Source organism: Burkholderia sp. 4M9327F10, from assembly GCF_005503145.1.
Lineage (GTDB): Bacteria > Pseudomonadota > Gammaproteobacteria > Burkholderiales > Burkholderiaceae > Paraburkholderia.
Genome location: NZ_SCNV01000014.1, coordinates 1 through 57,671 on the forward strand (window position 1 = coordinate 1; position 57,671 = coordinate 57,671).

The following is a 57,671-nucleotide window of genomic DNA, read 5'->3' on the forward strand; positions in this document are numbered from 1 at the left end:
CGCCCGCGAGGCCCGCCCACTCGGCGAGATTGCCGGGCAACGGCACGCCGAGCTGCGGCGACCAGAGCATGGTCATGGCGCCCGCCAGCGACAGCGCCGCCAGCCCGGCGGCGGCCCACGTCAACCGTTCACGCAGGATGAAATGCGCAAACAGGGCGGTCCAGGCCGGGGTCAGGTAAAACAGCAGCAGCACGCGCATCACCTGGCCGTGGATCGAACCCCACACAAAACCCAGGTTGGTGACGCCGGCGGCCAGCGCGAGCGCGGGCAGCACCCAGTGCCAGCGCACCGTGGCGATGGAGCGGCGGCGCACCAGCAGCACGAACAGGCACCCGGCGCCGCTCGTCAGCGCGCTCGCCGCCGTGCCGGTCACGCCGAGCGCAGCCAGCATGCGCAGCGGATACCAGATCACGCCCCATACCGACGCACCCAGCATGATGGCGAGCGTCGGCCAGCTTGTGCGAAGCCAGTTGTTCATTGGGCCGCGCTCCTGCTGTTTGCCTGAAGGGCGGTCCGAGGTTCGGTCTGAGGTTCGGTTCGAAGTTCGCCCTGAGACTCCTGCTTGAGTCCACCCTGACGCTCACGCTGAATTCTGGTTCGAAGCGCGCCGCCCCCGCACCGTGCCTCGCGGCCGGCCCTGCCCTCGACTGCCAACTGCATCATCTCTCCCAGTTTTGTTTATCCAGGCTGCCCGCCAAGCCATGCGCGCCCCGCCACCCGGCGTCCGCACGCTGCCGCAAGCCTTTAGCCCGGCACGCGGCGCCGTGCGCCACGCTATAATCATCGGTCCGCCGCCGCTGCCGTCCAATCGTCGCACCTCAGCGATTGTGGCTACCGCGCGGGCCCGTCACCTGTCTCTGCCCGTCTTCGATCAGGCTCGATCCGCCAAGTGAACCCGCTACTCGACTCCCTCCAGCCCTATCCGTTCGAAAAGCTGCGCGCGCTTTTCAAGGACGTCACGCCGCCCGCCGGCCTGCCGCACATCAGCTTCGGCATCGGCGAACCGAAACATCCGACTCCGGCGCTGATCCGCGACGCGGTGATCGCCTCGCTCGGCGGCCTGTCGGCGTATCCGGCCACCATCGGCTCGGTGGCGCTGCGCGAGTCGATTGCCGCCTGGGTGACGAAGCGCTACAACCTGCCGCCGGTCGACCCGGCCACTGAGGTGCTGCCGGTCGCCGGTTCCCGCGAGGCGCTGTTTGCGCTTGCGCAGACCGTGATCGACCCGCAGCGAAATGCGGCGGGCGAGCCAGCGATCGTACTCTGCCCGAACCCGTTCTACCAGATTTATGAAGGCGCCGCCCTGCTGGCCGGCGCCCAGCCATACTTTGCCAATAGCGATCCGGCCCGCAATTTTGCCTGCGATTATGCGGCGATCCCGGCAGAGATATGGGCGCGCACCCAGCTGCTCTACGTCTGCTCGCCGGGCAATCCGACCGGCGCGGTGCTGACGCTCGAAGACTGGCGCGAACTGTTCGCGCTGTCCGACCGCTATGGTTTCGTGATCGCCTCCGACGAGTGCTACTCGGAGATCTATTTCGACGAAGCCAAACCGCCGCTCGGCGCACTGGAAGCGGCGCACCGGCTCGGCCGCGGTTTTGAGCGCGTCGTGATGCTCTCCAGCCTGTCGAAGCGCTCGAATGTGCCCGGCATGCGCTCGGGGTTCGTGGCGGGCGACGCGGCCATCCTCAAGCAGTTCCTGCTATACCGGACATACCACGGCGCCGCCTTGTCGACTGTCTATCAGGCTGCGAGCATCGCCGCCTGGAACGACGAAGCGCATGTGCGCGAGAACCGCGCCAAATACGTGCAGAAGTTCGCCACCGTCACGCCGATGCTGGCCGAGGTGCTCGACGTGCGTCTGCCGGATGCCGCCTTTTATCTGTGGGCCGACGTTTCGCGCACGGGCCTCTCCGATACCGAGTTCGCCCAGCGCCTTTACGCCGACTATAATGTGACGGTTCTGCCGGGCTCGTATCTGGCGCGCACTGCGCACAACACGAACCCCGGCCGCAATTTCGTGCGCCTTGCGCTTGTCGCGGATGTCGACGAGTGCACTCAGGGCGCGCAGCGGATCGTCGACTTTTGCCGTGGGCTTGCGAGCAAGTCACACGCCCAGTAACGCTCGGCACCCCTCTTCCTCCGACTTCAACTCTTCAATCCACGTTAAGCCACGAATATGTCGCAACAACTTCAGCAGATCATCGATAACGCCTGGGAAAACCGCGCAGACCTGTCGCCGAAGGCCGCCCCCGCCGACGTGCGCGAGGCCGTCGCACACGCCATCGAACAACTCGACAAGGGTGCACTGCGCGTCGCCGAGAAAAAAGACGGTGATTGGGTCGTCAATCAATGGCTGAAGAAGGCCGTGCTGCTGTCGTTCCGCCTGGAAGACAACGCGCCGATGCCGGCTGGCGGCTACTCTCAGTTCTACGACAAGGTGCCCTCGAAGTTCGCCAGCTACACCGCTGAAGACTTCGCCGCCGGCGGCTTTCGCGTCGTGCCGCCGGCCATCGCGCGCCGCGGCTCGTTCATCGCGAAGAACGTCGTGCTGATGCCGTCGTACACCAACATCGGCGCGTACGTCGACGAAGGCACGATGGTCGACACGTGGGCCACCGTCGGCTCGTGCGCGCAGATCGGCAAGAACGTCCACCTGTCGGGCGGCGTGGGCATCGGCGGCGTGCTGGAGCCGCTGCAGGCCAACCCGGTCATCATCGAAGACAACTGCTTTATCGGCGCGCGTTCGGAAGTCGTGGAAGGCGTGATCGTCGAAGAAAACTCGGTGATCTCGATGGGCGTGTACCTCGGCCAGAGCACCAAGATTTACGACCGCGAAACCGGTGAAGTCACGTATGGCCGCATCCCGGCCGGCTCGGTGGTGGTGGCGGGCAACCTGCCGTCGAAGGACGGCTCGCACAGCCTGTACTGCGCCGTGATCGTCAAGAAGGTCGACGCGAAGACGCGCGCCAAGGTCGGTCTGAACGAGCTGCTGCGAGGCGACTGATGGCACGCGCCAACAAGACGGTCGTGTACGGCATCCCGAACTGCGACACCGTGAAGAAGGCCCGCGTGTGGCTGGAAGAACATGGCGTCGAGTTCGAGTTTCACGATTTCAAGAAGGCCGGCGTCACGGCGCCGCTCGTGCAGGACTGGCTGAAGGACGTCAAGCTCGACGCCCTGCTGAACCGCCGCGGCACGACCTGGCGCGGTCTGTCCGACGACATGAAAGCCGCTGCGGACACCGAATCGGGTGCGATCGCGCTGATGATCCACAAGCCTTCGGTGATCAAGCGGCCGGTGGTGGCCGTCAACGGGCGGGTCAAGACGCTCGGCTTTTCCGCGGACGAGTACGAGAGCCTGTTCGCCTGAAGTTTGCGTGACCTTTGCGTGACCTTTGCGTGACCTTTGCGTGACCTTTGCGTGCTTTTGCCCTGGCGCAAGACCGGCGCCCGTAGTCAGGGCGCCGCGTGCATAAGAAGCTGTTGCCGGCTGCGGCGTTTCACCCGCAGCCGGCATTTTTTCATTTCAAAGTGGCTAGTACTGAATCCATGTCCGGCACCCTCGCCCTTACCGAACAACTGATCGCACGCGCCTCCGTCACGCCCGACGACCAGCATTGCCAGCGCATCCTGATCGAGCGTCTCGCGGCGCTTGGCTTCGAATGCGAGACCATCGAATCGCATGGCGTGACCAATCTGTGGGCCGTCAAGCGCGGCGTCGACGGCACGCGCGGCAAGCTGCTCGTGTTCGCCGGCCACACCGACGTGGTGCCGACCGGCCCGCTCGAGCAGTGGAGTTCGCCGCCGTTCGAGCCGACCCATCGCGACGGCATGCTGTACGGCCGCGGCGCGGCCGATATGAAGACCTCGATTGCCGGCTTCGTGGTGGCAAGCGAGGAGTTCGTGGCGGCGCATCCGGCGCATCGCGGCTCGATCGGCTTCCTGATCACGAGCGACGAAGAAGGCCCCGCCACCGACGGCACCGTCAAGGTGGTCGAAGCGCTGAAGGCGCGCGGCGAACGGCTCGACTACTGCATCGTCGGCGAGCCGACTTCGAGCGTGCAGTTCGGCGACATGGTGAAGAACGGCCGGCGCGGCTCGATGTCCGGCAAGCTCACCGTCAAGGGCGTGCAAGGCCATATCGCCTACCCGCATCTGGCGAAAAACCCCGTGCATCTGCTGGCGCCCGCGCTGGCGGAGCTGGTGGCCGAGCGCTGGGACAACGGCAACGAATACTTCCCGCCCACCACCTGGCAGGTGTCGAACATCCACAGCGGCACGGGCGCGAGCAACGTGATTCCGGGCCATGCCGACGTGATGTTCAACTTCCGTTTCTCGACCGCCAGCACGGTTGAAGGCCTGCAAGGCCGCGTGCATGCGATTCTCGACAAGCATGGTCTCGAATACGATCTGCAATGGTCGGTAAGCGGCCTGCCGTTCCTGACGCCACGTGGCGACCTGTCGAACGCGCTCGCCAAGGCGATCAAGGACGAAACCGGCGTGGACACCGAGCTGTCCACCACCGGTGGCACCTCCGACGGCCGCTTCATCGCGCGCATCTGCGAACAGGTGGTCGAGTTCGGCCCGCTGAACGCCAGCATTCACAAGATCGACGAGCATATCGACGTCAACCATATCGAGCCGCTCAAGAACGTGTACCGGCGCGTGCTCGAACAACTGGTCGCGTAACGTCGTAGTGCGAACCCGTCAAACCCGCCAAGGACACCCCTCTCGATGACGCTCCCGTTTTCCACCGTCCGCGACCTGCTGCGTTTTGCAGTGACGCGCTTTAACCAGGCCGAACTGTCGTTCGGCCATGTCTCGGCCAACGCGTACGACGAAGCCGCTTACCTCGTGCTGCACTCGCTGCATCTGCCGCTCGATCTGCTCGAGCCGTTTCTCGATGCGAAGCTGACCGCGGCCGAAATCGACACCGTTCTGAGCGTGATCGAGCGGCGTGCCACCGAGCGCGTGCCGGCGGCCTATATCACCCAGGAAGCGTGGATGCACGGTTTCCGCTTCCACGTGGACGAACGCGTGATCGTGCCGCGCTCGTTTATCGGCGAGCTGCTGCAGGACGGCCTGCAACCGTACGTCGAAGATCCCGAGCAGGTTGGCGCCGTGCTCGAGCTATGCACCGGCTCCGGGTGCCTCGCGATTCTCGCGGCGCACGCCTTCCCGAACGCCGACGTCGACGCAGTGGACCTCTCAAAACCGGCGCTCGAAGTGGCCACGCGCAACGTGGACGAATACAAACTCGACGACCGCATCGCGCTGTTCGAGGGCGACCTGTTCACCCCGCTGCCCGAGCGCCGCTACGACGTGATCATCACCAACCCGCCGTACGTCAACGCGGAATCGATGGCGGCGCTGCCGCCCGAGTACAGGCATGAGCCCGAAATGGCGCTGGCAGGCGGCGCGGACGGCATGGACATCGTGCGCCGCATCATCTCGCAGGCGCGCAACTGGCTGACCGACGACGGCGTGCTGGTGGTGGAAATCGGCAACGAGCGCGCCAATGTGGAAGCGGCGTTCGGCGGCCTCGACCTCGTGTGGCTGTCGACCAGCGCCGGCGACGACAACGTGTTCCTGATCCAGGCGGCCGATTTGCCTGGCTGACATGCCAGGCTGATTTGCCACATTAATTTGCCTGAGCGAACCCGACCACAACGCGGACGGGTTCGGTAAGATGAGCGCGATCGACTTCCCTGCCCCCAATACTGGGTGGCCGGGAAGCGCATTGAAAAACCTGCGCGCCTATGCAATTTGATTTACTTCATATCGCCCCGCTCGTTGCCCTCGCCCATGTGCTGGGCGTGATCGCGGCGTGCCATGCCATCCTGAACACGCGCACCTCGCAAGGCGCGGTCGCCTGGGCGGTCTCGCTGGTGGCGATGCCGTATCTGACGCTGGTGCCGTATCTGTTTCTCGGCCGCAGCAAGTTCCAGGGCTACGCCGACGCGCGCCGTCTCGAGAACGAATCGCTGCGCACCCAGGCGCATCCTCACGCCTGGGACGAACAGGCCTCCTCGGCCGGCCACCCGACCGAGGCGCTCGGCCACCGGCTGGTGCGCTCGCTCACCCACCTGGGCGGCATGCCCTTCCTGCCCGGTAATACAGTGCGCACGCTGGTGAACGGCGAAGCGACCTTCGCCGCGATCCTCGAAGCGATCGATCAGGCACGCCGCTACATCATCGTGCAGTTCTTCATCGTGAAAGACGATGCGCTCGGCGAGATGCTTAAGGACGCCCTGCTCGCCAAAGCCGCGCAAGGCGTGCGTATCTATTTCCTGTACGACAGTATCGGCAGCTTCGACCTGCCGCACAGCTACGTGACCAAGCTGCGCGCGGGCGGCGTGGAAGTGCATCCGTTTGCCACCAACCGCCGCTTCGTCAACCGCTTCCAGCTCAACTTCCGCAATCACCGCAAGATCGTTTCGGTGGACGGCGAGCGCGCGTTCGTGGGCGGCCATAACGTGGGCGTGGAATATCTCGGCGCCAAGCCGCCTCTTTCGCCGTGGCGCGATACGCATATCGAGGTGCGCGGCCCGGTGGTCGCCAGCATCCAGTTCGTCTTCACCGAAGACTGGTACTGGGCCACCCAGACCCTGCCTGCGCTCGACATGCCGCCGCACCAGCCGACCGATCAGGGCATGCATTGCATCGTCATGCCTACCGGTCCGGCCGACAAGCAGGAGACCTGCTCGCTATTCTTCGTCGAGGCGATCAACGCGGCGCGCGAACGGATCTGGATCACCACGCCCTACCTCGTACCGGACGAAGCGGTGTTTTCGGCACTGCGTCTTGCGGTGCTGCGCGGTGTGGACGTGCGCATTCTGATTCCAAGCCGGCGCGATCACTACGTGGTGTTCGAGGCGTCGAAGCTGTACGCCTACGATTCAGTGCGCGCGGGCATCCGGATCTTCCGCTACCGGCCCGGCTTCCTGCATCAGAAGGTCGTGCTGATCGACAGCGTGGCGGCCGCGATCGGCAGCGCGAATCTCGACAACCGCTCGTTTCGCCTGAACTTCGAGATCATGGTGCTGACAGTGGACCGCGGCTTTGCGGCCGAGGTCGAAGCGATGCTCGAGCGCGACTTTGCCGAAGCCTATGAGATCGACCGCAATGAGTACCGCCGGGCGCCCGCGTTCAGGCGCGTGACCATGCACGTCGCCCGACTGTTCGCGCCGATTCTTTAGCTGCGGGTCCGGCAGCCGGCTACAGCAGCTTGCCGATCTCGTCGGCAATCGCCTCAGGCTTCGTCACCGGCGCGTAGCGTTTGACGACCGTACCGTCGCGGCCCACCAGAAACTTGGTGAAGTTCCATTTGATGGCCTCGAGCCCCAGCAGACCCGGCGCCTCGCCGGTCAGATAGCGGTACAGCGGATGGGCATTGGCGCCGTTCACGTCGATCTTGTCGAACAGCGGGAAGGTCACGCCGTAATTCTTCTCGCAAAAGCTGCCGATCTGCGCCGCATCGCCCGGCTCCTGCTTGCCGAACTGGTTGCAGGGGAAACCGAGAATCTCGAAGTCACGGCCCGCGTAGGTTTCGTACAGCTTCTGCAGGCCGGCGTATTGCGGCGTGAAACCGCATTCGCTCGCCGTATTGACGATCAGCAGCACTTTGCCGCGATATTGCTCCAGGCTGACTTCCTCGCCGCCCAAAGTGCGCGCCGAGAATGAATAAACCGATTCCATGTGTTCTCCCCTGTCGAGCGGAGTTCGCGTTTTAGCGCGCTACCCCGGTTCCATGCGATGTAGTGACCCAAAGGAGTCAGTCTAAGCGAAAAGCCGCTCTCGCACAGTCGGCCGAACGGCCGATCCCCAAGCCCAGCCCGGCGAAGCGCCGGGCAGTCTAAAATAGCGTTTTTCCCAAGCCGGCCTTCTTTTTGTGATCCGCTTTAACCAGTTCAGTCTCGCGCGCGGCACCAAGCCGCTCTTCGAACAAACCACCTTCACCCTGAACCCCGGCGAAAAAGCCGGCCTGGTCGGGGCGAATGGCGCGGGCAAGTCGACCCTGTTTGCCGTGCTGCTCGGCGAACTGCATGCGGACGCCGGTGATTTCTCCATGCCGCCGTCGTGGCAAATCGCCCACGTGGCGCAGGAAACCCCTGCCGTCGACAAGACCGCGCTCGCCTATACGCTCGACGGCGACGCCGCCCTGCGCGCCATCGAGGCCGCAATCGCCGCCGCCTCGGCCGCGCATGACGGCGCCGCCGAAGGCGAGGCGCACGCGGCCTTTGCCGACGCCGACGGCTACACCGCGCCGGCGCGCGCCGAAGCGCTGCTGCTCGGCCTCGGCTTCACGCTCGAGCAGACGCGCCTGCCGGTGGCAAGCTTTTCGGGCGGCTGGCGCATGCGCCTGAATCTCGCCCAGGCGCTGATGTGCCGCTCCGACCTGCTGCTGCTCGACGAGCCGACCAACCACCTGGATCTCGATGCGATCGTCTGGCTCGAAGACTGGCTGCACCGCTATCCAGGCACGCTGATCGTGATTTCGCACGACCGCGAATTTCTCGATTCGGTCTGCAACGTGACGCTGCATCTGGAGCAGCAGCAGCAGATCAAGCGCTATGGCGGCAATTATTCGCAGTTCGAAATCCTGCGCGCCCAGCAGATCGCCCTGCAGCAGAGCGCCTATGAGAAGCAGCGGCGCACGGTCGAGCATCTGCAGAGCTACATCAACCGCTTCAAGGCGCAGGCCACCAAGGCGCGCCAGGCGCAAAGCCGGGTGAAGGCGCTCGAAAAGATGGAGCTAATCGCGCCGGCCCATGCGGCCTCGCCGTTCACGTTCGAGTTCCGCACCCCGGACTCCGCGCCCAACCCCATGATGGTGATGGAAGGCGTGCGCTGCGGCTATCGCAACGAAAGCGGCGAAATTCCGATTGTCGAGCAGGTCAACCTGTCCATCCAGAACGGCCAGCGGATCGGCCTGCTCGGCGCCAACGGCCAGGGTAAATCCACGCTCATCAAGACGCTCGCCGGCACGCTCGAGGCGCTCGGCGGCGGTGTGCGCGAAGGCAAAGGGCTGCGGATCGGCTACTTCGCGCAGCATCAGCTCGAAACGCTGCGCCCGCAAGACTCGGCGCTGCAGCACCTGGCGCGGCTCGCACCCGATACCCGTGAGCAGGAGCTGCGCGATTACCTCGGCGGCTTCAACTTCTCCGGTGAAATGGCCACCGCCGCGATTGCGCCGTTTTCCGGCGGCGAGAAGGCCCGTCTCGCGCTCGCGCTGGTGATCTGGCAAAAACCGAACCTGCTGCTGCTCGACGAGCCGACCAATCACCTGGATCTGGAAACACGCCACGCGCTCACCATGGCGCTTGCGCAGTTCGAAGGCACGCTGATCCTCGTTTCGCACGACCGGCATCTGCTGCGCGCCACCACCGATCAATTCATGCTGGTGGCGAAACACCGTCTGCAACCGTTCGACGGCGATCTCGACGACTACCGCGACTGGCTGCTGCAGCACGCCGCCGAACAGCGCCTCGCGCTGAAGGCCGGTAACGGCACCAGTACCGCTGGCGGAGGCGGCGCGGCGAACGGCGAAGACAGCGCGGCAAACCGCAAGGAACAGCGCCGCCAGGACGCGGAGACACGCCAGAAGCTGGCGCATCTGAAGAAGCCGCTGCAGAGCCGCATCAGCAAGATCGAAAAGGAAATGGACGCGCTCAACACCGAAAAGGCGACGCTGGATACGTTCGTTGCCGATCCGGCGAGTTACGATCCGCAGCAGAAGAGCAAACTGACGGAAGCCATCCGGCGTCAGGCGGATGTGAATGCGCGCCTCGAAGCGCTCGAAGCCGAATGGCTCGATACTCACGAGGAGCTTGAACAGATCGGCTAGCAGCGCGTCATACGTGGCCGCGCCAGCTGCACCGGCATCAACGGGCGTTTTCCAAAGAGAGAGGTTGGCATTGACGTCTCCCGCTGCATTGCAAGGCCTTCGTGTACTTGACCTGACGCGTCTGTTGCCCGGCCCGGTCGCGGCGCTACGCCTCGCGGAAATGGGCGCGGACGTGCTGAAGATCGAAGCGCCCGGCGCCGGCGACCCCACCCGGACAATGCTGCAGGCGTCGAGCGATCGCGTCGCCGGCCGCCCCGGCGTGTTCTACCGCATGGTCAACCGCGGCAAGCGCGAAACGCGCCTCGACCTCAAGTCCGAAGCGGGCCGCACCGTGCTGCGCGCGCTGGCGCGCGAAGCCGACGTGCTGATCGAGAGCTTCCGGCCCGGCGTGATGGAGCGCCTCGGCATCGGCTACGAAGCCCTGAGCGCGCTCAATCCCAAGCTCGTCTACTGCGCGATCACCGGCTATGGATCGACGGGGCCGTTCGCCAGTCAGGCCGGCCACGATCTGAACTACATCGCCTACGCGGGTGTGCTCGAGCAACTGGCGAGCCGCGACGGCGCGCCGATCCTGCCGAACTTTCAGATTGCCGACCTGCTCGGCGGCGCGGCGAGCGCGGTCGCGCAGATTCTCGCGGCGCTGTGGCATGTGGCACGCGGCGGCAATGGCCGCTTCGTCGATGTGTCGATGTCGCACATCACCCACGCCAACAATTTTCTGGCGCACGTCTCGCTCGCCAATGACGGCGCAGCGCCACCGGCAGGCGGTGGCCTGCTCAACGGCGGTGTGCCCTGCTACAACCTGTATCGGACCCGGGACGGCCGCTGGCTCGCGGTCGCGGCGCTCGAACTGAAGTTCTGGGAAACGCTGTGCTACGCGCTCGATCGCCCCGAATGGGCGTTCCGGCACTGGAGCGTCGGACAGGCCATCGGCGGCCCGGATGCGGTGGCGCTGATGCAGGACATGACCGGCCTGATCGCCAGCCGTCCGCTGGAAGATTGGGTAAGGTTACTGGAGCCGCTCGATTGCTGCGTCTCGCCGGTGCTCACCCCGGCAGAGGCCGCGCAGCATCCGCTTTTCAATCCGCAGGCTGAGGCCGAGGTCGACGCGAGCGCCCAGGTGAACGACGAAGCGCACGGAGCGCAGAAAGTGCACAAAGCGCACAAAGCGTACGAAGAGGCCGATGAGGCCAACAGAGGCAACCGGGCCGATGGAGCGCCCGATGCCGGCGAGGCCGGCCGGCCTCAATAGACGCACGCTTCGGATACGGATGCGGAAAGCACCGCAAAGACAATGCGAGGGCACTGAACGCGCTTCAGGCCACCGCAGCGCTCGTGCAGCCAGCATCGCCTAGCGCCGTGGCAAAGTCTGCCGCGGCGCCCGCTCGTCGTCGTACAGCATGTATTTGCGGCCTTCGACATGGCGGTCGATGGTGGCGCGGACTTCGTCGGGCGTGACGTTTTCAGCAACGACGCGCCGCGAAATCTGGCCAGTCGTATCGATCCATTCGACGATCCGGCACGCGCCGCCCCAGGGCTGACGGATGGGTGCGGAGACTCGGCAGCCGCGCACCAGCATGGGACGCTCGGTCACGGTTTCATAAGACTGTTTCAAGGCGCGATCCTTTTCCGCTTGAGAGGGATGGCAGACCCGCCCAGCTTAGGGAATACGCGTGTTGCGTTGGTTACAGCCTTGACCCAGTTATTTACGGAGCATTACGCGGCGCTTGCTGCAAAAATGCCCGCCGGACGACGCTCACTCTAGCGTGCGGATCCTGTCGATGGCCTGTTCGAGGCGGTCCACGGCAATAACCTGTAAGCCGTCAATCGGCTGCTTGGGCGCATTCGCCTTGGGAATCAGCGCAACCGAGAAGCCCAGCTTGGCGGCTTCCTTGAGCCGGTCCTGGCCGCGCGGCGATGGGCGGATCTCGCCCGCCAGCCCCACTTCGCCGAACACGATCAACCCCTTGGGCAACGCTTTGTTACGCATCGACGAATGAATGGCCAGCAGCACCGCAAGGTCGGCGGCCGGCTCGGTAATCTTGACGCCGCCCACCGCATTCAGAAACACGTCCTGATCGAAGCAGGCAATCCCGGCGTGGCGGTGCAGCACGGCAAGCAGCATCGCCAGACGATTCTGTTCCAGCCCCACCGCGAGCCGGCGCGGATTCGGCACGTTGGCCGCATCCACCAGCGCCTGCACTTCCACCAGCAGCGGCCGCGAGCCCTCCTGGGTCACCAGCACGCAGGAACCCGGCACGATCTGCTCGTGCTGCGAGAGAAACAGCGCCGACGGGTTCGCCACGCCGCGCAGACCGCGCTCGGTCATGGCGAATACGCCAAGTTCGTTGACCGCGCCGAAGCGGTTCTTGAACGCGCGCACGAGGCGAAACGACGAGTGCGTATCGCCTTCGAAGTACAGTACCGTATCGACAATGTGTTCGAGCACGCGCGGGCCGGCCAGATTGCCTTCCTTGGTCACATGCCCGACCATGATGATCGCGGTGCCCGACTGCTTGGCGATACGCGTGAGTTGCGCGGCGCACTCGCGCACCTGCGCGACCGAGCCGGGCGCCGAGGTCAGCGCCTCGGAATACACCGTCTGGATCGAATCGATCACGGCGACGTCGGGCCGCTCGCTTTCGATCGTCGCCTGGATTTTTTCGAGCTGGATTTCGGCCAGCAGCCTGAGTTCGCTCGCCTTCGAGCCTGGATCGAGCAGCGACAGCCGTTGCGCCCGCAACGCAATCTGCGCCGCCGATTCTTCGCCGCTGATATAGAGCGCACGCCGGTCGTGAGCGATTTCCGCGAGCGACTGCAGCAGCAGCGTCGATTTGCCGATGCCCGGATCGCCGCCGATCAGCACCACCCCGCCCGGCACCAGACCGCCGCCCAGCACGCGGTCGAATTCGCTGACGCCGGTCGAGAAGCGCGGCACATCCGATGCTTCGATGTCCGCAAGGCGCTGTACCGCCGCGCTCCTGGCGAGCGACTGAAAGCGGTGCGCGGAGGGCGATTCGGCCACCGTCTCCACCAGCGTGTTCCACGCATGGCATGCCGGGCACTGGCCCTGCCACTTGGGCGCCTGCCCGCCGCATTCGGTGCAGGTGTACATCGTCTTCTGTTTAGCCACGCGCCCTTGCCTTGCCTGTTTGTCGAATTGAAATGGTTGAATGTGCCGAGGCTGTCGAACCGGTCAGCCGCAAGGTCTGCCTGCGACGCCAAACCGACGCCGCCATGTCGCAGTGCCCCGGTGTTACCTACTTACTCAGCGCGTACCGGCACGCGCGGCGCCACCGCGCACATCAGCTCATAGCCGATCGTGCCGCAAGCCTGAGCGACGTCGTCGATCGGCAAGGCGTTACCCCACAGCTCGACGCGCGAACCGACACTGGCCGTGGGGCACGGCGTCAGATCCACGGTGAGCATATCCATCGACACCCGGCCCACGACCCGCGTGCGCACGCCGTCGACGATCACCGGCGTGCCTTCGGGCGCCACGCGCGGATAGCCGTCCGCATAACCGCACGCCACCACGCCGATGCGCGTGGCAGTGCGCGTCCTGAAGATCGACCCGTAGCCCACGGTCTGTCCCTCGGGGACGTTCTGCACCGCGATCAGCTCCGAAGCGAGCGTCATGGCCGGCTGCAGGCCGGTGCCCTCGATGGCTCCCGTGACTCCTGACGGCGATGCGCCGTACAGGATGATGCCCGGGCGCACCCAGTCGAAATGCGACGACGGATGCCACAGCGTAGCCGCCGAATTGGCGAGGCTACGCGCGCCCGCGATACCCTGCGCGCCACGCTCGAACGCCTCCATCTGGTAGGCGACGCCGCGCTCGGTATCCGCGTCCGAGAAATGCGTCATCAGCGTAATCTGGCCCACACCCTGGCAGGCGCGCGCGCGCTCCCACGCCGCACGAAAACGCTCCGGCGTATAGCCGAGGCGATTCATGCCGCTGTTCATTTTCAACTGAATATTGACCGGTTTGGACAGACGCGCCATTTCCAGCATGCGCAGTTGTTCGTCCGAGTGCAGCGCGGTGCTCAGGCTGTAGCGGTCGATCACATCGATATCGGTGGGGCGAAAAAAGCCCTCGAGCAAAAGAATCGGACCGGCCCAGCCCAATTCACGCAACTTCACCGCTTCTTCAAGGTCGAGCAATCCAAAGCCGTCCGTTGCGCGCAAACCGGGAAAGGCTCTGGCGAGCCCGTGTCCGTATGCGTTGGCCTTGACGACCGCCCAGATCTTCGAATTTGGGGCATAACGGCGGACGACGGCGAGGTTATTGGCAAGTGCAGCGGTGTGAATGGTGGCTGAGAGGGGGCGCGGCATGGGAAATTTTCGTAAAGACGCTTGCGAATCAGGAGCTTACAGTGCGTTTTCAGTGCTCAGGAGCCCGCTGGGCGGTGCGATCAAGGATTCTGCTAGTCCGGATTCAGCTATTTTCATGATATAAAGCCGTGCGCACAACCCATTTCGAACGGAATAAGCCCGGACGCCTTGCACACGGCCGGGGCGGACAGACCGCAGCGAGGACAGCATCGCATCAGATGAAAAAAGGTTTTTACACCATCATGGCCGCGCAGTTTTTTTCATCGCTGGCCGACAATGCGCTTCTGATCGCTGCTATTGCACTGCTGAAAGATCTTCACGCCCCAAACTGGATGACGCCGCTGCTCAAGCTGTTTTTTGTGCTGTCGTACGTCGTCCTTGCTGCCTTTGTAGGCGCCTTTGCCGACTCGCGCCCGAAGGGGCACGTGATGTTCGTCACCAACACCATCAAGGTGGTCGGCTGCTTCACGATGCTGGTGGGCGCGCATCCGCTGATTGCGTACGGCATCGTCGGCTTTGGGGCCGCGGCCTACTCGCCCGCCAAATACGGCATTCTCACCGAACTGCTGCCGCCTGACCGGCTCGTCGCCGCGAACGGCTGGATCGAAGGCACCACAGTCGGCTCGATCATTCTAGGCACCGTATTAGGCGGCGCATTGATCAGCCCGCATATTGCCTCGCACATACTCAAGCACCATATTCCGACCGTCAACACGCCGGCCGAAGCCGCGATGCTGGTCATCATGGCCATCTATGTGATTGCCGCGCTATTTAATCTGCGTATTCCGGACACCGGCGCGCGCTATCCGAAACAGGAACGCGGCCCGATCAAGCTCATCACCGATTTCGCCGACTGCTTCCAGGTACTGTGGCACGACAAGCTGGGCCAGATTTCGCTCGCCGTCACGACGCTGTTCTGGGGTGCGGGCGCCACGCTGCAGTTCATCGTGCTGAAGTGGGCGGAGGTCTCGCTCGGCATGTCGCTTTCCGAAGGCGCGATCCTCCAGGCGGTGGTGGCCGTCGGCGTGGCCGCGGGCGCTATCATCGCCGCCTCGCGCGTGCCGCTCAAGAAGTCGCTTTCGGTGCTGCCGGTCGGCATCGTGATGGGCATCGCGGTGATGATGATGGCCTTCTACACCCGCGACCTGTTCCCCGCGCATTGGGGCCTCTATTTCGGCCGCATGCATGTGCCGGGCTATCTGATTCTCGCCTATATCTTCCTGATGGTCGTCGGCGGCCTGTCGGGCTTTTTCGTGGTCCCGATGAATGCGCTGCTGCAGCATCGCGGCCACGTGCTGCTGTCGGCCGGTCACTCCATCGCCGTGCAGAACTTCAACGAGAATCTCTCGGTGCTCGTGATGCTGTGCCTGTATGCGGTGCTGGTATGGCTCGACGTGCCGGTGTCGGCGGTGATCGTGCTGTTCGGCACTTTCGTCTGTGTGATGATGTGGTTCGTGATGCGGCGTCACCAGGCGAACCAGCGCGCCTTCGATTCGGTCGCGCTGATTGGCGAAGTGAAGCACTGACGGCACGCCGGGCGCGGGTTGGGGTCCGAGCCGGTGGCGCCAAGCGGCAACGAGCGGCACCATTCGGCACCAAGCAGCATCTAGCGGCACTGGGCAGCACCACGCAGCAACCAGGAGTGCCGGGCGGCAGTCCGCGGCCCGCGCCAGTACCTTGAGTACCCCGCGTACCTTGAGCATCAGGATCAAGCAACGCAGCCGCGATCCTCTCTTTCCAGCCTTGCCATGACTCAACCCATTCCCAACGTCCTGACGATCGCCGGTTCCGACTCCGGTGGCGGCGCCGGCATTCAGGCCGACCTCAAGGCCTTTTCCGCGCTCGGCGCCTATGGCGCAAGCGTGATTACGGCGCTCACCGCACAAAACACGCGCGGCGTGACGGCGATCCATACGCCGGACCCGGCGTTTGTCGCCGCGCAGCTCGACGCGGTATTCGACGATATCCGCATCGACGCGGTGAAGATCGGCATGCTGGCGAACGCGCAGATTGCACGGGCCGTGGCGGAAGCGCTAAGACGCCATCGGCCGAAGCACGTGGTGCTCGACACCGTGATGATCTCCAAGAGCAATCACGCGTTGCTGCTGCCTGACGCGGTGGCGGTGGTGCGCGATGAGTTGCTGCCGCTCGCCGATCTGCTGACACCGAATCTGCCGGAGGCCGCCGAGTTGCTGGGGCGCGCCACCGCAACCGATGAAGCGCAGATGATCGAACAGGGTGAAGCCCTGCGCGCACTCGGCGCACGCGCCGTGCTGATGAAAGGCGGCCATCTCGCGGCCGCCGACAGCCCCGACTGGCTGGTGCAGGACAGCGGCACGCTGCGCCTGGGTGCGCCGCGCGTGCCGGTGAAGAACACGCATGGCACGGGATGCACGCTGTCGGCATCGATTGCGGCCTTGATTCCGCAACGCGGCGACCTCGCAAGCGCGGTTGCGGATGCGAAGGCGTATCTGACCGGAGCGCTTGAAGCGAGCGGCCAGCTCGACGTCGGCAAGGGCGTCGGACCGGTGCATCATTTTTATCGCTGGTGGTGAAACGGGGCTGGTGGCGGTGCCTCGTTGCCTCGTTGCCGATAGGTAGGCCCGGCGCCATTGAGCAGCGTCACTGCCTCGCAAACGCCTGCGCCTTCTGCGGCCAGTCGTCCGGCACGATAAAGCCGCGCGAGCGCTCGACCCAGCGCCCTGCATCGTCGGTATGGAAAGCCGCGACCATGGTCGGGCCATTCTGATGTGCGATCCGCTCGCCAAGCGCAGCCACGTCGACAAACGCAATGCCTTCGGCCTCGGCCACACCCGCTTCATGGCGCCGCGGTGCAAGCCATTCCAGACGCGGCAAGACTCGCCACGCCTGTGCATGCCCAGCCGCGAAAGCAGGCCAGTCCGCACGCGTCGACCACCAGCCGCGCGCATGCGCAGGATCGATTTCCACCGGATCGCTGCTCGTCTCGCCCTGCCGGTAAAACAGCCAGCCCTTGATGAACATCTGCGGCTCCCACGGCCCCGTGTGTCCGAGCGTGACGAATTCTTCCCGTCCGCTGAGCGGCAACTGATGATCGAGCAAGTGGCTGAGCTTCAGATCGAAGCGGTCCTGCAGATTGGGGCCCACGTAATCCGACAGTTGCGCCCGCCCGTCCCCTGCGTGCAGATAGCATTTGACGGCCAGTTCCCAATGAAGGCGCCGCCCCGCTCGCGTCTGCACCAGAAAATCGCACTCGCCCAGGGTAAGGCCCGCTCGCCGCAGCGGCACGTTCGCGGCGATCAGGCGCGCAGTCGGCCCATGTTGCAGGAACCACGCGAGCAGGCATTCCGCGTAACGGCCAAGGCGCGTGACGCGAGCCGCCGCGATGTCGTTTTTGAGTGCGCTCGCGTCGGCATCAAGCGCGAGCAGCCAGTCGATAGTGGCAGTCAGTTCTTCCGGCGTTTCGAACGCGCTGGCCAGCATCCCCACCGGTGGTTGCGCGCGCAACAAATCCGCGCTGAACAGCAGCCAGGCCAGATCGCGCACCGCGGGCTCGCGCAGCGCATCCCACTGTGCCGTGGGCACAGCGGCCGGGAGCAAGGCCGGCCGGGGGGCGTTCATCAGTTACCCGGCGCACCGGCCGTCTTGCGCCAGGTATCGCGGGCGAGGCACAGGTCGGTCCAGGCCTTGGCCTTGTCCGGCAAGCTGCGCAGCAGATAGGCCGGATGATACGTGACGATCACAGGCACGCCCTCGTACTGGTGTACGCGGCCGCGCAACGACGAAATGCTGGCGTCGGTCTTCAGCAGGCTCTGCGCGGCGAAACGGCCGAGCGCGATGATCAGCTTCGGTTTGACGAGCGCAACCTGACGCTGCAGGTACGGCTCGCAACGCGCCACCTCGTCAGGCTCGGGATTGCGGTTGCCGGGCGGCCGGCACTTGATCACGTTGGCGATGTAGACGTTGGTGTCGCGCGCGAGCGTCAACGAGCGCAGCATGTTGTCGAGCAGCTTGCCGGCCTGGCCGACGAACGGCTCGCCCTGACGGTCCTCGTTTTCTCCGGGGGCCTCGCCGATCAGCATCCAGTCGGCGTTGCGGTCGCCGACGCCGAATACCGTGTTGGTGCGCTTCTCACACAAGCGGCAACGTTCGCAACCCGCCACGCGTTCGGCGAGCGCGTCCCAGTCGAGCGTGTGGACGGTCGGTTCGGCGCGCTCGGCCGGCACCTCGCGCGCTTGCCCCGGCGGGTGAGCCGGGAGGTCGTCGAACCAGGCGAAATCGTCGTCGGGAGGGGCGGATGCCGGGGCCGAAGGCGCGGCCGGTTCGGTGCGTGCCGAGTGGGCTACCTGAGTGGTCTGCACAGGGCGGGCAGCGGGCGGACGCGGGGCGGGTGCTCGTGCCGGAGCATCGTTGCGGCCCTCGTCGCGCGCCGGAACCACTTCGCGCATCTCTGTGCGGCTTGGCGCGGCGACGCTGTCATCCTCAGTACGCGCAACAGCGTGGGGACGCGGTGCAGCTACGCGCGAGACCGGTTCGAATGCGTCGTCGCGCGCTCCCGCAGCAGGGTGACGCTCCTCCGCACCGCGAAGCGCATCTGCCGCCGAGCCATCCATCAAGCCTTGCACAGGCGCGTCAGGCGCCGCTGCTTGCCCAGCCTCAGCAGCACCCGCCTGCCCCATGCCGCGGCGCACCCACATCGGCGCAAGGCCGAACTCCTCCAGCGCGGATTCATGCAGCGCCATTTGCGCCCTCCCTGGCAAACGAAAAACGCATCACAATGGCGTCCTCCCGGCTGCGATGACGCGCCGGATAGTAGTTCTTGCGACGGCCAATCGAAGCAAAGCCGAAGCGTTCATAAAGCCGGATGGCCCGGTGGTTCGACGGCCGCACTTCAAGCAGCAGTCCCTCAAGTTTTTCGTTGCGCGTAATGCGCACCGCTTCACGCAGCAGCGACAACCCGGCGCCCGCGCCCTGCGCGGCCGGCGCCACGCACAGGTTGAGCAGATGCATCTCGTCGACCACCGGCATCAGCACGCAATAACCGATCAGGGCGCCGGTGACGTGGCGCAGACAGATGCCGAAGTAGCCGTTGCGCAGCGAATCTTCGAAATTGCCGCGGCTCCACGGAAACTCATACGCCGCTTTTTCGATGATAGCGACCTCGTCGAGATCGCCTTCGGTCATTGGCGACATGTAGCGGTCCGCCAGCAACACGCCGCTCATCGTCCGCCCTCGCCCTGCGGTGCAACGTAGGGGGCAGTCTGCGAAGCCGCGTGCCTGGCGCCGGCATCCTGCCCGGCCTCCCCGGCCTTTTCAGCCTCGCCGGCCGTCCCGGTCTTTGCGGCTTTCTCCGCCATCCGCTCTGCGGTGGTTTGCGCAACCTTGTCGCGCACATATTCGGGCGCCGCCTGCTCCGCCGGCACCGTGCGGCCCGCACGCAGCGCGCGCAGTGCCGCAAAGGCGAGAGGCAGCGCATGCGGCAGCGCTTCGGCGTCAATGGCTCTGGCTACCGTGCTCGCCACGAGGCGCTCGCCAAAGGCAGCGGCGGCATTGCCTGCCAGCGTAAACGGCGCGCCGGGCAGGCTCAGCCGGTCCGGCGCATCGAGCGACGCGGACTGGATGGTGCGCCATTCGCCCTGGGCGTCGTCCCACTCATAATCGGCCCAGTAGACCTCGTCCATGCGGGCGTCGAGCGCCGCCAGCACGCGCTTGACCGACGGATCGCGTAAACGCGCGCTCTCGGCGCAGGCGAGCAAGGTGCCGATCGGCACCACCGGGCAATTCAGGCCGAACGCGAGTCCCTGCGCGACACCCGTCGCGGTGCGCAGACCGGTGAACGAGCCGGGACCCGCTCCGAAGGCAATCGCATCGCAGTCGGCCAGCGCGAGGCCGGCTTCGTCGAACAGTTCGCGGATCGCCGGCAACAGGCGCGTGCTGGACACGGCGCCGGTCGCTTCGTGACGCACCCAGGTGCGCGGTTCGGAGGCAGGAGCGCCCGGCGCGTCGACGGCGGCGGACAGAAGCGCGACCGAGCAATATTCGGTCGACGTATCGAGGGCAAGCAGCACAGTTCGGGTCATGACCGCTATTGTAATGCGACGCCTCGCCTTGCCGGGCACGCAGCGTGCATGCAGCGCCGCGGACCCGGGGGCGTGCTCCGCTCACGTGGTTCCGCGTCGCCACCGCGTTGTCCCCGCGCCGCCGCGTTTGGAATGAACGTTCGAGCCCGGTTCGAGCCAGGCGGGGATGCCGCTTGATATGATCGACGGCCCATCTTGAATTCGCCACGGAGAAAGACATGAGCGACGTCGACGCACAATTCGCGAAAGCCCACGAAGAAGTGCAACAACTGCCGGAACGTCCGGGCAACCTGACGCTGCTGCGCCTCTACGCGCTCTACAAGCAGGCCACCAAGGGCGACGTGCACGGCGACAAGCCGGGCTTCACCGACATCGTCGGTAAGTACAAATACGACGCCTGGGCGGCGCTCAAGGGCACGGCCCAGGACGCGGCCAAGCAGCAGTATGTCGAACTGGTCGAATCGCTGAAAAGCGGCGCCTCGGCGTAACGGGTTGCCGCAGTTGTAGCAGGACCAGGCGCAGAAAACGCACTTTCCTTCATGGAAATGTCTTAAATGTGGCGCGGTGCAGCAAAACTCTATATAATGCTGCCTGCGCTTCACTGCTATGCCCGGCTTTCTTCTAGCGGCGCTTGCGGCGCAGCGCCTCGTAGCGTTTAGCTCCAATCCAGTTTAGAACCTGTCCCCTCCTGCCTAGCCCCCTACGGGCGATCATGTACCAGGCTGGCGGCACGCCGTGTTGGCATGTCGCAACCGATACAGCTTCTAACGAAAAGCTCGCCTTAACTGCCGCGAGCTGCCCCCGTTTTTCGATTTGCTCGCTGCTTCTTTGCTCGCTGAATCCGACGACTTGGGTATGCCGATTGGCGCCGACGTATTTATTCCGTGAATCACCCAGGATCGTTTTAAGGATTCTCATGACTTCGAGCAATACCCCCAGCAGCCCGTTGAACGCCATCGCCGACCAGGCCCTCGGTCTCACCGACGCACCGGCACAAGCCGCCGCCGCTGAAACCGCCGCTCCCGCCGGCCCGTCGTTCGCGTCGCTCGGTCTGTCCCCGGATGTCGTCTCCGCGCTGACCGCCGCTGGCTATCAAACCCCGACTCCGGTTCAGCAACGCGCCATCCCCGCCGGTATCGCCGGCCGCGATCTGCTGGTCTCGAGCCCGACCGGTTCGGGCAAGACCGCCGCGTTCATGCTGCCCGCCATCGAGCGTTTCGCGCAATTGCAAAAGGCCCAGGCCAGCCAGCCGCGCGAGCCGCGTCCGGCTGATGGCGCACGCACGCGCCGTCCGCAACCGGTTGCCCGTCCGACCATGCTGGTTCTGACGCCGACCCGTGAGCTGGCCATGCAGGTCACCACGGCTGCCGCCACCTACGGCAAGCACCTCAAGCGCCTGCGCACCGTCAGCATTCTGGGCGGCGTCGCTTACGGCCAGCAGTTGATGCTGCTCGCGAAGAACCCGGAAATCCTGGTCGCTACCCCGGGCCGTCTGATCGACCATCTGGAACGCGGCCGTATCGACCTGTCGCAACTGCAGATCCTCGTGCTCGACGAAGCTGACCGCATGCTCGACATGGGCTTCATCGAAGACATCGAAACGATCGTTGCGGCTACCCCGGCTACGCGCCAGACCATGCTGTTCTCGGCCACGCTCGACGGCAAGATCGGTTCGCTGACGAGCCGCCTGCTGAAGGATCCGGAGCGTATCGAGATCGTCCAGCGCATGGAGCAGCGCACCAACATCGCGCAAACCGTTCACTACGTGGACGACCGCGATCACAAGGACCGTCTGCTCGACCATCTGCTGCGTGACGCCGGCCTCGATCAGGCTATCGTCTTCACGGCCACCAAGATGGACGCCGACCAGTTGGCCGGCCGTCTGGCCGACGCCGGTTTCGAATCGGCCGCCCTGCACGGCGACCTGCCGCAAGGCGCACGTAACCGCACGATCCGCGCCCTGCGCGAGCGCCGTGTGCGCGTGCTGGTGGCAACGGACGTGGCAGCTCGCGGTATCGACATTCCGGGCATCACCCACGTGTTCAACTACGACCTGCCGAAGTTCGCTGAAGACTACGTGCACCGTATCGGCCGTACCGGCCGTGCCGGCCGCTCGGGTGTCGCCGTGAGCCTCGTGCACCACGCCGAGCAAGGCGCGCTGAAGCGCATCGAACGTTTCGTGCGCACCCCGCTGCCGGTCAACGTCGTCGAAGGCTTCGAGCCGCGCAAGTCGGCTCCGTCGGGTAACGGCCGCCCTGGCTTTGGCGGCCGTGGCCGTCCGGGCGGTGGCAACGGCGGCGGCCGTCGCTTCGGCAGCGGCAGCGGCAAGCCGGGCGGTAACGGCGGCGGCGCTCGCAGCGGTAACGGTGGCGGCAATGGCGGCGGCTGGGCCGGCAAGTCGGCTGGCGGCGGTTCGCGCGAAGGCTACGGCGGCTCGCGTGACGGTGGCTACGGCGCACGCCGCAGCGACGGTCCGCGTACGGCGCGTCGCGGCAGCTAAATAGCGGGACCTTGGGCGGCGGCTCGCCGCCCAAAGCTCAGAAGAAACCGGTGCTCAGGCACCGGTTTTTTTTCGCCCGTGTTTCGTCGAACTTTGATAGACCGCCAAATTTCACGATGCGAAAAATTTTTTTGCCTCGTAAAAAATCGTGCTGCGTGGCACAACAAGGGCTATTGCAGCAGGGAAAATTACGTTTCTTAATGCGGAACGACGAATATAAACTAATGATTTAAAACGATAAAAAATCTCAAACAAAGCTTGCCACGCGTCTGTTGCACGTATCCTGTTTTGCCTAGACTCTTATATAAGAGTTCACGAAACGAAACGCCCTCGGGCACCCGCTTCGCAGAACACAGCGTTCACTGATCCACTTTTCAGGCAATCCAAGGAGCACATCATGACGACACGCCAACAGCAAGCACAAGAACTCCAGCAGCAGTGGGACACCGATCCGCGCTGGAAAGGCATCAAGCGCACCTACACCGCCGACGACGTGGTGCGCCTGCGCGGCTCAGTGCCGGTGGAACACACGCTCGCACGGCGCGGCGCGGAAAAGCTGTGGGAAAGCATCCATAGCGAGCCGTTCGTCAACGCGCTCGGCGCGCTGACCGGCAACCAGGCCATGCAGCAGGTCAAGGCCGGCCTGAAGGCCATCTATCTGTCGGGCTGGCAGGTGGCGGGCGACGCCAACGTCGCGGGCGAAATGTACCCGGACCAGTCGCTGTATCCGGCCAACTCGGTGCCGCTGGTGGTCAAGCGCATCAACAATACGCTCACGCGCGCCGACCAGATCCAGTGGTCAGAAGGCAAGAACCCGGGCGACGAAGGCTATGTGGACTTCTTCGCCCCGATCGTGGCCGACGCGGAAGCCGGTTTCGGCGGCGTGCTCAACGCCTTCGAGCTGATGAAGGCAATGATCGAAGCCGGCGCCGCGGGCGTGCACTTCGAAGACCAGCTCGCCTCGGTCAAGAAGTGCGGCCACATGGGCGGCAAGGTGCTCGTGCCGACCCGCGAAAACATTGCCAAGCTGACCGCGGCGCGTCTGGCGGCCGACGTCTCCGGCACGCCGACCGTCCTGCTCGCCCGGACGGACGCGGAAGCGGCCGATCTGGTGACCTCGGACATCGACGACAACGACAAGCCGTTCCTGACCGGCGAGCGCACGGTGGAAGGCTTCTACCGCACCAGGCCGGGCATCGAGCAGGCCATCTCGCGCGGCCTCGCGTACGCGCCGTATGCCGACATGATCTGGTGCGAAACCGGCAAGCCGGATCTCGAGTTCGCCAAGAAATTCGCCGAGGCGATCCACAAGGAATTCCCGGGCAAGCTGCTGTCGTACAACTGCTCGCCGTCGTTCAACTGGAAGAAGAATCTCGACGACGCGACGATCGCCAAGTTCCAGAAGGAACTCGGTGCGATGGGCTACAAGTTCCAGTTCATCACGCTGGCCGGCTTCCACGCGCTGAACTACTCGATGTTCAACCTTGCGCACGGCTATGCCCGCACGCAGATGAGCGCTTTCGTCGAAATGCAGCAGGCCGAGTTCGCCGCGGCGGAAAAGGGCTTCACCGCCGTGAAGCATCAGCGCGAAGTCGGCACCGGCTACTTCGATGCCGTGACGCAAACGGTCGAGCGCGAAGCGTCGACGACCGCGCTGCACGGCTCGACGGAAGACGAGCAGTTCTTCGACAAGAAGGTGGCTTGAGCCTGATTCGGATCTGGGTTTGGCTCGAGTCTGATCTGAGCCGTAGTTCAAGACACAGAACAGCCTGAAACGCGTGAGCGAATCGGACAAAGCGACGCAAGGCGGCCCCGCCAGAGGGCCGCAATCAGGGGGGAGACAGTCAGCCGGAGAGGGCCAGCAAGCCGGACTCACGAGGTCCCGAGACAGGCCCAGGCGGACTGGAATCTGAGAGGCAAGCAGTAGACGGCACAGCGCACCGTGCCGTAACGCAAACGCGCGCCGGCCTCATCGCCGGCGCGTTTTTGTGTGCCGCCTGCTCACCGATACACGATCACCGGAATCTTCGTATGCGTGAGCACACGCTGCGTCTCGCTGCCGATCAGCAGGCTGCCGAGCCCGCGGCGCCCGTGCGAGGCCATGAAGATCACGTCGCAGCCGCCCTTCTCGGCCGCTTCGATGATGCCGAGATACGGCGACGGATGCACGCTGGTGCGGCTCGTCACGGCCACGCCGACGTTGCGTCCGGCCCGCTCCACCTCCTGCAGGTGCACGCGCGCCTCACGCTCGCTGCGCTCCAGAAAGTCGCCCGGAGGCTCGATCACTACTTCGGAAAAGGGCGAATAGGGATACTGCGGCAAGCAGGCATACGCGGTAACGTCCGCGCCGACCGCCTGGGCGAGATCGATGGCGCCTTCAATCGCTTTGCGTGACAGGTCTGAACCATCGGTCGGAACCAGGATGTGCTTGAACATGGTGCCTCCGTCGTCGACTGCGGCTGGACCCGCTCGGGCGGCGGCCAAGGTGGCGGCTCAGGCGCCGCTGCGCCAGCAGCCGGCAAACAGGTCCTCAGAGTGCGGCCAGGCCCAACATGGGCCTTGAGAAAAATGGGCCGCCTGAATCGATTGTAGTGCGCCTAAATTACCGCGACGCCCGCCTGCGGGTCTGTCCGCATATCGGAAACCCGCGCGCAGCCTTGCTCTGCCGTGATTTGCTGCGATCCACCCAACCTCGGCCCTCATCCCCAATAGCCGGGATGGCCATAGGTATGTTTAAGAAAATCCAGAAACAGCCGCACCCGCAACGGCAAATGGCGGCGTTGCGGAAACACGGCATGAATGCCGATCGGCGGCGCGGCGAACTCGTCGAGCACGCTGACGAGCCGGCCGGCGGCAATATCCGCACCGACCTCCCACCAGGAACGCCACGCAAGACCATAGCCTTCAAGACACCATTCGTGCAGCACGGCGCCGTCCGAGCACTCCATGGTGCCGGATACCTTGATCGATACCACCTTGTCGCCCTGCTGGAACATCCACCCGCGTTGCTGATTGGCGCTGGCGCCGAGCGCGAGGCAGTTGTGATGGGCCAGATCGGCGAGGTTTTGCGGCGCGCCGCGGCGCGTCAGATAGGCGGGAGAAGCCACGCAGACACGACGGTTTTCCCCGAGTCTCAAGGACACCAGCGAAGAGTCCGGCAACTCGCCCAGCCGCACCGCGCAATCGAAGCCTTCGTTGACCAGATCCACCAGCCGGTCGGACAGATCGAGTGTGATCGAGACATCCGGATGCGCGACCGTAAACGCCGGCACCAGCGGCGCGACGTGCCGCCGGCCGAAGCCCGCGGGCGCCGACACGCGCAGGTGGCCGCTCGCCTTCACGCCGCCCGCCGAGACGCTTGCCTCGGCGTTCTGCATGTCGTGAATGACGCGCTGGCAGTCTTCCAGAAAGGCCGAGCCTTCGAAGGTCAGCGTGATCTTGCGGGTGGTGCGCACCAGCAGCTTGACGCCCAGGCGCTCTTCGAGCGCATCGATGCGGCGGCCGATGATGGCGGGTGCCACGCCCTCGGCCTGCGCCGCCGCCGACAGGCTGCCCTTGGCCGCGACGGTGACGAAAGTTTCGATCTGCTTGAAACGGTCCATGAACAAGCCCGAGCCGGACGCGGGCGGCAACGCCAAGGCGCCCGAAAAGTGGGAATGAGCGCCAGATTAGGTGGATGAAAGTAAAAGATCAAGTGATGTTTAGCCTCTTTTTGCGCATGCAGCATCACTAATACAATTCCTCTCGACCTCGAATTGGAGCGCACGGCTATGTCGGCCACAACGACACTCACCTCGACACTCTCCCCTAAAGCAGTGATTTTCGACGCCTACGGCACGCTGTTCGACGTGCATTCGGTTGTCGCTGCAGCGGAGCAGATGTTCCCCGGCCACGGCGATACGCTCTCGCAGTTATGGCGGCAAAAGCAAATCGAATACACGCAGTTGCGTACGCTGGCCGACCCGGCCGGTGCGCACTACCAGCCGTTCTGGAACATCACGCTCGACGCGTTGCGTTTCGCCGCGCACAAGCTCGGCCTCACGCTCAATCGCGCGGCGGAAAAGCGCCTGATGGACGAATACGCTTGCCTGTCCGCCTTTCCCGATGCGGTGCCTGCGCTACGCCAGTTGCACGGCCAACGCAGCCAGCAGGCTCAGCGCGAGTCCGGCGTGCCCGGTGCGGCGGACGCCACGGACGCACCCGGCGCCCCAGGCGCCTCGCTCGGCCTTGCGATTCTTTCCAACGGCAACCCGCAGATGCTCGACATCGCCGTGAAGAGCGCCGGCATGAGCGGCCTGTTCGACCATGTGCTCTCAGTCGATACGGTGCGTGCCTACAAACCGGCGCCCGCAGCTTACTCGCTCGGCCCCCAGACATTCGGCGTAGCGCCGGGAGAAATCGTATTCGTCTCCTCGAACGGCTGGGACGCTGCCGGCGCGAACTGGTTCGGCTACACGACTTTCTGGCTCAACCGGCAAGGCGCTCCCGCTGAAGAGCTGGGCGTCACGCCACACGGCACGGGCAGCAGCATGAATGAGCTGCTCGTGTTTCTGCAATCGCTCGCAGCGCCCGACGGGAGCCGCAGCCGCACACGCCACAGCCCTGGCGTATGACGGTCTGCACACCCAACGGACGCCCGCGATGCCGCATTTGGAAAATGCCTGGAAAGTACCTGGCGGACACCTGCCAGACACCTCGCAAGCGCGCGGCAACCACCCTACAACCGCCAGGCAACCCGGCGCGCTTAAACCGCACGTAACCCGCAGTTAAACCGCATTTGCTTATCTGCATCTTTGCAATCTGACCGACCAAGGAGAAACCATGGCGCACCCGCTTTCATCGTCGCAGTTGCCGCAGGGCATGGAAATCACGGCTGACATCAAGCCGGGCTATGAAACGATCCTCACCCGCGAAGCGCTCGAACTCGTCGCCGCGCTGCATCGCACGTTCGAGCCGCGTCGTCAGGCGCTGCTGAAAGCACGCGTAGAACGCACGAAGCGGCTCGATGCCGGCGAGCGTCCCGACTTCCTCGTGGAGACGAAGAGCATCCGTGAAGGCGACTGGAAAATTGCGCCGCTGCCGCAGGATCTGCAATGCCGCCGCGTGGAAATCACCGGACCGGTCGAGCGCAAGATGATCATCAACGCGCTGAACTCAGGCGCGGATTCGTACATGACGGACTTCGAAGATTCGAATGCGCCGAGCTGGGACAACCAGATCAGCGGCCATATCAATCTGAAGGACGCAGTGCGCCGCACGATCTCGCTGGAACAGAACGGCAAGTCGTACCAGTTGAACGACAAGACCGCGACGCTGATCGTGCGTCCGCGCGGCTGGCACCTCGACGAAAAGCATGTGACGGTGGACGGCCAGCGCGTCTCGGGCGGCATCTTCGATTTCGCGCTGTTCCTGTTCCACAACGCGAAGGAACTGGTGGCTCGCGGCTCGGGTCCCTACTTCTATCTGCCGAAGATGGAGAGCCATCTCGAAGCGCGCCTGTGGAACGACATCTTCGTCGCCGCGCAGGAAGCGGTCGGCGTGCCGCGCGGCACGATCCGCGCCACGGTGCTGATCGAAACGATTCTCGCCGCGTTCGAAATGGACGAGATCCTGTATGAGCTGCGCGAACATAGCTCGGGCCTGAATGCCGGGCGCTGGGACTACATTTTCTCGGCCATCAAGAAGTTCAAGGCCGACCGCGGCTTCTGCCTCGCCGACCGCTCGCAGATCACCATGACCTCGCCGTTCATGCGGGCTTACGCGCTGCTGTTGCTGAAGACCTGCCACCGCCGCAACGCGCCGGCGATCGGCGGCATGAGCGCGCTGATCCCGATCAAGAACGACCCGGCTGCCAACGACAAGGCGATGGGCGGCGTGCGCTCGGACAAGGCGCGTGACGCGGGCGACGGCTACGACGGCGGCTGGGTGGCGCACCCGGGGCTGGTGCCGATCGCGATGGAAGAGTTCGTCAAGGTGCTGGGCGAGCAGGCGAACCAGATCGGCAAGCAGCGCGCCGACGTGGAAGTGACGGCGAAAGATCTGCTGGACTTCCGCCCGGAAGCGCCGATCACCGAAGCGGGTCTGCGCAACAACATCAACGTCGGGATTCACTACCTCGGTTCGTGGCTGGCGGGCAATGGCTGCGTACCGATCCACAACCTGATGGAAGACGCCGCCACGGCGGAAATCTCGCGCTCGCAGGTGTGGCAGTGGATCCGCTCGCCGAAGGGCGCGCTCGACGACGGCCGCAAGGTCACGGCGGAACTGGTGCGCGAGCTGTCGAAGCAGGAACTCGACAAGGTGAAGCAGGCGGTGGGTGGCGATACGAAGCCGTATGACCGCGCCGCTGAAATCTTCGCCGAAATGTCGACTTCGGAGCAGTTCACCGAATTCCTCACGCTGCCCTTGTATGAGGAAATCTGAGGCCCGCGCTCAGGCCTCGCCAAGCGCAACTCCCGGCGCCGGACATGGGTTCCGGCGCCACAGATGTCACTGCGACGCTGCATGATGCCGCGGCGCGGTTCGCAAGGCTGACCGACCGGACGGCCCAGCAGGCTCAGGCTTGCCGGGCCGTTTTTTTACGGCCGGTCCCTAGCGTGCAGCACATGCGGCTTGTCGCGTGCGACCTTGCCTTACCGCGTGCGGCGATGGGCAACCCAGTCGCCGCAACGAATCTCGGGCAGACCCTTCACCGCACTCCTTGTGACCGGATAGAAGCGGCAGGAAAGCGGCGCACCGTCCACTTCGACCGTCACCTCGCGCGCCACGAAGAGACCCTCGACACCGGGATAGATCTCCTCGATTTCATCGAGCACGGCGATCAGATCCGGATCGATTTCATAGACGTCGCCGTGCACGGGCGGCCCTGCCTCGTCGACCACCAGCCCCGGATAAGCACCGAAGTCGAACAGGTAGCCACGCACCGTGGTCGCGCCGAGCAGCGTCGGTTCGGCAATGTCGTGCCGGGCAGCGGCCTGGCTGATGTCGTTGATCTCGCCGGCCCGCAGTGTGCCGTACACGAAAACTTTCTGCATCGTGGTGAGTCCTCTCGATTGAATCAATACGGGGTCCATGACCCGGGTGCATTATGCCCCCGTCACTCCCGGCACCCGCAGTTTTGCAAAAGCAGTTCGCAAAAACGCCGGCCCAGGTCGCGGACAGCCGGACACCCTACAATGGGAACCAGCAAACCGTTCAGGGTTCCGCCCGGTGCCACCGTCATGAATGAATCCGACGCCCCAACGCTCACCACCCAGGTCGAGTTCGCCGATATTCCGCCGGCCTTCGCGCCGACGCCGGCCCATCCGATCCGAGTGCGCTCGCGGCCGATGCCGGCCGGCGTGCGCATCGCCCGCCATACCCACGCGTGGGCACAGGTGGCCTATGCGTCGCGCGGCGTGCTGCGCATCGGCACGCTCGGCACGACGTGGATGGTGCCGCCGTCACGGGCAATCTGGGTGCCACCGCATGTGACGCACGAAGTGGCGATCGTCGAGGACGCCTTCTTGCGCACGCTGTATATCGACGAAAACGCCGCTCCGCCGGGACTGGATACCTGCCGTGTGGTGGAGGTGTCGAATCTGCTGCGCGAAGTGATTGCCGCACTCGATATGCCCGGTCTCTCGGCCGCCCGCGAACAGGTGCTCGGCGCGCTGGCGCTCGATGAGCTGACGCGCTCCGAGCCGCTGCCGCTGTCCGTGCCGATGCCTAACGAAAAGCGTCTGCGGGCGCTGTGCGAAGCAGTGCTTGCGGACCCGGCCAACTCCGACTCGCTCGAGCAGTGGGCCGCGAGCGTCGGCGCCAGCACCCGCACGATTGCGCGGCTGTTTCGTCAGGAGTTGGGGGTGAGCTTCTCGCAATGGCGTCAGCAGGCGCTGCTCGCCCGGGCGATTCCGCTGTTAAGCCAGGGGCGGCCGCTCGCACACGTGGCCCAGGAGTTGGGCTATCAAAGCCAGAGCGCCTTTTCGGCCATGTTCCGGCGCGCCTTCGGCAAGAGTCCGCGCGCCTTCATCGAGCGCGGTTCGGAACGCGACCAGCGCGAGCCCGATGCGCAGGACGTCCCTTAGACGCGACGTGCGAGGTGGCGGATCGCCCCGAGTTGCGCGAGGCGCGGCCCGGCGAGCTTGTACCCCATGCGCAGATAGAGCCGCGCCGCGGGATTGTCGACGAACACGCGCAGTTGCAGTTCGCGCAAGCCCCGCTCGCGCGCCCATTGATGCGAGAGTTCCAGCAGGTAAGTCCCTGCACCGCGCCGCCGGAAACCATCGGCAATCTGCACGTCGCGGATATGCAGCGAGTCGCCCTCCTCCGTGATGCGCAGCACACCGGCCGCCTGACCGTCCATTTCGAGGATGTAGTTCTCCGACTCGCGCCAGCTTCCAAGAAACAGATCGCTGCGCCAGACGAGATGGTGCCGGTGATAGTAGCCGCCCATGTTGCTGCGGGTTAGCGCTTCGGCAAACGCGAAGTCGTCCATGCTGGCTTTGCGCAACTGGAACGGTGACGGTGCATCGGTAGGGACGAACATGACACGGCGGGCAAATAGGTGGTCGGCACAACGGTAAAACAGGCGGCCCGTGCTGGCAATGGCTGTTTGTCCCGAGCATCATGGGGACGGATGAAGCGGGGCGGAAGGAAGCACACAAAGCCAGCGGCGACCGGCACGCGGCGCAGTTGATGCAAATCCGCGAGACAACAGAACCGCCACCGGCAAAAAAGATAACGTTCTGCTTACATGCTTGCCGCCCGGGGCGCTTTGATGGCGTTCAGACGCCCAGCGCGTGCCGTTCGACGATCCGCTGCACCGCAGCCGGCGTAATCGCCTCCAACGTGTGTCCATCGACGCCGGTAGTGGTGACGGCCTGCAGCATGGCGTTATACACAGCCTCTTCAGTCGCCTCCGAGACCGCCTGGAAGAGCGGCGACATCGCGTCGTTGGACAGTTCCTCGAACGCGCCGACCGCCTTGCGTCGTTGCGGTGTGCGGCGCACCGCAGCAGCCGTCGAAAAGGCAATTGCGTAGTCGCCCGAACCATTCGCCATCGATGAACCGGTGCGGGCAATGCCGAGGAAGGCGCGCTGCGCCATCCGCGTCAGATTGCGGTCCGAGAGCGGCGCATCCGTCGCAATCACGATGACCACCGAACCGTCGCCGCCGTGGTCGTCGATTACGCCTTTGAGGTAGTAGCGCCCGAGTTCGCGGCCCACCGGTGCACCGCCTATCGACAGCACGCCGCCGTAGTTGGTCTGCACCAGCACGCCGATCGTGTAGCCGCCAAGGCTATGCGGCAGCAGCCGTGAACTGGTGCCTATCCCGCCTTTCCAGCCGAACGCCTGGGTGCCGGTACCCGCCCCCACGCAGCCTTGCGCCACCGGACCGGCGGTGGCGCCGGCAATCGCCTGCAAGACGTGCTGCGATGTGACATGGCGGCCACGGATGTCGTTCAGGAAACCGTCGTTGGTCTCGCCCACCACCGCATTGACCGACACGACCCGTTCGTTGCCGGGCTGGGCAAGCGTCCATTCCACCGCGCCCGCCATGCCCTCTGCGACTGACAATGTATTGGTCAGGATGACCGGCGTCTCGATCTCGCCGAGTTCTTCGATCTGGGTGGAACCCGCGAACTTGCCGAAGCCGTTGCCGCGCGCAAAGCCAGCAGGAACCTTGTCCTGGAACAGGTTTCCTGGGTGAGGCAGGATTGCCGTTACGCCTGTGCGGACGCTATCGCCCTGGATCAAGGTGACATGGCCGACCGCGACGCCGCTCACATCGGTGATCGCGTTCAACTGGCCAGGCTGCAGCACGCCGGGCCGGGTGCCGAGGTCACGTGCCTGTGCTTGCGATGGAAGCGATCTGGTGCCCGCCTTGACGGCAACGTGAGTGCCCCCCTCGGCGGCAGCCTTGGGCTGCGCCGCGTCCTTTGAACCAGTCTGCGGGCCGGCGCCCGGATCGCCATCTGCGCGCTGGGCCAGCGTCAACGAAGGCGCCAGCGCCAGCAGCGCGCCGAGAAGACGGCGGCGATAGGTCATCAGGGTCGTGGGGTACTCGATCGTGCTCATGCTTTTTTTCACCATTGGCGTGGACCATATAGGATAAGGCGTCGCCGCCCCGCCACGTTAAACGGTGAAACCAGCCAGCTCCGTCGCGAGCACGCTTATTCGTGCCTGCGCGGCGTCTCTCACGCATCGGCTTGCGCTACATCGCTCCATGCCGCACGCCATCGCCCAATCACCGCCGGTTCGATCCCGAGACCACATCGATCCACACCGCCAGCACCAGAATGCTGCCCTTTACGATCATCTGCCAGTACGCGTCCACGTCGAGCATCGACATGCCATTGTCTAGACTCGCCATCACCAGCGCGCCGATCAAGGCGCCGTACACGGTCCCCGAGCCGCCGCGCATCGAAGTACCGCCGATAAAGCACGCCGCGATCGCATCTAGCTCACCCATCGAGCCGGCCGAAGGTGACCCCGCCGCCAGCCGCGCCGTATTGACGATGCCGCCGAACGCGCACATCAAGCCCATCAGCGCGAAGATCGCCAGCTTCACACGGTTCGTATTCACGCCCGACAGGCGCGTCGCTTCGAGGTTGGAGCCCACCGCGTAGATGCGGCGCCCAAACACGGTTTGCGTCGCGATCCAGGTGAAGATGCCGAGCAGCGCCAGCAGCAGCAACACCGGCACCGGAATGCCGCCGTAGCGGTCGAGCGTCGCCACAAAGGCAAACAGGATCACGCCCGCGCCGACAATCTTCGCCACGTCCTGCCAGAGCGGCACCACCTGCAACTGATAGCGCTGCCGGTTGCGCCGCTGCCGCACCGTCAGGAGCGCCAGCAGCGCGAACAGCACGACGGCGAGCGTATCGCCCGCGAACTGCGGCAAATAGCCCTGACCGAGGAACACAAAGTTATCGGACACCGGCGCAATGGTCGAGCCGCCTGTCACGCCGAGCAGAATGCCGCGATAGGCCAGCATGCCGCCCAGGCCGACGATGAACGACGGCACCCGCCGGTACGTCGACCACCAGCCGTTGAAGAGGCCCACGAGCACGCCGAGCACCAGCACTACCGGCACGGTGACGCCGATCGGCCAATGGCGGTTGACGTCGAGTATCGCCGCAACGCCGCCGAGCAGGCCCAGCAGTGACCCCACCGACAAATCGATCTCGCCCGCGATGATGACGAACACCATGCCGCACGCCAGCATTCCCGTGATCGACATCTGCCGCAGCAGGTTCGAGAGATTGCGCGGCGTGATAAATGCGCCGCTGGTCAGAAACGAGAAGAAGATCCAGATGGCTGCCACGGCGAACAGCAGCGCGAGAATCTTGTAGCGCGCAAACAGTTGCTGCAGGCGCTGCGCCCCGCCGAACGAAGCATGCGCTGAGGCGTCCTTGGGGGGTTGGGAAGTGACGTCGGGAGTCATGCTGCGCTCGCTCCGGTTAGATTCGTGGGTCGCTGCGCCGGACGGATCGCGGCGGTGAGAATGTCCTCCTGCGTCAGGCCGTCGTTGACGAAGTCGCCGCGCAGTTCGCCCTCGCCGATCACCAGCACGCGATCGCTGATACCGAGCACCTCGGGCATTTCCGACGACACCATCACGATCGACATGCCGCGCTGCGCGAGCTGCACGATCAGTTTGTAGATTTCATATTTGGCGCCCACGTCGACGCCGCGAGTCGGCTCATCGAGAATCAGCACCTTCGGGTCGGTCAGCAGCATGCGGGTAAGCACGGCTTTCTGCTGGTTGCCGCCGGAGAGGCTGGCAATCGGGAGCATCGGATGCGCCGCGCGCACCGAGAGCCGCTTCATCTCCGTGTGTATCGTATCGAGTTCGGCTGCCGAATCGATACGCGCCCCGCCGGCAAAGCGCTGCAAGACCGACAAGGTAATGTTGTGCCCCACACTCAGGTGCGGCACGATGCCGTGACGCTTGCGATCCTCGGGCACCATGGCGATGCCGGCGCGGATCGCATCGGCCGGTGCGCGTATCTTCAGCGGCTTGCCTTCGAGCAGCACGGTCGCTTCGCTTACGCCCGGATAGGCGCCGAAGATCGACTGCATCAATTCCGTGCGCCCCGCTCCCACCAGTCCCGCCACGCCGAGTATCTCGCCGCGTCTCAAACTGAACGACACATCGTCGACCCGTTTGCGGCGCGGGTTGGTGACATCGAAACAGCTCACGTGACGCGCTTCGAAGATGACCTCGCCAAGCGGCCGCGGCTCGCGCGGAAACAGGTTGGTAATCTCGCGGCCTACCATCATGGCGATGATGCGATCGGTGGTCAGCGTGCGCATCGGTTCGGTAGCGACATGCCGGCCGTCGCGGATCACGGTGATCGTGTCGCATACGGCTTCGACCTCGTCGAGCTTGTGCGAGATATACACGCAGGCCACACCGCGCCGCTTCAGATCGCGCACGATGTCGAGCAGAATCTGCGTTTCCGCGCTGGTCAGCGACGACGACGGCTCGTCGAGAATCAGGAGCTTCGCGCGCTTGTTGAGCGCCTTGGCAATCTCGATCAGCTGTTGATGGCCGCCGCCGTAGTTCATCACCGGCTGTGCGACATTAATGCCCTCGATATGCAGTTCGCGCAGCAGTTCGTCGGCGCGCTGGAACATCGCCGCGTAGTTCATGCGCCCGCCGGGCAGGGTGATTTCGTTGCCCAGAAAAATGTTCTCGGCCACCGACAACTCCGGCACCAGCATCAACTCCTGGTGGATGATGACGATGCCGGCGTGTTCGGTATCGCGCACGCTGGCCGCCTTCAGCGGCTGCCCTTCCCAGAGGATTTCACCCTCCCACGTGCCGTACGGATAAACACCGGAAAGCACCTTCATCAGCGTCGACTTGCCCGCGCCGTTTTCTCCGCACAGGCCGACGCACTCGCCGGGCGCAACCGCGAGGTCGATACCGTCGAGCGCCTTCACGCCGGAGAACGCCTTGACGATGTTGTGCATCGCCAGTAGAGGTTGCGTCATACCCATTTGCCTCGCTACAAGAAGCGCGGCAACGCCGCTGCGTGTCATGCGCAGCCGGCGCCGCCGCACGTCGATTCCACTTATTGGCTCGCGAGCTGCGCCTGGGTATAGAAACCGTCCTTCACGACCACATCCACGTTGCTCCTGGTGAGAAGCGTCGGTTGCAGCAGGATGGTGTCCACCTTCTTCTTGCCGTTGTCGTACTGGGCGTTATAGGCAGGCTTCTCGCCCTTCGCGAGCTGCACGGCAAGGTTCGCGGCCTGGCTGGCAATCAGCTTGAGCGGCTTGTAGACGGTCATCGTCTGCGTGCCGGCAATCAGGCGCTTGACGGCGGCAAGGTCCGCGTCCTGCCCCGACACGGGCACCTTGCCGGCCAGGTGCTGCGCGGCGAGCGCCTGAATCGCGCCGCCTGCCGTGCCGTCGTTCGACGCCACCACCGCATCGATCTTGTTGTTGTTCGCGGTCAGCGCATCCTCCATGATGCGCAGAGCCGTCGACGCGCTCCACTCCGGCACCCACTGCTGGCCGACTACCTTGATATCGCCACGGTCGATGGCCGGCTTGAGGACCTTCATCTGACCTTCGCGCAGCATCTTGGCGTTGTTGTCGGTGGGCGCACCGCCGAGCATGAAGTAGTTGCCCTTCGGTTGCGCGTCGAAGACGCCCTGGGCCTGCAGTTCGCCGACCTTCTCGTTATCGAACGAGACATAGGCGTCGATATCGGCGTCGAGAATCAGCCGGTCGTACGACACGACCTTGATGCCCGCCTTCTTCGCTTCGGCTACCACGTTACCGAGCGTTTTCGAATTGAACGGCACGATCACGATGACGTCGACGCCGCGCGAAATCAGGTTTTCGATCTGCGAGATCTGCCGCTCTTCACTGGCGTCGGCCGATTGCACCGAGACCTTGGCGCCGAGCTTTTCCGCCGCAGCGACGAAATAGTCGCGATCGCGCGACCAGCGTTCGACCCGCAGGTCGTCGATACAGAAACCGATTTCCGGATGATCCTTGCTCGCGTGCGCGAGCGGCGCGGCGAGCGACAGGCTGGCGAGCACCGCTCCACACACGAGCGAACTCAGAACGGAACGGCGCGTTGCGAATTTCATGTCTCACTCCTCTCTCTTATAGCCGGCAAGGCCGGATTGGCGGCCTGCGCAATATAGCGTTGGGCCGTATGGACAAGCACTAAGGACTACTATGGACTTCCGCTTGCGGCGCGGCCGGGGCGATGCTCAACCGCGCGTTTCTCTGATGCTTTCTATTCGGCGTCCCGCTGCGGCAAGACACAAGACGCCGGGCGCCCGAAACCAGGCGCTAGGCGTGCGTGGCAAACAGCGGTTCAAGCGCCCGATACAGCGCACGAAAGGTCGGGCGCCGTTCGTTGCTGTACCACGCATGACGCGCCATGTCCGGTTCGCGTACGGCGAGAATCTCCGGTGTCGGGCAGATCGCATCGAGCGCCGCGCCGGGTTCCAGTGCCAGATGCGCGAGCCGCGCCGCACCCAGCGCCGGGCCGACTTCGCCGCCGGCGCGCAAGGTCAGCGGGCGCCCGGCGAGATCCGCCAGCATCTGGGTCCAGTACGCACTACGCGAACCGCCGCCGATCACCGATATCTCGTCGGGCACGAGCCCTGCCGCATGCAGCGCATCCATACCGTCGAGCAAGGCAAAGCCCACGCCTTCCAGCGTCGCGTTCGCCAGATCGGCGCGGCCTGTCTGCGGCGCGAGGCCGTAAAACACGCCCTTCGCATTGACGTTGTTGTGCGGCGTGCGCTCGCCCGACAGATACGGCAGGAACCACGGCCGCCGGTCGCGCGCTTCGCGTTCGGCATCGGCGAGCAGCGCGGCGACATCGGCGTAGCCGCTCAGTTGCGCCGTGAAATCGAGGCAGCCGGCCGCATTGAGCATCACCGACATCAGATGCCATGTCTGCGGCAACGCATGACAGAAGCTGTGCACTGCCGAAGCGGGGTTGGCAAGAAAGCCGTCGGACACCGCGAAATACACGCCCGAAGTACCGAGCGAGAGCATCGCCTGCTTCGGTTTGACAATGCCCACGCCTACCGCGCCCGCCGCGTTATCGCCGCCGCCCGCCACCACGGGAATCTCGCGCAGGCCCCACTCGCGTGCGAGTTCAGGTTTGAGCAGGCCGGTCACCTGGTTGCCCTCGAAGACCTTCGGCATCTGCTCCTGCGACAGGCCGCAGGCACCGAGCAACGCCGCGCTATAGTCGCGTTTCGCCATGTCGAGCCAGAGCGTGCCCGCCGCATCCGACGCATCGGTGGCAAAGCCGCCGGTCAGTCGATAGCGTAGATAGTCTTTCGGCAACAGGACATGAGCGATGCGCGCAAAGATCTCCGGTTCGTGTTTGCGGACCCATAGGAGTTTGGGCGCCGTAAACCCCGGCATCGCCAGATTGCCCGCCACGCTGCGCAGTTGCGGCACAGCAGTTTCGAGTTCACGGCATTCGACATCCGAGCGCCCGTCATTCCATAGAATCGCCGGGCGCAACACGTCGCCTTGCGCATCCAGCAAGGTCGCGCCATGCATCTGGCCGGTGAGGCCCAGCGCTTCGATCTGCTGCGCGCCGATGCCGGCGGCGCGCGCCTGCGCGAGCAGCTCGGCAAGCGCCGCGGTGCTCGCCTGCCACCAGTCCTGCGGCGCCTGTTCCGACCAGCGCGGCTGCGGCCGGCTCACCGAAAGCGAATGCGAGGCGCTCGCGCGCACCTGGCCGTTGCGGTCGAGCAGCACGGCCTTGACGCCGGACGTGCCGAGGTCGATACCGATGAACATGTTGCAATCCTCTCCTAACGCAGACCGTAGACCGCCTGGTTCACGACATTTTCCAGCCGCTCCTGCTGGCCGCTCGCATGCTGCGGATTCAGGCCGCGATCGAGCGCGTCGCTTGCGAGGGTCGCCAGCGAGTAGCCGCCGGCAAGGATCTTGCGGCCGAATTCGCCGTCCCAGCCGGCGTAACGCTGACGCTTGAACTGTTCGAGGCGGTCGTTTTCGATCAGCACCGCCGCCCGCTCGATGGCCAGCGCCAGATTGTCGATTGCGCCGATATGGCCATAGAACAGGTCCTCGGCATCGACGCTCTGGCGCCGCACCTTGGCATCGAAGTTCATGCCGCCGGTCGTAAAGCCGCCGTGCCTGAGGATTTCGTAAAAGGCGAGCGTCAGTTCCTCGACGCTGTTCGGAAACTGGTCCGTGTCCCAGCCGTTTTGCGGATCGCCGCGATTCGCGTCGACGCTGCCGAAGATGCCGAGCGCGAACGCCGTGGCAATCTCATGATGAAACGAGTGCCCTGCGAGCGTCGCGTGATTGGCCTCGATGTTGACGCGGATTTCGTTCTGCAAGCCGTACTGCGTGAGAAAGCCGTGCACGGCGGCGACGTCGTAATCGTATTGATGCTTGGTCGGCTCCTGCGGTTTCGGCTCGATCAGCAGCGTGCCCTTGAAGCCGATCTTATGCGCATGCTCGACCACCATGGTGAGAAAGCGCGCGAACTGATCGCGCTCGCGCTTGAGGTCGGTGTTGAGCAGTGTGTCGTAGCCTTCGCGGCCGCCCCACAGCACGTAGTTCTCGCCGCCCAGCCGTTGGGTGGCGTCGAGCGCATGACGCACCTGGGTGGCGGCGAACGCGAACACGTCGGGGTTCGGACTGGTCGCCGCACCGCCCGCGTAACGCGGGTGCGAAAACAGGTTCGCCGTGCCCCACAGCAGCCTGACACCGGTGTCCTGCTGCTTGCGCGCCAGATAGTCGGAGATACGCGCGAAGTTCTGGCTGTACTCCTTCAGGCTGCTGCCTTCCGGCGCGACATCGGTATCGTGGAACGTATAGTAAGCGGTGCCGATCTTCGAGAAAAATTCGAACGCGGCGTCGGCTTTCTGGTGCGCGCGCTCCATCGCGTCGCCGGGTAGCTGCCACGGGCGCACGAAGGTGCCCTGGCCGAAGATGTCGACGCCTGGCCACACGAAGGTATGCCAATAGCAGACCGCGATGCGCAGATGCTCTTCAAGCGTCTTGCCGAGCACGCGCTTCGTGCGATCGTAATGGTGAAAGGCGAGTGGATTGTCCGATTGCGGGCCTTCATAACGGACAGCGGGAATGTGTTCGAAGTAGGACATGAGCGTCTCCTTTTATGTTGCAGCGCAACCCGGGCAAATGCGATGCCGCGCTCTGCAGCATGCCTGCAACGGGTTCGACAAGCTGACGCCATGCTGCCGCGCACGGCAGCGGCCCGCAATTGCGAAATTGCGCAGCCTGGCTAATGTTTCTCACCGCTTACGCTACCGCCTTGCACATGTGAGGCAATCCCGGCCTAAAATAACCGGACGCTTAAAAAGCCGGTGTAGAACGGGCCTCGCCCGCTGCACCCACCGCAACTACGTTGCATGGCGCCGAAGCAAGCGCTCAGGCGCTAACTCCGGCCGACAGGAGACATGGGCCCGCCGGCTCACCCGGCCTGCGCGCCCGCACCCGCGATGACCCGACCCCAGACGCCGCAAACGCCGCACCGGATTGCCCTGCTGTTCAACGCGAACAAGGTGTATGACCGCGAGATCATCACCGGCATCGGCAATTACCTGCTTTCGACCCGCGTCGCGTGGGACCTGTTTCTCGAAGAGGACTTCCGCTGCCGGCTGGTGGGCATCGAGCGCTTCGACGGCGACGGCATCATCGCGGACTTCGACGACCCCGCAGTCTGCGAAGCGCTGCGCGATTGCCCGCTACCGGTGGTGGCGGTCGGCTCGTCGTACGAGGACGAGGCGCACTACCCGCCCGGGCTGCCGTACATCGCGACGGACAACGCCAAGCTCATCTCGCTTGCCTATACCCATCTGATCGGCGCGGGCCTGCCGCACTTCGCGCTCTACAGTCTGCCGCAGGCGCCCGAAAACCGCTGGGCGCAACAGCGCGAACTGGCCTTCGCCAGCCTGCGCGCCGCCGAGGGCCGCAGCGCCGCAGAGATCGACACCGAAATCTACCGTGGCCTGTCCACCAGTGCGCCGGCGTGGAACCAGGCCATCGAACAGCTCACGGACTGGCTGGGAAAACTGCCCAAGCCGGTCGGCATCATCGCGGTGACCGATGCGCGTGCGCGCCATCTGCTGCAGGCCTGCCTGATCGCGGGGATCGCGGTGCCCGAGGAGGTCGCCATTATCGGCATCGACAACGATCCGCTCACCCGTACCCTCACCCGCATTCCGCTCTCGTCCGTGATCCAGGGCACCGAGGAAATGGGCCGCACGGCCGCCCACCTGCTGCATCAGATGCTGCACGGCGCGCGCTTTCCGGGCCAACGCATCCGCGTGCCGCCGGTCGGCATCAACGTGCTCGAATCCACCCGCCACCAGCCGCTCACGAGCCCGTATGTGATGCGCGCGCGGCACTTTATCCGCCAGTACGGCTGCCAGGGCATCCGCACCGAGCAGGTGGCCGATTATGTCGGCGTATCGCGCTCGTCGCTGGAAGAATATTTTCGGCGCGAGTTGCAATGCACGGTGCACCAGGAGATCCTCAGGCATAAGCTCGATGCGGCGAAGGCAATGCTCGCGAGACGCGACGCCTCGAGTGCGGAGGTCGCGATCCGCTGCGGCTTCACCTCGCTGCAGTACATGTATGCAGTGTTCCGTCGTGAGCTCGGCTGCACACCGCGCGAATACCAGGAACGCACCCGGTCCACGGCCGCGCCGGGCTAGACACGGCCAGGCGCGTCAAACGCCGTGCAACGTGACGCGAGCTGCGCCAGCCCTTTTTCAGGAATCTATTTCTCTCTCGCCGATATGATCAGTCACGCACGCTTCTCGACCGACCCCTGGGGCACTGTGCCCGGCGGCGACCCCGTCCAGCTCTACACGCTGCGCAACGCACACGGCATGAAGATCAGCGTGAGCGACCTCGGCGCCACGCTGGTGTCCTGGCTTGCGCCGGACCGTACCGGCAAGCTTGGCGACATCCTGCTCGGTCACGACACACCGGCAGATTATCTTGCCTCGACCACGTACATGGGCGGCCTGATCGGCCGCTGGGCCAACCGCATTGCGGGAGCGCGCTTCGCGCTCGACGGCATCGAGTACACGCTCGATCGCAACGAGGGCAACAACCTGCTGCACGGCGGCGCGAGCGGCTTCAACCGGCTGCATTGGCAGGCCAGCGAGGATAACGGCGCACTCGTGATGCGGCTCGACTCGCCCGAAGGCGACGCCGGCTTTCCGGGCAACCTGTCGGTGCAGGTGTGCTACACGCTCGACGACGACGGCACGCTGACAATTGCCTACGAGGCGATCACCGATGCGCCGACGCCGCTCAACCTGACGAGCCATCCGTATTTCAATCTGAGCGGCGATCCGGCGTCCGATATCCGCGGGCATGTGGTGTCGATCGATGCGGACGCGTTTTTCGAAGTCGACGCGGCGATGATTCCATGCCGGCGCACCGAGGTAGCGGGCAATGCCTTCGACTTCCGCCAGAGCGCCCCCGTGGGCGCGCGGCTCGACTGGCCGAATACGCAGCTCGCGCTCGCGGGCGGCTTCGATCACTGCTACGTGCTGCACGATGCAGGCGGAATGTCTTGCGCAGCGCAGCCGGTGCGCGAAGTGGCCCGCGTCTACGAGCCGGGTAGCGGGCGCGAACTGACTGTACTCACCGATCAATGGGGCCTGCAGTTCTACACCGGTAATCACCTGGAAGGCGAGACGGGTCGCAGCGGCGTCAGCTATGCGAAATATGCGGGGCTGTGCCTCGAGGCCGGAGGCTTTCCCAACCAGATCAATATGTCTGAACCCGATCAGGTGGTGTTGCGCCCCGGCACGCAATACCGGCAGATCACGCAATATCGCGTCGGAGTCCGCACGGGTGTCTGAGCGAGACAAACAGCCGGGATGCGAGGGCGCGGCGGCGCCTTGCAATGCAGAGCGCATCAAACGGCACATCGTCGCGAACAGCCTTGATTTCAAGCGTAAATCGGCGTGATAGAGTCCTGCGGTGCCGCCCAAAAGGCAGCCACTATAAAAAGCCCTTCCACTCCGCCGTAAGCTGAAGGAGAAGCAAAATTAACAAGACTCAAAAAGCCGCTGCCGCCGCAACGCTTTCTTTAGCCTCGATCTACGCATGCGCTGCCGGCATGGGCAACGTCAACAACACCGCTCTGCAGGGCGCCAACACCGTCAACGTGACCGGCGCATCGAATGCCAACAACGGTGGCGCCAACAAGGATCACGAGACGCTGGCCATCGCGGTGGTGGACGGCAACGGTCCGGTCGCCGACGCGAAATGCGTGCTGACCAATGCCAAGGGCGACTGGTCGGTGACGGCGCCCGATAGCGTCGACGTGCGCCGCTCGGACTCGGACCTGCAGATCAAATGCGAGAAGCCCGGCTACGATCCGGTCTCGACGACGATCAAGGCGTCGAAGACCGAGATTCCGCGTCCGCAATTCCACTTCGCCGCGGGCGGCGGAGACGAGGATGAGGATGCAACCATCACTGTGCCGCAGTACGCGCCGTCGATTACCGTGACGCTCTCCAGCAGCAAGCAGGCGAGCAGCAACTAACCCCTTCCAGCGAGCAGGCTAAAGCGGATTGCGCGCTACCAGGGCGCGCACCAGCGCCCACCCGGCATGCTCGCAAAAGTCGATCATCACGGTTCCGGCCGGGCCGCTGTGGCCACCGTCTTGCTGGTCGGATTGCCCGTCGATGCGCCCGGCAAAGCGGTCATTCATGCCGCGCAGATCCTTGTCACCGCAGGCCACCATGTACGGATTGGCCGCCATGCCGGTGCCGCTGCAAAAGTTCACCACCCAGCGCGTATCGCTCACGTGCGGCGTACGCGCCAGTAGCGCCTCGATAACCCGCCACTTGTACTCCATCGATGCCCGCACCGGCACGCGAAACTCATCCTGAATCGCAAACGCGGCACCTTCGACGTCAAGATCGAAAGTCGAATTGTCCGGCCATGCGGTGAGATCGATGCCGAGCGGCGCGGCGCTTTCGAAACGCCTGAGCAGCACGATCGCACCGCGCACGTCGGCAAGACGCGGCGTGGTATTCGCCAGATACCAGCGAACCTCCGGGTAGCGCTGCACGTACGTTTCGAACGTCTGCGCGAAGCTGCGCGTGCAAGCCCGCGTGCCGCATTCGTCCTTCACCGACATGACGATGCATTCGCCCGGATGCTGCGCGAGGAAGCCGGCGCAATCCGCGATCACGTCGTCGAACATCAGGCCAAGCGCAATGCGCGCGTGATTGATATGAAAGACGTCGTCTTCATGCCGGCAACGGATATCGAGCACGCGCACGCCGTGTACGAGCTGCTCTGCCAGCGTCGCGCCTTGCGTGCGGGCGAGCGCATCGTCGACGGTGTATGCGCAAGTGTCGTGGCTGCCGGGCAACGTCAGTTGATTGAGCGTGCGCTCGCCAGGCAGCGCCGACATCCAGCGCTCCCAAGCGAGGTCAACGGGCTGGGCAGGCGTGTTCAATCTTGCTCTCCTTGCAATGTGAAAGCCTAATCATCGCTGAAATCGTTTACGGGCCAATAAACCCGCACGCGTCTGTTTTTCGCACCTATGCCGATGAATGACTTGCGGTAAGCTTGTTGGCATCACGTACTTACATCATGACATGACTCAAAAGCAGAGACTGTGGGTCACGGCGTCGGAAGTCGCTCGCCGGGCCGGCGTGTCGCGTTCGGCGGTTTCGCGTGCCTTTACTCCCGGTGCGAGCATTGCACCCGAAACGCGCGAACGCGTGATGAAAGCAGCCAATGCGATGGGCTATCAGGTGAACATGATTGCGCGCGAGATGATTCAGCAGCGCAGCAGCCTGGTCGGGGTCGTGACAGCGGGCTTCGAGAATCCGTTTCGCGCCCGGCTGCTCGCACATATCTCGCTCGCCCTCACCCAGCACAATCTGTCGCCGCTCGTGATGAACGCGGAAGATCCGGCGCAAACCAAGCATTCGCTGGAAATGCTGCTGAGCTATCGGATCGCCGGCGTCATCATGACCTCCGCATCGCCGCCGCTCGATCTGGCGCGCCAGTATCTGAAGCTCAAGGTGCCTGTCACGCTGATCAACCGGGGAGCCGAGCTCGACGAGGCCGACGTGGTGGTGAGCGACAACGCAGGTGGCGGCGCGCTTGCCGCGCGCATGCTGATCGACACGGGCGCCACGCGCCTTGCCTTCATTGGACCGAGCAAGACGAGCTACAGCGGCAAGTCGCGCCGCGCCGCCTTCCTGCGCGCGGTGAAAAGCGTGGTGGGCGCACGCGGCGAACCGGTTGCCACGATCGTGACGCCCGCCGACGACTACGCGAGCGGCGTCAACGCCGCACTGGAACTGCTCGCTCAACCGCCACAGCAACGGCCCGACGGCGTGTTCTGCTCGTCAGACCTGCTGGCGCTCGGCTTTATCGACATCGCCCGGCAGCGCTTCAATCTGCGCGTGCCGCAGGATATCGCCGTGGTAGGGTTCGACGACATCCCCGCGGCGAGCTATGAAAACTATGAGCTGTCGACAATTCGGCAGGATACCGAAGGACTGGCCAACGTCGCCGTGAAGATGCTGATGGAGCGGATGGATTCGTTTCGGGGCGCTTCGCGGGTGCGAGCCGTGCCCGTCTCGAGCGTCGTACGGCGGACCTGCGAGTGAGGTAGCCGCTCAAGGACCCCGCGGCGGACTTCGAAGACAAACGCTTCCAGAAAATAAAAAACGGCGGCCGCACGGATGCGCAGCCGCCCAACGGAGAAGCTCAGATGAAAAAGTTAGCCTGACTGGTCAGTTCTGTTGCTGTTCGAAACGGCGCAGCAGTTCATTGCCACGTGCAACGCTCGCGTCGAGCCCTTGCTGCGGGGTCTTGGTGCCGGCCCATACCTGTTCCAGCTCTTCGTCGATCACAGTGCGGATCTGCGGCATGTAGCCCAGACGCAGGCCTTGCGTGTACGGCAGCGGCGGCTTGTTCAGCATCTGCTTGATGGCGGTGTCGGCGCCGGGTTTTTTGGCGTAATAGCCTTGCTGGCGTGCAAGCTCGTAAGCGGCCTGGGTGACCGGCAGATAGCCGGTGTCTTCATGCCACTTCGCGGCGACCGCCGGGCTCGACAGATACGCGAGGAACTTCGCCACGCCCTTGTAGACTTCCGGGTTCTTGCCGGCCAGCACCCACAGGCTCGCGCCGCCAATGATGGCGTTTTGCGGCGCACCCTTCACCGACGGGTCGTACGGCATCATGCCGGTGCCGAACTCGAACTTCGCCGACTTGCGAATCGTGGCAAGCGCACCCGACGAGTTGATCACAATGCCGCAATCGCCGCTATAAAACTTCGAGTTCGCTTCGTCCTTGCGGCCCGCGTAGGTAAACGTGCCCTGCTTCGCCATGTCGGCGAGAAAAGCAATGTGATTTACCTGCAGCGGCTGGTTGAATTCGAGCGAGGCATCCAGACCGTCGAAGCCATTATTCTTCGTGGCAAACGGTGCGCCATGCCAGGCGCTGTAGTTTTCGAGCTGAGTCCAGCCCTGCCAGGCCGTCGAGAAACCACAGGCCATGCCGCTTGCCTTCAGCTTCGCTGCGTCGGCGGCCACTTCGTCCCAGGTCTGCGGCGCGCGGTTCGGGTCGAGTCCCGCTTTACGGAAGGCGTCCTTGTTGTAGTACAGGATCGGCGTCGAGCTGTTGAACGGCATCGAAATCAGACGGCCCGTCTTCGCTTCGCCGTAGTAGCTCGCAATCGCCGGCACGAACGCATGCGTATCGAGCGGCACGCCCGCGTCCTGGAACACCTTCCACACCGGCACGACGGCCTTTTTTGCGCCGATCATCGTCGCAGTGCCGACTTCATAGACCTGCAGGATTGCCGGCGCATCGCCGCTGCGCCAGGCTGCGATGCCCGCCGCCAGCGTCTGATCGTAATTGCCCTTGTAGACAGGCACGATCTTGTACTCGCTTTGCGATGCATTGAAATCGTCGGCGATGGCGTTCACGCGCTCGCCGAGCGAGGCTTCCATCGCATGCCAGAACTGAATTTCGGTGGCGGCCCGCGCGGCCTGGCCGGCAAACAGCGCGACGCCGCTCGCAGCGACTGCGGCAGCAGCCTGCCGGAGCCATTTTGCTTTCAACATAGGTCTGTCCCAATCCTCTTGTGCGTCCGCCGCGTGCTCGCTGTCGTCGCTCTCGCGCGGCGGGCGGATCGTGTACGGACTCGGCGAGTTTTCGCCACGTCCGCTATGGCTACGTGTTTTAGAACGTGTGACGGATACCCACACGCACCAGCGTCTGCGTATCGCCAGCCGACGAGATGCCGTTGGCCACGTCGCCGATCGAGGCCGTCGCGTTCACGATGTTGCCGTACTGGTCCAGCGTCTTGCCGCTCGCCTTCTGGTAGCCGAGCAGGCCGTACAGCGCCGTGCGCTTGGAGAGGAAGTAGAACGTCGACAGGTTGAACTGGTTGTACTTCGGACCCGACTGGCCCTGGATCGACGTGCCCGCCGTGTAGTCGTAGCCCGCTGCCACGCGCAACTCCGGGTTGACCTGCCACGAGGCCGTCGCGCCCGCCGAGTTGAAGGTCTCCTTGCCCTTGAACAGCGAGAAGCTGCTCGCCTTGTACTGCGTGTTGCTGTACGACACACCCAGCGTCACCGCCCCGATCAGGTACGTGCTCGACGCCGCGATGATCTGCATGTTCTGCGCCGTGGCGAAGCCCTGGTTGATCGACGACGAGAACGTGCCGTCATACGAACTGGTCCACGTGCCGCCGGTCGAGCCGTAGATATTGTTCGCCTGCAGGTAGGCCACGCCAAGCGCAAACGGACCGTGCGTGTACTGGCCACCCAGGCTCCACGTGCTCTCGTTCTTGAAGCTGCCCGCCTGGTTGCCGAAGCCGTACAGCGCGCCCAGTTGCAGGCCGCCGAACGACGGCGTCACATACTTGAGCGAGTTGTTCTCGCGCGACTGGTTGTCGATGTTGTCGAGGTCGCCCGGGTGCGCGGCCATGCCGGTCAGGAAGCTGGTCGGTCCGATCGAGCCGACGAAGTCGACGATCGGGTCATACTGGCGGCCCATCGTCAAGGTACCGTACTTCGTGCTGGACAGGCCCATGAACGCCTGGCGGCCGAACTCGCGGCTGCTCTGCCCGAGCTGGCCGGTGCCGACGTTAAAGCCGTTCTCGAGTTGGAAAATCGCCGCCAGGCCGTCGCCCAGATCTTCCTTGCCTTTCAGGCCCCAGCGGCTGCCCGACCAGGTGCCGCTCGTGAAGGTGTAGTTCGACTTGCCGGCCAGCACCGCGGGCGTGCCCACCTTGCCTGCCGTCTGCACGACCGCCTGGTTGCTGGTGTAACCCAGACCGGCGTCGACGATACCGTATAGCGTCACGCTCCCCTGAGCGTGGGCTGCTGCACAAAACCCGTTAAGGGCAACCAGAGCGAAAAGTGATTTTTTCATCATTGTTCTCGTACTTCCAACCATTAAGAAAGCGGTGCATGTCCATGCCGCTCACGCAGCGCCGCCAAGGCAGCCCTGCACGGCGGATCGGAACCCGGACCGGATAGCCTGGGTGAGCCTGAGCCATGCGCCGCACAGTCCGCGCAATCGTCTGAGCAGAGCTCCAGGCATCCACCCAGCGATGCACACGTGTGCAAAGACGGGGAGAAAAAAGAGGCTTTGGTGGCCAAGCCTCCTTGTTCACCCCTGTGCTTCCTGCACAGTGAGCGATTCGTTCCTTTGAATCTGCGCGCAGTATCAAGCGATTCCGTGAATCGTCGATGACAGCCACAAGGAAGTTGCAAGCTATCGCGGCGGCGTTCATGGCCAGTCCGGTGCACACGTGTGCGTTCGCACATCCTTGCCGTATCTTTCCTGTGTCCTTGCAGCCGTTGTGCGGTGTGTTTTACCTCCGTGAGGTTCGCGCTTCGAGCGGGAATTAACAATTGAAAAATCGGGCGCCGCAGCGAATTCAAGCCTGTCACGCACGACCACGGCTGCGCGGTGCTATCGCCGGAGCGGTTTTCTCGCGGGTTTATGCGCGTTGCAGGTAGTGCTGTCACAGCACGGAAAAACAGTTCTGCGAATAATGTCACTGCGATGTAGCTGCGGTTCGACGCGTCAAGACTCAGGAGACCTCGTTGAATTGCCGATCTCGCGGTCCAATGAGCGAGCCGCCTACGAGCAGTCCGTGCGCCTTCTTCCAACCTTCAGGCCGAGAACACCGACATGTCAAACAAGAACACGCCCACATCCAATACCGCTTCCGATGGCAGCGCCAGCCCCATGGCCAGCGAAGCCTCCCGCCAGGCCGATGCGCTCGCCGCCGTGTCGCGGCGAGGCTTCCTCAAGCTCGCCGGCGTGTCCGGTCTGGCGACCGCGGCCGGCGGCCTCGCTGCCGTGAGCAAAGCGGCCACGAACAACCCCGACGGCACGCCCGAGCAGATTCACCTGACCTGGGGCAACGATCCGGCAACCGAGGTGGTGGTGTCGTGGGCCTCGCTCGCGGCCGCGTCCAATCCGCGGGTGCAGTTCGGCAGCGCGGGCGAAGCGCAGCAGACCGTGCACGGCATACAACGCATCTATACGGACGGGCTTAACGGCGCCACGGTGTTCACGTATCACGCACGCCTGCGTGGCCTGAAACCGGCCAACACCTACCAGTACATCGTCACGGCCGACAACGACAGCAATGCCGCGCAGCCCTTCACCGCCAATTTCCAGACCGCGCCGCGCGGCCGTGCGCCGTTTCGCTGGACCACCTATGGCGATCTCGCCACGCCCAATACCGAATGGGTGCTCTCGTATCCGCAAAGCCGCTTTGCCGTGCAGGCTGTCGAACGCTTCCAGCCGCTGTTCCATTTGCTGAACGGCGACCTCTGCTATGCGAACCTGAACCCGACGCACCAGCCCGACGTCTGGCGCGACTTCGGCAACAACAACCAGAGCTCGGCCGCCAATCGTCCGTGGATGCCGTGTCCGGGCAACCACGAGATCGAGTTCAACAACGGCCCGCAAGGTCTCGCCTCGTACCTGACGCGTTACACGCTGCCGGAGAACGGTACGCATTTCTCCGGCCACTGGTACAGCTTCCGCGTGAGCTCGGTGCTGTTCATCTCGCTCGATGCCGACGACGTGGTCTATCAGGATGCCGCAGCTTTCGTAGCGGGGCCGAATCCGCTGGTGCCCGCAGCGAGCACCGGCCATGCACCGATCGAACCGGGCACCTCATTCTATGTTCGCGGCTATAGCCAGGGCCTGCAGACCCGCTGGCTCGAGCAGACACTGCGCCGCGCCGCCGAAGATCACGAGATCGACTGGATCGTCGTGCAGATGCACCAGGATGCGCTCACCTCGTCGAAGACCGGCAACGGTTCCGACAAGGGGATTCGCGAGGCATGGCTGCCGCTGTTCGACCGCTATGGCGTCGACCTCGTGGTATGCGGGCACGACCACGACTACGAACGCAGCTATCCGGTGCGCGGCTGCAATCACAACGCCGGGGTGGACGCCACCACCGGCGTTGTCGTGGATACGCTGCAACCGCGTCCGGTGCCGCAGGCGGACCCGGCCAGCACCACCTTCGACACCAGCCACGGCACAATCCATCTGATTCTCGGCGGCGGCGGAACCAGCGCGCCGCTCGATGTCTACGGCGAAGACAAGGCGAACGGCCTGCCGCAGGCGAAAGTGTTCACGAAACCCAACCGTCCGATTCCCGGCACGGCTGCCAACACGTTCGTGCGCAACCCGGCTGACGCGCTCGAAGATGCGATCTGGTCAGCGCAGCGCGATACCGGCACGGGTTATGGCATCGCCGTGTTCGATCACGATCCGGGCGAGCATGGCGGCACGACGACCATCACGATGAACTACTATCACGCGCCGGGTGCGGATCAGACGCCGACGGCCAACTATGAGCTGTTCGAAACCATTACGCTGAGCAAGAAGCGGCGCGGCTAGGCGGTGTGCCGCGCACCGCGGCGGCACGTTGCCCTGTATCCCGGCAGAGGTGACGCGCGACATGCGGCAAACCGGATGGCATGACACAAGGAGCGCAATGAAGATTGCGCTCCTTGTTCCCGCATCGGATGGTTCGCACGGGTGTCCTCAAAAGAAGTAGGCGATTAGCAGTCCTTCAGTAATAACACCCAGAATCGTACTGATCAGGATCGTTGCCGTCGCATTGGCCGTATACGTATTGGTCTTGAGCGCGAACATGGCGGCGGCGGTAGCAGTCGGCACGGCGCCGGTAATCACGGCCTGGTGCGCAGGCGCCCCCACGACGCCGAACAGCACCGCGCCGAGCGCCATGATGCCCGGCTGCAGGAAGTTCTTGAGGCCCAGATTGACCAGCACATTGGCGTTGATGACGAAGCGCTCGCCGTAGAGCATGAGCCCGAGCGCAAACAGTGACGTACCGCCGGCGGCCTTCGCGATCAGATCCACTGAGGTGAGCACCGGGCCGGGCAGCGTGACACGGCAAAAACTGAGCACCATGCCGGAGACCGGCAACCAGACGATCGGATTGATCACCGCACGCGCAATACTCTCGCCGAAAATGCGCAAGATATCCGGGCGGTGACTGCCGGTCTCGTCCTTGTCGCCGACATGCGTGAGGATGATGGTCAGCGGCAGCATGAAGATGCTGGTGATCAGGTTGCCCACCAGCACCGCCAGAAATCCTTCCGGCCCGAACACCGCGGCGAGAATCGGCGCGCCGAAATAAGCCATATCCGGGAAGGCACACACCAGTGCCTGCATGGTGGCCGTGCGCAGATCATGCCGGAACACGAAGCGGCCAACCGCAAGCGCAATCAGATAAGTGCCCATTAGCCCCAGCGTCAGACACAACGCGAAGCCCACGTTATGCAGCTTCTCCGGCGGCGTTTTGACAGCGCCCTCGAACAGCGCGAACGGCAGCGCAAAGCGGATCACCAGCGTCGCCAGCACGCCGGCGTCGTCATGTTTCAACAGGCCAATACGCGCCGAGAGCCAGCCAAGCAAAATCACGAACGCAACCGGCAACAGCCCATTCAGAATGGTATCGAGCACAGCGAGCCTCCCGTCTTCTTTTCGATCCGGTGTGATGGGCCGGATTTGGCGGTCAATTGTCGGGGCCGCTGTGCGGCGCGCTATATCGCGCGCCGCACAGCCTGGTTTACGCTTCGTTGACTCAAGAGGTGCTGCTGTCGGTACGGATGTAAGGCACGTAGTGCGGCGTCCAGACCTTGCTGCGGATCAGGCCTTCTATCTGGTCGGTCTCGACCCCGCTGGTCAGCCCTTCCTTGTGCGCTTGCAGCGCCACGGCGAGCGCCACCGTAACCGACACGTCACGTAACGCTGTAACCGGCGGCAGCAGATTCTTGCCGGGATCGTTGCGGGCCGGCGAGACGGCGGCAAGCGCCTTGGCGGCCGCCATGAACATCTGGTCGGTGACACGGGTCGCCTTGACGGCGATAGCGCCGAGACCGACGCCGGGGAAGATATACGAGTTATTGGTCTGATCCACCTTGAACTTGACGCCATTGCGCTCGAGCGGCGCAAATGGCGTGCCGGTGCCGATGACCGCCCTGCCGTCTGCCCACGCTTGCAGATCGGCAGGCGTAGCCTCGGCACGCGAAGTAGGATTGGAGAGCGGGAAAATCACCGGGCGCTGATTGTTCTCGGCCATCGCCCGCACCACCGGTTCGGAGAAGGCCCCGGCCTGCCCCGATACGCCGATCAATACCGTGGGCTTAGCGTTGCGCACCACGTCGAGCAGCGCAATCCGGTCCGGGTGATCGAGCTTCCAGTCGGCAAGCGCCGCCTTGTCCTGCAGAAACGGTTGCTGGAACGATGCGATGCCATCCATCCCTTCGACCAGCAGTCCGTCGCGATCGACCATAAAAAAGCGCCGGCCGGCTTCGCTATCGGGCAGACCGGCATCGGTCATCGCCTGGCGGATCAGACTCGCAATCCCGCAGCCGGCGGAGCCCGCGCCCATCACCGCAATGCGCTGCTCCGTGAGCGGCACGCCGGTGACGTTGACCGCCGACAGCAGCGTGCCGGTCGCGACAGCCGCCGTGCCCTGCACATCGTCATTGAACGTGCACAAGCGGTCGCGATAGCGCTCCAGCATGCGCGTCGCGTTGTTCTTGGCGAAGTCTTCCCATTGCAGCAGCACGTGCGGCCAGCGCTTCGCAACCGCGCTCACGAAGACCTCGATAAACTCGTCGTACTCGTCACCGCGCACCCGCTCATGGCGCCAGCCGATATAAAGCGGATCGCTCAGACAATCCGGATTGTCCGTCCCGACATCGAGCATGATCGGCAGGGTGGTCGCAGGGTGAAGGCCGCCGCAACCCGTGTAGAGCGCCAGCTTGCCGATGGGAATGCCCATGCCGCCCGCGCCCTGATCGCCGAGGCCGAGAATCCGCTCGCCATCGGTCACGACGATGGCCTCGACCTGATCGAAGCGTGGATGCGCGAGAATCGCCTCGACGCGCTTCTTGTGCGGCATGCTGAGGAACAGGCCGCGCGGCTTGCGGAACAGGCGGCTGAACTGCTGGCAGCCGGCGCCGACGGTCGGCGTATAAACGATGGGTAGCAACTCTTCGAGATTCTGGACCAGCAAGGCAAAGAACAGCGTCTCGTTGGTGTCCTGCAGATCGCGCAGAAAAGCGTAGCGCTCGATATCTGTCGCAAAGCTGCGCAAGACCTGAATGCGCCGCGAGACCTGTTCTTCGAGCGTGCCGATATTGGGCGGCAAGAGTCCGTGCAGATCGAACGCGTCGCGCTCCGATTCGCTGAACGCAGTGCCCTTGTTCAGGAGCGGGTCGGCCAGCAATTCATATCCGGAACGCGAAGTCTCGAGGGACGCGAACGCCCCCTCGGTCGTCGATACCTTCGGCATGGCAAATCTCCTCAAAGGCGATGGGAGTATCCGCATCGCAGGCTGAATGACCGTAATCAGTCTAGGTGGCAAAATCGCCGGCGTCTGCCTATTTCAAGCAAAAACCATGATTCGATCCGAGCGCTCTCTAGAGCGCGGCGTCGTACAGGCCAGTGCCGGGCCTCTTAAGCGCCGCCTGCATCTGCATGTGCGTCTGCATCAAAATGCCCCTGCCCGCCCGGATGGCACCGCGAACGCGTAGCCGTTCTTGCCGCTGCGCTTGACCTGGTACATCGTCTCGTCCGCGGCGGCGAGCAGATTCCGGTAGTCCTCGACAGGCTGGGGAAAACTGGCGATGCCTATGCTGGCGCTGACAAAGCCAATCCCCATCTGCTCGCCTGCCTCGGTGACACAGGCAATCAGACGCTCAGCGATCGCGCCCAGTTCGACATCCAGCGAAAATCCGCGCACCAGTACCGCGAACTCGTCACCGCCGATGCGCGCCACGGCATCAACTGGACGAACCGACTCGCGAAAGCGCCGCGCGACGGCGATCAGCAGTTCATCGCCGATGCGGTGGCCGAGCGAGTCATTGACCTGCTTGAAGCCGTCCAGATCGACGTACAGAATGGCGAGCGTCTGGGCGAGCGAAGCGCCGCTCGCCGCGGCCGGGGATTGCGCAAGCGCGGCAAACAGGTGCCGCCGGTTCGGCAACCCCGTCAGCGCGTCGTGCAACGCGGCGAACTCGAAACGGTGCGACTCGCGTGCCAGTTGGCGCGTGCGCTTCGCGTACATGCCGAGCGCGGTGACCAGCGCGCTAAAGATCAACGCCGACAAAACCATCAGCGTTTTCGCGACGCGTGAAGTCCGGTGATGAAGATCGGCGCCAACGAGATCGCGCTGCCGGTGCCAGTACTCCGACTCCGAACGCAGCAATGCGTCCGTGTCGTCGAAATTGACGTTGGGCGACAGCGCACGCTGCGGGATGCGCGGCGCCGCTGCCGGGTCCGCGTTCACCAGCGCGGCAACGGACGCAAGGCGGGCGGCAAGCGTGATACGCGCATTTCGATAGTCCTGCGGCTCAGTGGCGCTATCTCCGGTGAGCGGCTGCCGGGCGCTGGCCAGATCGCGCGCGCTTTCCGCACGACCGATCGCGTCGAGGACCAGCCCCGTATACTCCTGCTTCAACTGGTCCGAGAAGATTGCCTTGATTTGCAACGCGAGGACGAGGAGTCCGGCCAGCAGGCACAGCACGGCAATTCCAGCGAGCGTAGCCGGTCCCCAGCCGAAGCGCACCGTAAAGGCCGGCTTGCGTGCCACATGGGCTGAGCCATGCCGCTCAGGAGTGGGAGTAGATATCCCGCTGGCTTCCATTGCCATGCTGCCGATAACTCACGCGATGAAAAAACGATTCCATTCGCGCGAACAGGCCGCCATTGGGCTTGGCACGCGGCGCCGGGCGATGGCGCTCCTGCTTCGCGCCATGGCTTATCGCCTGCGGCGGCCTGGCACCCGGTTGAGGTGCGGCCGAATCCGCCGAAGCGGCGTCGCTGGACTCGGGCCCGGCAAGCGAAGTCGTTGTGGCGGGATCGGCTTCAGGAACTGCAGGAGCGTCGGCGAGCGTGCTGGAAGGGTTCGCAGGCGGCGCGGCCAAAGCCACATGACCCGTCCACGCCGTCTGCTGCGCGGGCGCCGCGGCAGACGGAGACGGGCTGGCCGGCAGCGTCTGCGGCTCAGGCGCGACGGCTACGCCGGCCGATAACGTCTGTTGTGCCACGGCCATGGCTTTCGCGTAGGTTCGCTGATCCTGATCGAACCAGACCCCGTACGCGACCGTAGCCGCGACCCCAAGGGTCAACGCACCCGCCGATGCGGCCCAAAGCGCCAGACGTCCAAACCGCGCGGGCGGCAAGGCGGATCCGGAATCTGCATCGGGATCGAACTCCCGATTGAAGTCTTGCGCCGAATCTCTGTGGGGGGCGTCCGCGGGGTTTTCCGCGGCATGCCCGGCAGCGTTATCCGCCCCCGATTCCGGCGGTCCGGTATGCTTGGCCATGGCAATGTACTCCGAACCCCGTCTTTGATATCACGACGATTATGTTCTGACGATCGCACAACATCCGTACTGTAGTCTTTCAGCGGACGAAATTCATCCACTGTGCGATGACAGCCCGGTGATAGCGTGTGAGGGAGCAGGTAGCGTGCCCGCAAGTGCAACCCGCCGGATATGAACCGGACGAATCGGACAGATCGCTTTTGAAGGAGTGGGAGCGTGGTTGGGTTGGTCGGGTAGCCAGGAAATGGCTTGCCCGACTAGCGGGCGTTATTGCGCTGCGTGCTTGCGGCAAAGCATGATGCGGCGGGAGTTGAACCACCGCGGCAGGTGCCGCCAAGGCTGATTCGTCGCTTTCTCAATCTCAAAGCTTTCAGCGAGCAATCGGCGAAACGCCTTGAATCTGAAGCGCACGCCGTTTGCCGCGCGGGATAACTTTGCAACGCGTCCCGGCCCTTCCTCGCCCTTCTCTGCCGCGTCGCTACGGACCGGCACACGCTTGCGCGAGACGGTCGCCCGCCCGAAGCCGACGGGAACCCGCACAATGAAATAGCCGCGCGGCTTGAGCACCCGGTTGGCTTCCGCGAAAAGACAGTGGGTCTCCAGTTCGGTGAGGTGGTCGCAGGTGTCGATAACGGTCAAGGTATCGAGCGAACCCGCCTCGATCGATCTGATCGAGCGAACATAGCGACGTCCCGCAAATTCCGGCGAGCGATACAGCTCGCGCCCAAAGGCGCGCAGATCCGGGCGCCGCTGTGGAGAGTCGTCCACATAGCCGAGCTGCTGACCGCAGCCGACCATCAGCGCATCGTGACATCCGAGAAAGCTGGTGATTCTGAGCGCAAAATCGATTCCCTGAAATACATAACGATCTCCGCTCAAACGGTAATGGAATGTTTCCCGATCGATAGAGGCCGATTCGGCCAGATCGATCGACACGGGTTCGGCTAATTCGTCTCCAAGCACTGTTTGCGCTTCCGACATATTTCGCACTCCCTTCGCTAGCACCCGTCCATACTCGTTCGCTCGCCCGGTCAATGCAACCGCGCACGCCAGGCAGTAACCGTCAAGACACAGGCGCATCTCGACGAACCCGGTAATCTGTTCCTGGATTACGCAGGGTGCGTAAAAACGGCGACGCCTCTGCGCATCGCAAATACTCAGTTATCCGAAATATATATTTCCTCACATAAGCACACCCAAAACAAACGCCCGAAACTGGTGCGCCGGGTACGGCCCTGTTTAGATCCACGTGCTGACGCATTGATGGCCGGAAAAACAAAAAGCCGTTGAATCCAGGTAGATTCAACGGCTGATCGTGCATTTCTGGCGGAGCGGACGGGACTCGAACCCGCGACCCCCGGCGTGACAGGCCGGTATTCTAACCAACTGAACTACCGCTCCAGATTTGTGCACCGTTAGCTTGCGAGCGTTGGTTACTCTCACAAACTGCACCACTCATACTGCTTACCGAGCAATGCCGATGTCTTTGGCGTCCCCTAGGGGATTCGAACCCCTGTACTCACCGTGAAAGGGTGATGTCCTAGGCCTCTAGACGAAGGGGACAACGTACGCTTACACCTTTAATGAAAAAGCCCGTTCAAGTTCAGATGAACGGGCTTTGTCTGGCGGAGTGGACGGGACTCGAACCCGCGACCCCCGGCGTGACAGGCCGGTATTCTAACCGACTGAACTACCACTCCAGTCTTTACATCCTAGCTTGCGAGCGTCGGTTATTTCTCTGCAAGCCGCACCACTTTACTGCTTCTTTCGAACACTAAAGCGACGCTGATGTTTGGCGTCCCCTAGGGGATTCGAACCCCTGTACTCACCGTGAAAGGGTGATGTCCTAGGCCTCTAGACGAAGGGGACATAATCTTTTCAGATCTGTCTTTATCTTGCTGCTAACTGGCGTTAAGTTGTACACTTATTTCGTTTCGTCAGCAGCGAAGACCAGTATTCTAACTACATTGTTACTGCTTGTGAAGTCTTTTTTACTACCAGATCCAAACATCGGAAAGACTTCATTCTGCTCTGATGGTGGAGG

Annotated in this window: 48 protein-coding genes and 5 tRNA genes (1 of these 53 running past the window's edge); 21 read left to right on the forward strand and 32 right to left on the reverse strand. The window is 64.1% G+C overall.

Going from position 1 to position 57,671, the window contains the following annotated elements; translation table 11 throughout:
- Nucleotides 1-478 (reverse strand): EamA family transporter (locus FFS45_RS15215; RefSeq protein ID WP_171029657.1); only part of this gene is annotated, 478 nt, incomplete at its 3' end.
- Between the two features lie 411 nt (nt 479-889).
- Between FFS45_RS15215 and dapC the strand changes: the two genes are divergently transcribed.
- The 6 genes from dapC (at nt 890) to cls (ending at nt 7,201) form a co-directional block, all read left to right on the forward strand.
- On the forward strand, nt 890-2,122 hold the full coding sequence (dapC, locus tag FFS45_RS15220) for a succinyldiaminopimelate transaminase (RefSeq protein WP_137955486.1): 1,233 nt from the start codon (nt 890-892) through the stop codon (nt 2,120-2,122).
- A gap of 57 nt (nt 2,123-2,179) precedes the next feature.
- Nucleotides 2,180-3,007 (forward strand): 2,3,4,5-tetrahydropyridine-2,6-dicarboxylate N-succinyltransferase, encoded by an 828-nt coding sequence (gene dapD, locus FFS45_RS15225; protein ID WP_137955487.1) that lies wholly within the window; start codon nt 2,180-2,182, stop codon nt 3,005-3,007.
- Nucleotides 3,007-3,372: an ArsC family reductase gene (locus tag FFS45_RS15230; protein WP_137955488.1), complete on the forward strand. Its 366-nt coding sequence runs from the start codon at nt 3,007-3,009 to the stop codon at nt 3,370-3,372. The genes dapD and FFS45_RS15230 overlap by 1 nt, the downstream gene beginning before the upstream one ends.
- A 179-nt stretch (nt 3,373-3,551) precedes the next feature.
- Nucleotides 3,552-4,691 carry a succinyl-diaminopimelate desuccinylase gene (gene dapE, locus FFS45_RS15235; protein ID WP_137955489.1) on the forward strand — a complete coding sequence of 380 codons (1,140 nt, stop codon included), beginning with the start codon at nt 3,552-3,554 and terminating at the stop codon, nt 4,689-4,691.
- Between the two features lie 45 nt (nt 4,692-4,736).
- The gene (prmB, locus tag FFS45_RS15240; protein ID WP_137955490.1) at nt 4,737-5,621 is read left to right on the forward strand and encodes a 50S ribosomal protein L3 N(5)-glutamine methyltransferase; all 885 of its coding nucleotides are present in this window, start codon (nt 4,737-4,739) and stop codon (nt 5,619-5,621) included.
- 140 nt (nt 5,622-5,761) lie between these two features.
- Nucleotides 5,762-7,201 carry a cardiolipin synthase gene (cls, locus tag FFS45_RS15245; protein WP_137955491.1) on the forward strand — a complete coding sequence of 480 codons (1,440 nt, stop codon included), beginning with the start codon at nt 5,762-5,764 and terminating at the stop codon, nt 7,199-7,201.
- 19 nt (nt 7,202-7,220) lie between these two features.
- Here the strand turns inward: cls and FFS45_RS15250 are convergent, their stop codons facing one another.
- A complete protein-coding gene (locus FFS45_RS15250) occupies nt 7,221-7,700 on the reverse strand; it encodes a glutathione peroxidase (protein WP_137955492.1) in 480 nt (159 codons plus the stop codon).
- A 193-nt stretch (nt 7,701-7,893) separates the two neighbouring features.
- Here FFS45_RS15250 and FFS45_RS15255 point away from each other — a divergent pair, with 193 nt between their 5' ends.
- Together FFS45_RS15255 and FFS45_RS15260 are read left to right on the forward strand one after the other, a co-directional pair.
- Nucleotides 7,894-9,849, forward strand: a complete 1,956-nt coding sequence (locus FFS45_RS15255; protein ID WP_137955493.1) for an ATP-binding cassette domain-containing protein — start codon at nt 7,894-7,896, stop codon at nt 9,847-9,849.
- 88 nt (nt 9,850-9,937) lie between these two features.
- A complete protein-coding gene (locus FFS45_RS15260) occupies nt 9,938-11,101 on the forward strand; it encodes a CaiB/BaiF CoA-transferase family protein (protein WP_137955599.1) in 1,164 nt (387 codons plus the stop codon).
- A gap of 99 nt (nt 11,102-11,200) precedes the next feature.
- Here the strand turns inward: FFS45_RS15260 and FFS45_RS15265 are convergent, their stop codons facing one another.
- The 3 genes from FFS45_RS15265 to alr form a co-directional block, all read right to left on the reverse strand.
- On the reverse strand, nt 11,201-11,464 hold the full coding sequence (locus tag FFS45_RS15265; RefSeq protein WP_090693984.1) for a DUF2866 domain-containing protein: 264 nt from the start codon (nt 11,462-11,464) through the stop codon (nt 11,201-11,203).
- Nucleotides 11,465-11,605: 141 nt separating this feature from the next.
- Nucleotides 11,606-12,982 carry a DNA repair protein RadA gene (gene radA / locus FFS45_RS15270; protein WP_137955494.1) on the reverse strand — a complete coding sequence of 459 codons (1,377 nt, stop codon included), beginning with the start codon at nt 12,980-12,982 and terminating at the stop codon, nt 11,606-11,608.
- 131 nt (nt 12,983-13,113) lie between these two features.
- Nucleotides 13,114-14,184, reverse strand: coding sequence for an alanine racemase (gene alr / locus FFS45_RS15275; protein WP_137955495.1), 1,071 nt, complete (start codon nt 14,182-14,184; stop codon nt 13,114-13,116).
- A gap of 218 nt (nt 14,185-14,402) precedes the next feature.
- On the opposite strand from alr, the gene lplT reads away from it, so the two are divergent.
- Both lplT and thiD read left to right on the forward strand, forming a co-directional pair.
- On the forward strand, nt 14,403-15,710 hold the full coding sequence (gene lplT, locus FFS45_RS15280; protein WP_137955496.1) for a lysophospholipid transporter LplT: 1,308 nt from the start codon (nt 14,403-14,405) through the stop codon (nt 15,708-15,710).
- A 222-nt stretch (nt 15,711-15,932) separates the two neighbouring features.
- Nucleotides 15,933-16,739 (forward strand): bifunctional hydroxymethylpyrimidine kinase/phosphomethylpyrimidine kinase, encoded by an 807-nt coding sequence (thiD, locus tag FFS45_RS15285; protein ID WP_137955497.1) that lies wholly within the window; start codon nt 15,933-15,935, stop codon nt 16,737-16,739.
- Nucleotides 16,740-16,806: 67 nt separating this feature from the next.
- On the opposite strand, the gene FFS45_RS15290 is transcribed toward thiD, so the two are convergent.
- The 4 genes from FFS45_RS15290 to tsaB are packed head-to-tail and all read right to left on the reverse strand — an operon-like array spanning nt 16,807 to nt 20,243.
- On the reverse strand, nt 16,807-17,784 hold the full coding sequence (locus tag FFS45_RS15290) for a DUF1853 family protein (RefSeq protein WP_137955498.1): 978 nt from the start codon (nt 17,782-17,784) through the stop codon (nt 16,807-16,809).
- Complete coding sequence (locus FFS45_RS15295) at nt 17,784-18,905, reverse strand: uracil-DNA glycosylase (protein ID WP_137955499.1); 1,122 nt, start codon at nt 18,903-18,905, stop codon at nt 17,784-17,786. The genes FFS45_RS15290 and FFS45_RS15295 overlap by 1 nt, the downstream gene beginning before the upstream one ends.
- Nucleotides 18,892-19,386: a ribosomal protein S18-alanine N-acetyltransferase gene (gene rimI / locus FFS45_RS15300; RefSeq protein ID WP_137955500.1), complete on the reverse strand. Its 495-nt coding sequence runs from the start codon at nt 19,384-19,386 to the stop codon at nt 18,892-18,894. The genes FFS45_RS15295 and rimI overlap by 14 nt, the downstream gene beginning before the upstream one ends.
- Nucleotides 19,383-20,243, reverse strand: coding sequence for a tRNA (adenosine(37)-N6)-threonylcarbamoyltransferase complex dimerization subunit type 1 TsaB (tsaB, locus tag FFS45_RS15305; RefSeq protein WP_137955501.1), 861 nt, complete (start codon nt 20,241-20,243; stop codon nt 19,383-19,385). The genes rimI and tsaB overlap by 4 nt, the downstream gene beginning before the upstream one ends.
- A gap of 218 nt (nt 20,244-20,461) precedes the next feature.
- Between tsaB and FFS45_RS15310 the strand changes: the two genes are divergently transcribed.
- The 3 genes from FFS45_RS15310 (at nt 20,462) to aceA (ending at nt 24,448) form a co-directional block, all read left to right on the forward strand.
- Nucleotides 20,462-20,731: an acyl-CoA-binding protein gene (locus tag FFS45_RS15310; RefSeq protein ID WP_074299679.1), complete on the forward strand. Its 270-nt coding sequence runs from the start codon at nt 20,462-20,464 to the stop codon at nt 20,729-20,731.
- 428 nt (nt 20,732-21,159) lie between these two features.
- Nucleotides 21,160-22,743: a DEAD/DEAH box helicase gene (locus FFS45_RS15315; protein WP_137955502.1), complete on the forward strand. Its 1,584-nt coding sequence runs from the start codon at nt 21,160-21,162 to the stop codon at nt 22,741-22,743.
- 397 nt (nt 22,744-23,140) lie between these two features.
- Nucleotides 23,141-24,448: an isocitrate lyase gene (gene aceA / locus FFS45_RS15320; protein WP_137955503.1), complete on the forward strand. Its 1,308-nt coding sequence runs from the start codon at nt 23,141-23,143 to the stop codon at nt 24,446-24,448.
- A 296-nt stretch (nt 24,449-24,744) separates the two neighbouring features.
- Here the strand turns inward: aceA and FFS45_RS15325 are convergent, their stop codons facing one another.
- Nucleotides 24,745-25,179: a universal stress protein gene (locus FFS45_RS15325; protein WP_090693937.1), complete on the reverse strand. Its 435-nt coding sequence runs from the start codon at nt 25,177-25,179 to the stop codon at nt 24,745-24,747.
- Between the two features lie 263 nt (nt 25,180-25,442).
- Entirely contained in the window at nt 25,443-26,345 is a 903-nt protein-coding gene (locus FFS45_RS15330) for a LysR family transcriptional regulator (protein WP_137955504.1), read from the reverse strand.
- Between the two features lie 168 nt (nt 26,346-26,513).
- Between FFS45_RS15330 and FFS45_RS15335 the strand changes: the two genes are divergently transcribed.
- On the forward strand, nt 26,514-27,356 hold the full coding sequence (locus FFS45_RS15335; RefSeq protein WP_137955505.1) for a (S)-2-haloacid dehalogenase: 843 nt from the start codon (nt 26,514-26,516) through the stop codon (nt 27,354-27,356).
- Nucleotides 27,357-27,564: 208 nt separating this feature from the next.
- Nucleotides 27,565-29,166: a malate synthase A gene (gene aceB / locus FFS45_RS15340; RefSeq protein ID WP_137955506.1), complete on the forward strand. Its 1,602-nt coding sequence runs from the start codon at nt 27,565-27,567 to the stop codon at nt 29,164-29,166.
- 209 nt (nt 29,167-29,375) lie between these two features.
- Here the strand turns inward: aceB and FFS45_RS15345 are convergent, their stop codons facing one another.
- On the reverse strand, nt 29,376-29,777 hold the full coding sequence (locus tag FFS45_RS15345) for a gamma-glutamylcyclotransferase family protein (RefSeq protein WP_137955507.1): 402 nt from the start codon (nt 29,775-29,777) through the stop codon (nt 29,376-29,378).
- 186 nt (nt 29,778-29,963) lie between these two features.
- Here FFS45_RS15345 and FFS45_RS15350 point away from each other — a divergent pair, with 186 nt between their 5' ends.
- Complete coding sequence (locus tag FFS45_RS15350; protein WP_137955508.1) at nt 29,964-30,809, forward strand: helix-turn-helix transcriptional regulator; 846 nt, start codon at nt 29,964-29,966, stop codon at nt 30,807-30,809.
- On the opposite strand, the gene FFS45_RS15355 is transcribed toward FFS45_RS15350, so the two are convergent.
- The 7 genes from FFS45_RS15355 to xylA form a co-directional block, all read right to left on the reverse strand.
- Complete coding sequence (locus FFS45_RS15355) at nt 30,806-31,270, reverse strand: GNAT family N-acetyltransferase (protein WP_137955509.1); 465 nt, start codon at nt 31,268-31,270, stop codon at nt 30,806-30,808. The two genes, FFS45_RS15350 and FFS45_RS15355, sit on opposite strands and share 4 nt — an antisense overlap.
- Before the next feature lie 238 nt (nt 31,271-31,508).
- Nucleotides 31,509-32,801, reverse strand: a complete 1,293-nt coding sequence (locus tag FFS45_RS15360; protein ID WP_212745733.1) for a P1 family peptidase — start codon at nt 32,799-32,801, stop codon at nt 31,509-31,511.
- 169 nt (nt 32,802-32,970) lie between these two features.
- Nucleotides 32,971-34,170, reverse strand: coding sequence for a sugar ABC transporter permease (locus FFS45_RS15365; RefSeq protein WP_137955510.1), 1,200 nt, complete (start codon nt 34,168-34,170; stop codon nt 32,971-32,973).
- Nucleotides 34,167-35,726 (reverse strand): D-xylose ABC transporter ATP-binding protein, encoded by a 1,560-nt coding sequence (xylG, locus tag FFS45_RS15370; RefSeq protein ID WP_137955511.1) that lies wholly within the window; start codon nt 35,724-35,726, stop codon nt 34,167-34,169. Before xylG ends, FFS45_RS15365 begins: the two co-directional genes overlap by 4 nt.
- Nucleotides 35,727-35,806: 80 nt before the next feature.
- Entirely contained in the window at nt 35,807-36,835 is a 1,029-nt protein-coding gene (gene xylF, locus FFS45_RS15375; protein ID WP_137955512.1) for a D-xylose ABC transporter substrate-binding protein, read from the reverse strand.
- A gap of 208 nt (nt 36,836-37,043) precedes the next feature.
- Entirely contained in the window at nt 37,044-38,522 is a 1,479-nt protein-coding gene (xylB, locus tag FFS45_RS15380) for a xylulokinase (RefSeq protein ID WP_137955513.1), read from the reverse strand.
- Between the two features lie 14 nt (nt 38,523-38,536).
- Complete coding sequence (gene xylA, locus FFS45_RS15385) at nt 38,537-39,859, reverse strand: xylose isomerase (protein WP_137955514.1); 1,323 nt, start codon at nt 39,857-39,859, stop codon at nt 38,537-38,539.
- 357 nt (nt 39,860-40,216) lie between these two features.
- Here xylA and FFS45_RS15390 point away from each other — a divergent pair, with 357 nt between their 5' ends.
- From FFS45_RS15390 to FFS45_RS15400, 3 genes are all read left to right on the forward strand, one after another.
- A complete protein-coding gene (locus FFS45_RS15390) occupies nt 40,217-41,434 on the forward strand; it encodes a DNA-binding transcriptional regulator (RefSeq protein ID WP_137955515.1) in 1,218 nt (405 codons plus the stop codon).
- An 84-nt stretch (nt 41,435-41,518) separates the two neighbouring features.
- Complete coding sequence (locus FFS45_RS15395) at nt 41,519-42,598, forward strand: aldose epimerase family protein (protein ID WP_137955516.1); 1,080 nt, start codon at nt 41,519-41,521, stop codon at nt 42,596-42,598.
- 260 nt (nt 42,599-42,858) lie between these two features.
- Complete coding sequence (locus FFS45_RS15400; protein ID WP_137955517.1) at nt 42,859-43,287, forward strand: hypothetical protein; 429 nt, start codon at nt 42,859-42,861, stop codon at nt 43,285-43,287.
- Between the two features lie 18 nt (nt 43,288-43,305).
- On the opposite strand, the gene FFS45_RS15405 is transcribed toward FFS45_RS15400, so the two are convergent.
- A complete protein-coding gene (locus FFS45_RS15405) occupies nt 43,306-44,211 on the reverse strand; it encodes a phosphatidylinositol-specific phospholipase C (protein WP_349292317.1) in 906 nt (301 codons plus the stop codon).
- A gap of 142 nt (nt 44,212-44,353) precedes the next feature.
- On the opposite strand from FFS45_RS15405, the gene FFS45_RS15410 reads away from it, so the two are divergent.
- Nucleotides 44,354-45,379 (forward strand): LacI family DNA-binding transcriptional regulator, encoded by a 1,026-nt coding sequence (locus FFS45_RS15410; RefSeq protein ID WP_137955518.1) that lies wholly within the window; start codon nt 44,354-44,356, stop codon nt 45,377-45,379.
- Between the two features lie 126 nt (nt 45,380-45,505).
- Here the strand turns inward: FFS45_RS15410 and ugpB are convergent, their stop codons facing one another.
- Complete coding sequence (ugpB, locus tag FFS45_RS15415) at nt 45,506-46,840, reverse strand: sn-glycerol-3-phosphate ABC transporter substrate-binding protein UgpB (protein ID WP_137955519.1); 1,335 nt, start codon at nt 46,838-46,840, stop codon at nt 45,506-45,508.
- Between the two features lie 118 nt (nt 46,841-46,958).
- Entirely contained in the window at nt 46,959-48,158 is a 1,200-nt protein-coding gene (locus tag FFS45_RS15420) for a porin (RefSeq protein WP_137955520.1), read from the reverse strand.
- Nucleotides 48,159-48,983: 825 nt separating this feature from the next.
- On the opposite strand from FFS45_RS15420, the gene FFS45_RS15425 reads away from it, so the two are divergent.
- On the forward strand, nt 48,984-50,660 hold the full coding sequence (locus FFS45_RS15425) for a metallophosphoesterase family protein (RefSeq protein ID WP_137955602.1): 1,677 nt from the start codon (nt 48,984-48,986) through the stop codon (nt 50,658-50,660).
- 147 nt (nt 50,661-50,807) lie between these two features.
- Here the strand turns inward: FFS45_RS15425 and FFS45_RS15430 are convergent, their stop codons facing one another.
- From FFS45_RS15430 to FFS45_RS15475, 10 genes are all read right to left on the reverse strand, one after another.
- A complete protein-coding gene (locus FFS45_RS15430; protein WP_137955521.1) occupies nt 50,808-51,752 on the reverse strand; it encodes an AEC family transporter in 945 nt (314 codons plus the stop codon).
- Between the two features lie 121 nt (nt 51,753-51,873).
- Nucleotides 51,874-53,592 (reverse strand): NAD-dependent malic enzyme, encoded by a 1,719-nt coding sequence (locus FFS45_RS15435; RefSeq protein ID WP_137955522.1) that lies wholly within the window; start codon nt 53,590-53,592, stop codon nt 51,874-51,876.
- Nucleotides 53,593-53,790: 198 nt separating this feature from the next.
- A complete protein-coding gene (locus FFS45_RS15440) occupies nt 53,791-54,891 on the reverse strand; it encodes a GGDEF domain-containing protein (protein ID WP_249362798.1) in 1,101 nt (366 codons plus the stop codon).
- 19 nt (nt 54,892-54,910) lie between these two features.
- Nucleotides 54,911-55,627: a hypothetical protein gene (locus FFS45_RS15445; protein WP_137955524.1), complete on the reverse strand. Its 717-nt coding sequence runs from the start codon at nt 55,625-55,627 to the stop codon at nt 54,911-54,913.
- A 267-nt stretch (nt 55,628-55,894) separates the two neighbouring features.
- Nucleotides 55,895-56,608, reverse strand: coding sequence for a class I SAM-dependent methyltransferase (locus FFS45_RS15450; RefSeq protein WP_137955525.1), 714 nt, complete (start codon nt 56,606-56,608; stop codon nt 55,895-55,897).
- A 343-nt stretch (nt 56,609-56,951) separates the two neighbouring features.
- Nucleotides 56,952-57,028: transfer RNA gene (locus tag FFS45_RS15455), tRNA-Asp, on the reverse strand.
- An 86-nt stretch (nt 57,029-57,114) separates the two neighbouring features.
- Nucleotides 57,115-57,190: transfer RNA gene (locus FFS45_RS15460), tRNA-Glu, on the reverse strand.
- 60 nt (nt 57,191-57,250) lie between these two features.
- A tRNA-Asp gene (locus FFS45_RS15465) sits at nt 57,251-57,327 on the reverse strand.
- A 93-nt stretch (nt 57,328-57,420) separates the two neighbouring features.
- Nucleotides 57,421-57,496 (reverse strand) — tRNA-Glu (locus FFS45_RS15470).
- Between the two features lie 166 nt (nt 57,497-57,662).
- Nucleotides 57,663-57,671, reverse strand: a tRNA-Ala gene (locus FFS45_RS15475); it runs 67 nt beyond the window's last position.

Bases quoted from the DNA above. Each gene is read 5' to 3' on its own strand.
- xylF (WP_137955512.1), bottom strand. From the start codon at position 36,835: ATGAAATTCGCAACGCGCCGTTCCGTTCTGAGTTCGCTCGTGTGTGGA.
- FFS45_RS15445 (WP_137955524.1), bottom strand. From the start codon at position 55,627: ATGGCCAAGCATACCGGACCGCCGGAATCGGGGGCGGATAACGCTGCC.
- ugpB (WP_137955519.1), bottom strand. From the start codon at position 46,840: ATGTTGAAAGCAAAATGGCTCCGGCAGGCTGCTGCCGCAGTCGCTGCG.
- FFS45_RS15295 (WP_137955499.1), bottom strand. From the start codon at position 18,905: ATGGCGCTGCATGAATCCGCGCTGGAGGAGTTCGGCCTTGCGCCGATG.
- FFS45_RS15390 (WP_137955515.1), top strand. From the start codon at position 40,217: ATGACCCGACCCCAGACGCCGCAAACGCCGCACCGGATTGCCCTGCTG.
- rimI (WP_137955500.1), bottom strand. From the start codon at position 19,386: ATGAGCGGCGTGTTGCTGGCGGACCGCTACATGTCGCCAATGACCGAA.
- FFS45_RS15345 (WP_137955507.1), bottom strand. From the start codon at position 29,777: ATGCAGAAAGTTTTCGTGTACGGCACACTGCGGGCCGGCGAGATCAAC.
- prmB (WP_137955490.1), top strand. From the start codon at position 4,737: ATGACGCTCCCGTTTTCCACCGTCCGCGACCTGCTGCGTTTTGCAGTG.
- xylG (WP_137955511.1), bottom strand. From the start codon at position 35,726: ATGACGCAACCTCTACTGGCGATGCACAACATCGTCAAGGCGTTCTCC.
- thiD (WP_137955497.1), top strand. From the start codon at position 15,933: ATGACTCAACCCATTCCCAACGTCCTGACGATCGCCGGTTCCGACTCC.
- tsaB (WP_137955501.1), bottom strand. From the start codon at position 20,243: ATGACCCGAACTGTGCTGCTTGCCCTCGATACGTCGACCGAATATTGC.
- aceA (WP_137955503.1), top strand. From the start codon at position 23,141: ATGACGACACGCCAACAGCAAGCACAAGAACTCCAGCAGCAGTGGGAC.
- cls (WP_137955491.1), top strand. From the start codon at position 5,762: ATGCAATTTGATTTACTTCATATCGCCCCGCTCGTTGCCCTCGCCCAT.
- FFS45_RS15290 (WP_137955498.1), bottom strand. From the start codon at position 17,784: ATGAACGCCCCCCGGCCGGCCTTGCTCCCGGCCGCTGTGCCCACGGCA.
- FFS45_RS15350 (WP_137955508.1), top strand. From the start codon at position 29,964: ATGAATGAATCCGACGCCCCAACGCTCACCACCCAGGTCGAGTTCGCC.
- FFS45_RS15450 (WP_137955525.1), bottom strand. From the start codon at position 56,608: ATGTCGGAAGCGCAAACAGTGCTTGGAGACGAATTAGCCGAACCCGTG.
- FFS45_RS15335 (WP_137955505.1), top strand. From the start codon at position 26,514: ATGTCGGCCACAACGACACTCACCTCGACACTCTCCCCTAAAGCAGTG.
- alr (WP_137955495.1), bottom strand. From the start codon at position 14,184: ATGCCGCGCCCCCTCTCAGCCACCATTCACACCGCTGCACTTGCCAAT.
- FFS45_RS15410 (WP_137955518.1), top strand. From the start codon at position 44,354: ATGACTCAAAAGCAGAGACTGTGGGTCACGGCGTCGGAAGTCGCTCGC.
- FFS45_RS15360 (WP_212745733.1), bottom strand. From the start codon at position 32,801: ATGAGCACGATCGAGTACCCCACGACCCTGATGACCTATCGCCGCCGT.
- FFS45_RS15435 (WP_137955522.1), bottom strand. From the start codon at position 53,592: ATGCCGAAGGTATCGACGACCGAGGGGGCGTTCGCGTCCCTCGAGACT.
- FFS45_RS15355 (WP_137955509.1), bottom strand. From the start codon at position 31,270: ATGTTCGTCCCTACCGATGCACCGTCACCGTTCCAGTTGCGCAAAGCC.
- FFS45_RS15325 (WP_090693937.1), bottom strand. From the start codon at position 25,179: ATGTTCAAGCACATCCTGGTTCCGACCGATGGTTCAGACCTGTCACGC.
- FFS45_RS15330 (WP_137955504.1), bottom strand. From the start codon at position 26,345: ATGGACCGTTTCAAGCAGATCGAAACTTTCGTCACCGTCGCGGCCAAG.
- FFS45_RS15400 (WP_137955517.1), top strand. From the start codon at position 42,859: ATGGGCAACGTCAACAACACCGCTCTGCAGGGCGCCAACACCGTCAAC.
- dapD (WP_137955487.1), top strand. From the start codon at position 2,180: ATGTCGCAACAACTTCAGCAGATCATCGATAACGCCTGGGAAAACCGC.
- FFS45_RS15420 (WP_137955520.1), bottom strand. From the start codon at position 48,158: ATGAAAAAATCACTTTTCGCTCTGGTTGCCCTTAACGGGTTTTGTGCA.
- FFS45_RS15365 (WP_137955510.1), bottom strand. From the start codon at position 34,170: ATGACTCCCGACGTCACTTCCCAACCCCCCAAGGACGCCTCAGCGCAT.
- xylB (WP_137955513.1), bottom strand. From the start codon at position 38,522: ATGTTCATCGGTATCGACCTCGGCACGTCCGGCGTCAAGGCCGTGCTG.
- aceB (WP_137955506.1), top strand. From the start codon at position 27,565: ATGGCGCACCCGCTTTCATCGTCGCAGTTGCCGCAGGGCATGGAAATC.
- dapE (WP_137955489.1), top strand. From the start codon at position 3,552: ATGTCCGGCACCCTCGCCCTTACCGAACAACTGATCGCACGCGCCTCC.
- FFS45_RS15425 (WP_137955602.1), top strand. From the start codon at position 48,984: ATGGCCAGCGAAGCCTCCCGCCAGGCCGATGCGCTCGCCGCCGTGTCG.
- xylA (WP_137955514.1), bottom strand. From the start codon at position 39,859: ATGTCCTACTTCGAACACATTCCCGCTGTCCGTTATGAAGGCCCGCAA.
- FFS45_RS15395 (WP_137955516.1), top strand. From the start codon at position 41,519: ATGATCAGTCACGCACGCTTCTCGACCGACCCCTGGGGCACTGTGCCC.
- lplT (WP_137955496.1), top strand. From the start codon at position 14,403: ATGAAAAAAGGTTTTTACACCATCATGGCCGCGCAGTTTTTTTCATCG.
- FFS45_RS15230 (WP_137955488.1), top strand. From the start codon at position 3,007: ATGGCACGCGCCAACAAGACGGTCGTGTACGGCATCCCGAACTGCGAC.
- FFS45_RS15310 (WP_074299679.1), top strand. From the start codon at position 20,462: ATGAGCGACGTCGACGCACAATTCGCGAAAGCCCACGAAGAAGTGCAA.
- FFS45_RS15315 (WP_137955502.1), top strand. From the start codon at position 21,160: ATGACTTCGAGCAATACCCCCAGCAGCCCGTTGAACGCCATCGCCGAC.
- FFS45_RS15250 (WP_137955492.1), bottom strand. From the start codon at position 7,700: ATGGAATCGGTTTATTCATTCTCGGCGCGCACTTTGGGCGGCGAGGAA.